At 70.4% G+C, this 56437-nt stretch carries 55 protein-coding genes and 2 tRNA genes (1 of these 57 cut by a window edge); 31 read left to right on the top strand and 26 right to left on the bottom strand.

The genetic code is table 11. From position 1 onward, the window contains the following. The 4 genes in view from J4030_RS05455 to purU are tightly spaced (at most 19 nt apart) and all read left to right on the top strand, a layout consistent with a single transcriptional unit that may run on beyond the window. Positions 1 to 243, top strand: the 3' portion of a protein-coding gene (locus J4030_RS05455) for an FAD-dependent oxidoreductase (RefSeq protein ID WP_208048199.1). The gene continues 2691 nt to the left of window position 1, outside the view; the window shows 243 of its 2934 coding nt (coding positions 2692-2934); its start codon lies off the left edge, out of view; the stop codon is at positions 241 to 243. Further along, a complete protein-coding gene (locus J4030_RS05450; protein WP_208048198.1) occupies positions 236 to 844 on the top strand; it encodes a sarcosine oxidase subunit gamma in 609 nt (202 codons plus the stop codon). The genes J4030_RS05455 and J4030_RS05450 overlap by 8 nt, the downstream gene beginning before the upstream one ends. Further along, entirely contained in the window at positions 844 to 2241 is a 1398-nt protein-coding gene (locus J4030_RS05445; protein ID WP_208048197.1) for an L-serine ammonia-lyase, read from the top strand. The genes J4030_RS05450 and J4030_RS05445 overlap by 1 nt, the downstream gene beginning before the upstream one ends. A gap of 19 nt (positions 2242 to 2260) precedes the next feature. Beyond that, positions 2261 to 3139: a formyltetrahydrofolate deformylase gene (gene purU, locus J4030_RS05440; RefSeq protein ID WP_243762938.1), complete on the top strand. Its 879-nt coding sequence runs from the start codon at positions 2261 to 2263 to the stop codon at positions 3137 to 3139. A gap of 93 nt (positions 3140 to 3232) precedes the next feature. Here purU and J4030_RS05435 read toward each other — a convergent pair whose 3' ends face one another. The 7 genes from J4030_RS05435 to J4030_RS05405 are packed head-to-tail and all read right to left on the bottom strand — an operon-like array spanning position 3233 to position 11528. Continuing rightward, positions 3233 to 3934, bottom strand: a complete 702-nt coding sequence (locus J4030_RS05435; RefSeq protein WP_307864574.1) for an N-acetylmannosamine-6-phosphate 2-epimerase — start codon at positions 3932 to 3934, stop codon at positions 3233 to 3235. Further along, a complete protein-coding gene (locus tag J4030_RS05430) occupies positions 3927 to 4862 on the bottom strand; it encodes an ROK family protein (RefSeq protein WP_208048196.1) in 936 nt (311 codons plus the stop codon). The genes J4030_RS05435 and J4030_RS05430 overlap by 8 nt, the downstream gene beginning before the upstream one ends. Next, a complete protein-coding gene (locus tag J4030_RS05425; protein ID WP_374221979.1) occupies positions 4859 to 5803 on the bottom strand; it encodes a dihydrodipicolinate synthase family protein in 945 nt (314 codons plus the stop codon). The genes J4030_RS05430 and J4030_RS05425 overlap by 4 nt, the downstream gene beginning before the upstream one ends. Beyond that, positions 5804 to 6889 carry an oligopeptide/dipeptide ABC transporter ATP-binding protein gene (locus J4030_RS05420; RefSeq protein WP_208048195.1) on the bottom strand — a complete coding sequence of 362 codons (1086 nt, stop codon included), beginning with the start codon at positions 6887 to 6889 and terminating at the stop codon, positions 5804 to 5806. Beyond that, complete coding sequence (locus J4030_RS05415; RefSeq protein WP_208048194.1) at positions 6886 to 8892, bottom strand: dipeptide/oligopeptide/nickel ABC transporter permease/ATP-binding protein; 2007 nt, start codon at positions 8890 to 8892, stop codon at positions 6886 to 6888. Before J4030_RS05415 ends, J4030_RS05420 begins: the two co-directional genes overlap by 4 nt. Continuing rightward, complete coding sequence (locus J4030_RS05410; protein WP_208048193.1) at positions 8892 to 9848, bottom strand: ABC transporter permease; 957 nt, start codon at positions 9846 to 9848, stop codon at positions 8892 to 8894. Before J4030_RS05410 ends, J4030_RS05415 begins: the two co-directional genes overlap by 1 nt. Positions 9849 to 9890: 42 nt before the next feature. After that, positions 9891 to 11528, bottom strand: a complete 1638-nt coding sequence (locus J4030_RS05405; RefSeq protein WP_208048192.1) for an ABC transporter substrate-binding protein — start codon at positions 11526 to 11528, stop codon at positions 9891 to 9893. Between the two features lie 107 nt (positions 11529 to 11635). On the opposite strand from J4030_RS05405, the gene J4030_RS05400 reads away from it, so the two are divergent. Genes J4030_RS05400 through nagA form a run of 3 tightly spaced genes read left to right on the top strand, consistent with a single transcriptional unit; the run spans position 11636 to position 14585 of the window. Continuing rightward, positions 11636 to 12343 (top strand): FadR/GntR family transcriptional regulator, encoded by a 708-nt coding sequence (locus J4030_RS05400; protein ID WP_208048191.1) that lies wholly within the window; start codon positions 11636 to 11638, stop codon positions 12341 to 12343. Further along, positions 12340 to 13401 (top strand): SIS domain-containing protein, encoded by a 1062-nt coding sequence (locus J4030_RS05395; protein ID WP_208048190.1) that lies wholly within the window; start codon positions 12340 to 12342, stop codon positions 13399 to 13401. The genes J4030_RS05400 and J4030_RS05395 overlap by 4 nt, the downstream gene beginning before the upstream one ends. Continuing rightward, entirely contained in the window at positions 13401 to 14585 is a 1185-nt protein-coding gene (gene nagA / locus J4030_RS05390) for an N-acetylglucosamine-6-phosphate deacetylase (protein WP_208048189.1), read from the top strand. Before J4030_RS05395 ends, nagA begins: the two co-directional genes overlap by 1 nt. Here nagA and J4030_RS05385 read toward each other — a convergent pair. Both J4030_RS05385 and J4030_RS05380 read right to left on the bottom strand, forming a co-directional pair. After that, positions 14582 to 15331 (bottom strand): sigma-70 family RNA polymerase sigma factor, encoded by a 750-nt coding sequence (locus tag J4030_RS05385; RefSeq protein WP_208048188.1) that lies wholly within the window; start codon positions 15329 to 15331, stop codon positions 14582 to 14584. The genes nagA and J4030_RS05385 overlap by 4 nt on opposite strands. Positions 15332 to 15378: 47 nt before the next feature. Continuing rightward, positions 15379 to 15708, bottom strand: a complete 330-nt coding sequence (locus J4030_RS05380) for a hypothetical protein (RefSeq protein ID WP_208048187.1) — start codon at positions 15706 to 15708, stop codon at positions 15379 to 15381. 408 nt (positions 15709 to 16116) lie between these two features. Between J4030_RS05380 and J4030_RS05375 the strand changes: the two genes are divergently transcribed. The 4 genes from J4030_RS05375 (at position 16117) to J4030_RS05360 (ending at position 19097) form a co-directional block, all read left to right on the top strand. Then, positions 16117 to 16830 carry a GAF domain-containing protein gene (locus J4030_RS05375; protein ID WP_208048186.1) on the top strand — a complete coding sequence of 238 codons (714 nt, stop codon included), beginning with the start codon at positions 16117 to 16119 and terminating at the stop codon, positions 16828 to 16830. Further along, positions 16827 to 17597: a GAF and ANTAR domain-containing protein gene (locus J4030_RS05370; protein ID WP_208048185.1), complete on the top strand. Its 771-nt coding sequence runs from the start codon at positions 16827 to 16829 to the stop codon at positions 17595 to 17597. Before J4030_RS05375 ends, J4030_RS05370 begins: the two co-directional genes overlap by 4 nt. A 91-nt stretch (positions 17598 to 17688) precedes the next feature. Further along, positions 17689 to 18411 carry a phosphatase PAP2 family protein gene (locus J4030_RS05365; RefSeq protein ID WP_208048184.1) on the top strand — a complete coding sequence of 241 codons (723 nt, stop codon included), beginning with the start codon at positions 17689 to 17691 and terminating at the stop codon, positions 18409 to 18411. Between the two features lie 2 nt (positions 18412 to 18413). Continuing rightward, positions 18414 to 19097 carry a response regulator transcription factor gene (locus J4030_RS05360; RefSeq protein ID WP_208048183.1) on the top strand — a complete coding sequence of 228 codons (684 nt, stop codon included), beginning with the start codon at positions 18414 to 18416 and terminating at the stop codon, positions 19095 to 19097. On the opposite strand, the gene J4030_RS18455 is transcribed toward J4030_RS05360, so the two are convergent. Further along, a complete protein-coding gene (locus tag J4030_RS18455) occupies positions 19073 to 20437 on the bottom strand; it encodes a cell wall metabolism sensor histidine kinase WalK (RefSeq protein WP_208048182.1) in 1365 nt (454 codons plus the stop codon). The genes J4030_RS05360 and J4030_RS18455 overlap by 25 nt on opposite strands. A gap of 47 nt (positions 20438 to 20484) precedes the next feature. Here J4030_RS18455 and J4030_RS05350 point away from each other — a divergent pair, with 47 nt between their 5' ends. Both J4030_RS05350 and J4030_RS05345 read left to right on the top strand, forming a co-directional pair. Then, positions 20485 to 21279 carry an ABC transporter permease gene (locus J4030_RS05350; protein WP_208048181.1) on the top strand — a complete coding sequence of 265 codons (795 nt, stop codon included), beginning with the start codon at positions 20485 to 20487 and terminating at the stop codon, positions 21277 to 21279. A gap of 44 nt (positions 21280 to 21323) precedes the next feature. Beyond that, positions 21324 to 22181, top strand: a complete 858-nt coding sequence (locus tag J4030_RS05345) for a hypothetical protein (RefSeq protein ID WP_208048180.1) — start codon at positions 21324 to 21326, stop codon at positions 22179 to 22181. 50 nt (positions 22182 to 22231) lie between these two features. Here J4030_RS05345 and J4030_RS05340 read toward each other — a convergent pair whose 3' ends face one another. Beyond that, positions 22232 to 23581 carry an HNH endonuclease signature motif containing protein gene (locus J4030_RS05340; RefSeq protein ID WP_208048179.1) on the bottom strand — a complete coding sequence of 450 codons (1350 nt, stop codon included), beginning with the start codon at positions 23579 to 23581 and terminating at the stop codon, positions 22232 to 22234. 207 nt (positions 23582 to 23788) lie between these two features. Then, a complete protein-coding gene (locus J4030_RS05335) occupies positions 23789 to 24133 on the bottom strand; it encodes a MarR family winged helix-turn-helix transcriptional regulator (protein WP_208048178.1) in 345 nt (114 codons plus the stop codon). A 163-nt stretch (positions 24134 to 24296) separates the two neighbouring features. Here J4030_RS05335 and J4030_RS05330 point away from each other — a divergent pair, with 163 nt between their 5' ends. Then, on the top strand, positions 24297 to 25358 hold the full coding sequence (locus J4030_RS05330; RefSeq protein WP_307864572.1) for a hypothetical protein: 1062 nt from the start codon (positions 24297 to 24299) through the stop codon (positions 25356 to 25358). Positions 25359 to 25425: 67 nt separating this feature from the next. On the opposite strand, the gene J4030_RS05325 is transcribed toward J4030_RS05330, so the two are convergent. Continuing rightward, positions 25426 to 26316, bottom strand: coding sequence for a M15 family metallopeptidase (locus tag J4030_RS05325; protein WP_208048177.1), 891 nt, complete (start codon positions 26314 to 26316; stop codon positions 25426 to 25428). A 237-nt stretch (positions 26317 to 26553) separates the two neighbouring features. On the opposite strand from J4030_RS05325, the gene J4030_RS05320 reads away from it, so the two are divergent. Then, positions 26554 to 27198, top strand: coding sequence for a hypothetical protein (locus J4030_RS05320; RefSeq protein WP_208048176.1), 645 nt, complete (start codon positions 26554 to 26556; stop codon positions 27196 to 27198). Positions 27199 to 27247: 49 nt separating this feature from the next. Here J4030_RS05320 and J4030_RS05315 read toward each other — a convergent pair whose 3' ends face one another. Further along, on the bottom strand, positions 27248 to 28003 hold the full coding sequence (locus J4030_RS05315; RefSeq protein WP_208048175.1) for a 3-hydroxybutyrate dehydrogenase: 756 nt from the start codon (positions 28001 to 28003) through the stop codon (positions 27248 to 27250). Between the two features lie 266 nt (positions 28004 to 28269). On the opposite strand from J4030_RS05315, the gene J4030_RS05310 reads away from it, so the two are divergent. After that, positions 28270 to 29082, top strand: a complete 813-nt coding sequence (locus tag J4030_RS05310; RefSeq protein WP_208048174.1) for a serine protease — start codon at positions 28270 to 28272, stop codon at positions 29080 to 29082. Between the two features lie 41 nt (positions 29083 to 29123). Here J4030_RS05310 and J4030_RS05305 read toward each other — a convergent pair. Then, positions 29124 to 29197 (bottom strand) — tRNA-Ile (locus J4030_RS05305). Between the two features lie 293 nt (positions 29198 to 29490). Between J4030_RS05305 and J4030_RS05300 the strand changes: the two genes are divergently transcribed. Both J4030_RS05300 and J4030_RS05295 read left to right on the top strand, forming a co-directional pair. Beyond that, entirely contained in the window at positions 29491 to 30954 is a 1464-nt protein-coding gene (locus J4030_RS05300; protein ID WP_208048173.1) for an LCP family protein, read from the top strand. 154 nt (positions 30955 to 31108) lie between these two features. Beyond that, the gene (locus J4030_RS05295) at positions 31109 to 31624 is read left to right on the top strand and encodes a DUF3145 domain-containing protein (protein WP_208048172.1); all 516 of its coding nucleotides are present in this window, start codon (positions 31109 to 31111) and stop codon (positions 31622 to 31624) included. Between the two features lie 101 nt (positions 31625 to 31725). Here the strand turns inward: J4030_RS05295 and J4030_RS05290 are convergent, their stop codons facing one another. The 6 genes from J4030_RS05290 to J4030_RS05265 form a co-directional block, all read right to left on the bottom strand. Further along, positions 31726 to 33150: an acyl-CoA carboxylase subunit beta gene (locus tag J4030_RS05290; RefSeq protein ID WP_208048171.1), complete on the bottom strand. Its 1425-nt coding sequence runs from the start codon at positions 33148 to 33150 to the stop codon at positions 31726 to 31728. After that, positions 33150 to 34394 (bottom strand): beta-ketoacyl-ACP synthase II, encoded by a 1245-nt coding sequence (fabF, locus tag J4030_RS05285; RefSeq protein ID WP_208048170.1) that lies wholly within the window; start codon positions 34392 to 34394, stop codon positions 33150 to 33152. Before fabF ends, J4030_RS05290 begins: the two co-directional genes overlap by 1 nt. Positions 34395 to 34495: 101 nt before the next feature. Continuing rightward, positions 34496 to 34744 carry an acyl carrier protein gene (locus tag J4030_RS05280; RefSeq protein WP_179480165.1) on the bottom strand — a complete coding sequence of 83 codons (249 nt, stop codon included), beginning with the start codon at positions 34742 to 34744 and terminating at the stop codon, positions 34496 to 34498. Positions 34745 to 34843: 99 nt separating this feature from the next. Further along, complete coding sequence (locus J4030_RS05275; RefSeq protein WP_208048169.1) at positions 34844 to 35923, bottom strand: beta-ketoacyl-ACP synthase III; 1080 nt, start codon at positions 35921 to 35923, stop codon at positions 34844 to 34846. Next, positions 35920 to 37104: an acyltransferase domain-containing protein gene (locus tag J4030_RS05270; RefSeq protein WP_208048168.1), complete on the bottom strand. Its 1185-nt coding sequence runs from the start codon at positions 37102 to 37104 to the stop codon at positions 35920 to 35922. Before J4030_RS05270 ends, J4030_RS05275 begins: the two co-directional genes overlap by 4 nt. Positions 37105 to 37182: 78 nt before the next feature. Beyond that, on the bottom strand, positions 37183 to 38319 hold the full coding sequence (locus J4030_RS05265) for a helix-turn-helix domain-containing protein (protein WP_307864571.1): 1137 nt from the start codon (positions 38317 to 38319) through the stop codon (positions 37183 to 37185). Positions 38320 to 38470: 151 nt separating this feature from the next. Between J4030_RS05265 and J4030_RS05260 the strand changes: the two genes are divergently transcribed. Beyond that, positions 38471 to 39520, top strand: coding sequence for a glycerophosphodiester phosphodiesterase family protein (locus tag J4030_RS05260; RefSeq protein ID WP_208048167.1), 1050 nt, complete (start codon positions 38471 to 38473; stop codon positions 39518 to 39520). A gap of 102 nt (positions 39521 to 39622) precedes the next feature. On the opposite strand, the gene aceE is transcribed toward J4030_RS05260, so the two are convergent. Continuing rightward, entirely contained in the window at positions 39623 to 42385 is a 2763-nt protein-coding gene (gene aceE, locus J4030_RS05255; protein WP_208048166.1) for a pyruvate dehydrogenase (acetyl-transferring), homodimeric type, read from the bottom strand. A gap of 241 nt (positions 42386 to 42626) precedes the next feature. Here aceE and J4030_RS05250 point away from each other — a divergent pair, with 241 nt between their 5' ends. From J4030_RS05250 to J4030_RS05235, 4 genes are all read left to right on the top strand, one after another. After that, the gene (locus J4030_RS05250; protein ID WP_208048165.1) at positions 42627 to 43046 is read left to right on the top strand and encodes a DUF3052 domain-containing protein; all 420 of its coding nucleotides are present in this window, start codon (positions 42627 to 42629) and stop codon (positions 43044 to 43046) included. Then, positions 43043 to 43504, top strand: a complete 462-nt coding sequence (locus J4030_RS05245) for a peroxiredoxin (protein ID WP_208048164.1) — start codon at positions 43043 to 43045, stop codon at positions 43502 to 43504. Before J4030_RS05250 ends, J4030_RS05245 begins: the two co-directional genes overlap by 4 nt. 55 nt (positions 43505 to 43559) lie before the next feature. Beyond that, positions 43560 to 44132, top strand: a complete 573-nt coding sequence (locus J4030_RS05240) for a hypothetical protein (RefSeq protein WP_208048163.1) — start codon at positions 43560 to 43562, stop codon at positions 44130 to 44132. A 116-nt stretch (positions 44133 to 44248) separates the two neighbouring features. Then, positions 44249 to 44324: transfer RNA gene (locus J4030_RS05235), tRNA-Val, on the top strand. 12 nt (positions 44325 to 44336) lie between these two features. Here the strand turns inward: J4030_RS05235 and J4030_RS05230 are convergent. Beyond that, positions 44337 to 44609: a VOC family protein gene (locus J4030_RS05230; RefSeq protein ID WP_208048162.1), complete on the bottom strand. Its 273-nt coding sequence runs from the start codon at positions 44607 to 44609 to the stop codon at positions 44337 to 44339. Between J4030_RS05230 and J4030_RS05225 the strand changes: the two genes are divergently transcribed. The 4 genes from J4030_RS05225 to J4030_RS18450 are packed head-to-tail and all read left to right on the top strand — an operon-like array spanning position 44608 to position 48392. Continuing rightward, positions 44608 to 45456: a Nif3-like dinuclear metal center hexameric protein gene (locus J4030_RS05225; protein WP_208048161.1), complete on the top strand. Its 849-nt coding sequence runs from the start codon at positions 44608 to 44610 to the stop codon at positions 45454 to 45456. The two genes, J4030_RS05230 and J4030_RS05225, sit on opposite strands and share 2 nt — an antisense overlap. Positions 45457 to 45473: 17 nt before the next feature. Beyond that, positions 45474 to 46214: a zinc ribbon domain-containing protein gene (locus tag J4030_RS05220; protein ID WP_208048160.1), complete on the top strand. Its 741-nt coding sequence runs from the start codon at positions 45474 to 45476 to the stop codon at positions 46212 to 46214. Positions 46215 to 46221: 7 nt separating this feature from the next. Beyond that, complete coding sequence (locus tag J4030_RS05215) at positions 46222 to 47454, top strand: bifunctional RNase H/acid phosphatase (RefSeq protein ID WP_307864570.1); 1233 nt, start codon at positions 46222 to 46224, stop codon at positions 47452 to 47454. A 20-nt stretch (positions 47455 to 47474) separates the two neighbouring features. Further along, positions 47475 to 48392, top strand: coding sequence for an N-acetyltransferase (locus J4030_RS18450; protein WP_208048158.1), 918 nt, complete (start codon positions 47475 to 47477; stop codon positions 48390 to 48392). Between the two features lie 40 nt (positions 48393 to 48432). On the opposite strand, the gene J4030_RS05205 is transcribed toward J4030_RS18450, so the two are convergent. Then, positions 48433 to 49512 (bottom strand): SLC13 family permease, encoded by a 1080-nt coding sequence (locus J4030_RS05205; protein ID WP_208048157.1) that lies wholly within the window; start codon positions 49510 to 49512, stop codon positions 48433 to 48435. A 7-nt stretch (positions 49513 to 49519) separates the two neighbouring features. Beyond that, the gene (locus tag J4030_RS05200) at positions 49520 to 50266 is read right to left on the bottom strand and encodes a YaaA family protein (protein WP_208048156.1); all 747 of its coding nucleotides are present in this window, start codon (positions 50264 to 50266) and stop codon (positions 49520 to 49522) included. Between the two features lie 256 nt (positions 50267 to 50522). On the opposite strand from J4030_RS05200, the gene J4030_RS05195 reads away from it, so the two are divergent. Further along, the gene (locus tag J4030_RS05195; protein WP_208048155.1) at positions 50523 to 51995 is read left to right on the top strand and encodes an HNH endonuclease signature motif containing protein; all 1473 of its coding nucleotides are present in this window, start codon (positions 50523 to 50525) and stop codon (positions 51993 to 51995) included. An 18-nt stretch (positions 51996 to 52013) separates the two neighbouring features. Here J4030_RS05195 and J4030_RS05190 read toward each other — a convergent pair whose 3' ends face one another. Beyond that, entirely contained in the window at positions 52014 to 52640 is a 627-nt protein-coding gene (locus J4030_RS05190; protein WP_208048240.1) for a hypothetical protein, read from the bottom strand. Between the two features lie 112 nt (positions 52641 to 52752). Here J4030_RS05190 and J4030_RS05185 point away from each other — a divergent pair, with 112 nt between their 5' ends. The 3 genes from J4030_RS05185 to J4030_RS05175 all read left to right on the top strand — a co-directional run bounded on the left by J4030_RS05185 (position 52753) and on the right by J4030_RS05175 (position 56437). Further along, positions 52753 to 53973, top strand: coding sequence for a JmjC domain-containing protein (locus J4030_RS05185; protein ID WP_307864569.1), 1221 nt, complete (start codon positions 52753 to 52755; stop codon positions 53971 to 53973). A gap of 110 nt (positions 53974 to 54083) precedes the next feature. Further along, a complete protein-coding gene (locus J4030_RS05180; RefSeq protein ID WP_208048154.1) occupies positions 54084 to 54944 on the top strand; it encodes a sucrase ferredoxin in 861 nt (286 codons plus the stop codon). A 59-nt stretch (positions 54945 to 55003) separates the two neighbouring features. After that, a complete protein-coding gene (locus J4030_RS05175; protein ID WP_208048153.1) occupies positions 55004 to 56437 on the top strand; it encodes an RNB domain-containing ribonuclease in 1434 nt (477 codons plus the stop codon).

Raw genomic sequence — 56437 nt, 5'->3', positions numbered from 1 at the left:
CAGGCTGCGGCACCAGAAGGACCACTGGACGGGCCCGCCCGGATGCCGATCCCGATGATCGGGCACGTCACCTCCAGCTACCACAGCCAGGCCATCGGTCGCAGTTTCGCGCTCGCGCTCGTCAAGGACGGCCGCGACCGCGTCGGCCAGCAGGCCGTGGCGTCCTTCGGTGGACGCTTCGTGCCGGTCGAGATCGGGGACGCCGTGGTCTACGACAAGGAAGGAACTCGACGCGATGGTTGATCGAAGCAGTGTCCTGGAGCGGCGGCGCAGCCCGCTGCACGCGCTCACCGAGGAGTTGGAGCACGGCAGCGGTGCCGGCGTGCAGCTGCACGAGGTGCCCTTTCTCGCTCAGATCGGACTGCGCGTCCGACCGGGCAGTCCCTCGGCCGCCGCCCTCGAGGCGGCGCTGGCCGGGCCGTTGCCCGCCGGCGTCGGACAGGTCACCGCGCTACCGGCCGGGCGCTCGACGCTGTGGCTCGGGCCGGACGAGTACCTGGTCCTGGCACCGGACGAACGCGACGGCGGTCTGGACCCCGCCGCGCTCACCGCCGAACTGGTCACCGCGCTCGGTGAGCTGCCGGGTCAGGTGGTCGACCTGTCGGCCAACCGCACCACCCTGGAGCTGTCCGGTCCACATGCCCAGGACGTGCTGGACAAGTCCTGCCGGCTCGACCTGGACCCTCAGGCGTTCCCGGTCGGGCATGCGGTGGCCACCCTCCTGGAGTCGGTCGGCGTGATCGTGTGGCGCACCGACGTCGGCACCTGGCGGGTCATGCCGCGCGCGTCGTTCGCCGTGCACGTCGCGCGGTGGCTGCTCGACGGCATGCGCGAGTACCGCTGATGGCTCTGTCCGCGCTGGACCTCTTCTCGGTCGGGATCGGTCCCTCCTCCTCCCACACTGTCGGGCCGATGCGTGCCGCGAAGCTGTTCGTGGACCAGTTGGTGAAGGACGGCGACCTGGAACGGGTCGGGGCAGTCACCGTGGAGCTCTTCGGGTCGCTGGCGGCAACGGGCGTCGGGCACGGCACCGACCGGGCAGTGCTGCTCGGGCTGGAGGGCTGCGATCCGGAGTCGATCGACGTCGAGGCGGCCTCGGTGCGCGTCGACGAGATCGGCCGGAGCCATCGGCTGCGACTGGGTTCGACGCACGCGATCGACTTCGATCCCTCGACGGATCTCACCATGCACCTGAAGGCGCTGCCGCGGCACCCCAACGGGCTGCGCTTCCATGCCCGCGACACCTCGGGAGACGTGCTTCTGGAAAGCGAGTTCTACTCCGTCGGAGGGGGATTCGTCATCCAAGTGAAGGATGACGACCTGGCGTCCGCAGCCGGCGACGATGTCGTCGTGCCCTACCCGTTCCGCACGGCGACCGACCTTCTGAAGGCCTGCGCGGACGTCGGGGGATCCATCGCCGACGTGATGTCGGCGAACGAGGCGGCGTTCCGCGCAGCTTCGCAGACCCGCGCGGCGCTGCTGCACATCTGGGACGTGATGCAGGAATGCGTCGAGCAGGGCTGCACGCGCGAGGCGGACCTCCTGCCCGGCCGGTTGCAGGTGCGTCGGCGGGCACCGCGGCTGCGTCTGCGACTGCGCGAGCAGGAGGCTCTGGCGAACGTCGAGCCCGGCAACCCCCGAGACCCCCTGTGGGCGATGGAGTGGGTCAACCTCTACGCGCTGGCGGTCAACGAGGAGAACGCGTCCGGCGGCCGCGTGGTGACCGCACCCACCAACGGAGCTGCCGGGATCGTGCCGGCGGTGCTGCACTACCTCACCCGATTCGTCGACGGAGCGGACGACGACTCCGTCGTCACCTTCCTGCTGACGGCGGCCGCCATCGGCATCCTCTACAAGGAGGGCGCCTCGATCTCGGGTGCCGAGGTCGGGTGCCAGGGCGAGGTGGGGTCGGCGTGCTCGATGGCTGCCGGTGCGCTGTGCGCCGTCCTCGGAGGGAGCCCCGCACAGGTGGAGAACGCCGCGGAGATCGGCATCGAGCACAACCTCGGGCTGACCTGCGATCCGGTCGGCGGCCTGGTGCAGGTGCCGTGCATCGAACGCAACGCCATCGCGTCGGTCAAGGCGATCAACGCAGCGCGGCTCGCCCTGCAGGGTGACGGAGAGCACCGGGTGCGCCTCGACGACGCCATCGCGACGATGCGGGAGACGGGCGCCGACATGAAGGACAAGTACAAGGAGACATCTCGTGGAGGTCTGGCGGTGAACGTCATTGAGTGCTGACAGCTCTGTGCGCGAATATCTGGGCGGTGCTGCCTCGGTGCGGCAGCCGTCCTACGTGCTCACCCTCGACGGTCCGGAGCAACCCGGTCTCCTGCACGCGATCACCGGTCTCCTGGTCGGGCATCACGCGGACATCCGCGAACTCAACCAGTTCGACGATGCCGCGGCACACGCGTACATGGCGCGCGTGGAGTTCGCGGTGCCGCCCGAGCACGACCCGGGACTACCGGCGCTGACCGACGCCGTCGAGGACTTCTGCGAGCCGTGGGGACTGCGTGCGGTGCTGCGCCGTGGCGCCGACCGGGTGCGGGTCCTGGTGATGGTGTCCAAGTTCGAGCACTGCCTCAACGACCTGCTCTTCCGGGCACGCACCGGAGACCTGCCGATCGAGATCGTGGCCGTCGTGTCGAACCACCCCGATCATCGCGATCTCGCCGAGTGGCACCACGTGCCGTTCTTCCATCTGCCGGTGACGCCGGACCGCAAGGAGCAGGCGGAGGCCGAACTGCTGCGGATCGTCGCGGACCACAAGGTGGACCTCGTGGTCCTCGCCCGCTACATGCAGATCCTCTCCGCCTCGCTCGTCACGGTGATGCAGGGGCGGGTCATCAACATCCACCACTCGTTCCTGCCGAGTTTCAAGGGCGCCAGGCCCTATCACCAGGCGCACGCACGCGGTGTGAAGACGGTCGGTGCCACGGCGCACTACGTCACCGACGACCTCGACGAGGGCCCGATCATCTCCCAGCAGGTGCAGGAGATCGACCACACCTACACACCCGAGGATCTGGTCGTGGCCGGCCGCGACACCGAGTGCAAAGCGTTGTCCAACGCCGTGCGATGGCATTGCGAAGGCCGCGTGGTCATCCAGGAGCGCCGGACCATCGTGTTGCGGTAAGACAGCGAATGCCACACCGTTCGGGTTCGAGGCTCGGGCGTCGCTCGTGTCGCCATCTAGGGTCCACGCGGCCGATCGGCCCGCCGCCCGGTGCTACTCGCCGCAGACCACGGACTCCGCTGCGTCCCGGACGGCGTGATCGAACCAGCCCGTGATGGTCTGCGGGTGGGTGATGGCCGTGCCCACGACCACCGCGAAGGCGCCGGCCTCGATGGCCTGCGCCGCCTGAGCGGGGGAGTGGACGCGCCCCTCGCAGATCACCGGGACCTCGACGGCGTCGACGAGCGTCCTGACGAGTTCGATATCGGGACCGGGCGTCCTGTGCGTGTACGACGTGTACCCGGCGAGGGTGGTCCCCACCAGGTCGGCGCCGCAATCGGCAGCGGCCCGGCCCTCCTCGAGCGTCGAGCAGTCGGCCATGACCAGGGCGGTGGTCCGCTCGTGCAGGGCCTCGATCGTCTGCGCGAGGCTGCGGCCGTCCGGTCTCTCCTGACCGGTCCCGTCGATCGCGACGATGTGCGACCCGGTGGCGGCGACGGCCAGCGCGTGATCGAGGGTGGGGGTGATGTAGACCGTCGCATCGCCGTCCTTCCACAGGCCGATGACGGGGACGTCCACAGCAGCCACGATCGAGGCCAGGTCCTCGATGCCCTGAGCACGGATCGCCGCCGCACCGCCGGCGACCGCGGCCTGCGCGATCTGGGTCATGGTGCGCGGATCCCGCATCGGCTCGCCGGGATAGGCCTGGCAGGACACGACGAGGCGCCCACGTAGTCGCTCCATCAGGTCAGACACGGGACGTCCTCTCGAAGGCCATGCGGGCCGCGCCGAGGAGCGCGGCGTCGGCGCCGAGCTCGCTGTCGAGCACGGGTACGTCGCGGGTCGCCGGCAGGAGTTCGGCCCGCAGCGCGCGATCCATCGCCGTCCACCACGACGGGCCGGCACCGGTTACGCCTCCGGTGACGACGACCAGCTGCGGGTCGAGCAGATTCACGACACCGCCCACGGCGACACCGAGAGCCAGCGCACCCTGGCGCAAGGCGTCGGTCTCGATGGCCGATCCCGCGTCGGCCGCGTGGACCACGTCCTGCAGTCGGTCGACCGGCTCGCCCGTCTGGCGGGCGACCTCGGCGCAGATCGCAGGACCGGAGGCGACCGATTCCAGGTGTCCCCACCCACCGCAGACGCATGGCCTCCCGTCGGCGTACGCCGAGACGATGTGACCCAGGTGGCCGGCGACGTGGCGGGCACCGTGCCAGACCTCGCCGTCGAGGACGAGGGAGGCGCCGACGCCCGTGCCCACCGCCACCAGCAGCATGCTGTGCACCTCGCGGGCGCGACCGCGCCAGAGCTCGCCCAGCGCATGCGTGTGCACGTCGTTGTCGACGACCACCGGCAGGCCGGTCCACTGCTCCAGCACCTGGCGGATCGGCGTACCCGCCCAGTCGCGCAGCACGCTCGTGGCCGAAACCACCTCACCGCGCACGTGGTCGATCACGCCAGCGCTGCCGACGCCGACGCCGAGGGGATGAGCATGCCTGCCGACCTGCTCGACGAGCCGGCCGACCGTCCGGACGATCTCTCCCGGTCCGCCGCGCCCAGGTGTCCTCGACGTCGCCCGTCGCAGGATGTGTCCTTCCCGGTCGATCAGCGCCGCATTGGTCTTGGTGCCCCCGAGGTCCACCCCGACCACGGCGTCCTGTGCCCGGGCAGTGCGCGTCATCGGCGGACGGACAGACCCGCGCGTTCGAGGTGCTCGCGCACCCGGCCGGTCTCGGCGGCGTCGTACCGCCGCATGGGCAGCGAGACGGCGGGGGAGTCGATGACGCCCAGCAGATGCAGGGCGGTCTTGAACGCGCCGATCCCGCGGGTCGCGCCCGCGGCGGTGGCGGGGTCGGCGGCGTCGACGATGCGGAAGAGGCGCACCAGACGCTCCTGCTCCTTGTGTGCGGTGTCCCAGTCGCCGTCGGCGGCGCCGCGGTGCAGGCGCGCGTAGCCGTGGGGGTCGACGTTGGCGAGACCCGGCACCGACCCGGTGGCTCCGGCCAGGAGCATCGCGTCGACGACGACCTCGTGCCCGGTCAGGGTCGCGAAGTCCTCCACCTGCCGGTCCTGGAGTCCGACCACGAGCTGCCGGAAGGCGACGTCGTCGCCGCTGGAGTCCTTGACACCGGCGAGGACACCGTCCGAAGCGAGCTGCAGCAGAAGGTCGTTGGGCAGTTTGCGTCCGACGCAGACCGGGATGTCGTAAGCGAGCAGCGGCAGGTCGGACGCGGCGCCGACGGCGCGCAGGTGACGCTCGGTCTCGTGCGGTCCGACGATCGCGTAGAAGGGCGCGGTCGCCACGATCGCGTCCACCCCGAATCGCTCCGCGGCCCGCACCCGCTGGATCACCCGGGGCGTCGTCGGCTCGATGCACCCGGCGATGACGGGCACTGCGCCTGCCGCGGACCTCACGATGACCTCCAGCGCCTGGTCACGCTGGGGGTCGGTGAGGAACACCGTCTCGCCCGAGCTGCCGAGCGCGAACAGGCCACTGACCCCGCCGTCGAGCAGGTGCTGCACCAGCCGTTCGAGCGACGCGACGTCCACCTCCCCGTCGTCGGTGAGCGGGGTGAGGACGGGTGGGATGACACCGGTGAGGGTCAGGTCGGGCACGGCGATTCAGGCTCCTTGGTCGGCGTCGACAGAGGCGACGGGGTGTGCTGGATGGGCAGGGTGGGCTGGATGAGCGTCGCGAGCGTCGCGCAGCACGGCGCGCGCCGACGTACCTTCGGGAATCGGGTGATGACAACGGAACTGGTGACCGCCCGGTGCGGACGTCACGGGTGGCATGTCCTGTGCGCACGCGTCGTCCGCCCGCCAGCAGCGGGTCCGGAACGGGCACCCGCTCGGGGGCGCGGTGGCCGAGGGCACCGGCCCGGTCAGGGGGATCGGCTCGACGGCGTCGAGCAGGCTGGGGGTGGCCGAGAAGAGCGCCCGGGTGTAGGGGTGCCGGCTGCCGTCGGGCAGCAGCACCGCGGGTGTCTCCTCCACGACCCGGCCGAGGTACATGGTCACGATGCGGTCGCTGATCCGTTTCACGGTCTGGATGTCGTGGGACACGAACACCATCGACAGTCCGAGCTCGTTCTTGAGATCCATCAGCAGGTTGAGGATCTGCGCGCGCACCGAGACGTCGAGTGCGCTGGTCGGCTCGTCGGCCACGATCAACGAGGGCTCCATGGCGAGCGCCCGGGCGATCGAGACGCGTTGGCGCTGACCGCCGGACAGTTGGCCGGGCAGCGCGCCCGCGAGGGACTGCGGCAACCCGACCATCTCCATGAGACTGCGGACCCGGGCGCCCCGGTCCCGCGCGGTCTTCCAGCGGTGCACGTCGAGCGGGTCCCGGATGATCTGCGAGACGGGCATCCGGCGATTCAGCGAACCCGCGGGGTCCTGGAAGATCATCCCGACACCGCGGCCCAGGGTCGCGCGGCGGCGGGCCGCGGACATCGCCCACACGTCCTCGCCGGACCACAGCAACCGACCGGACGTGGGTGCCTGCAGGCCGACCATGGCCTTGGCCAGGGTCGACTTCCCGCAGCCGGACTCGCCGACGATGCCGACCGTCTCACCGGCGTGGATCGCCACATCGGCCGATGTGAGCGCGTAGACCCTGGCCCTGTCGAACATACCGCCACCGCGCGTGCGGTGCACCACGCTCAGGTCCTCGGTCTGCAGGACGGGCGCGTCCGATCCACCGATCATGAGTGAGCCTCCTCGAGTGCGGCGCGGTGGCCGGCGGGGTGGTGGCAGGCCGTGAGGTGATGCGGGTCGTCACCGGTGAGTCGGGGCGCGTCGTCCAGGCAGACCTGCGTGGCCATCGGGCAGCGGTCCGCGAAGCGGCACCCCTGTGGGAAGTCGGCCGGTGACGGCACCGTCCCCGTGATCTGGGTGAGCCGGGCGGCGCCCGCCTCCAGTGAGAGGACCGAGCCGAGCAGGCCACGGCTGTAGTGGTGCCGAGGTTCGGCGACGATGTCGGCGCAGACGCCGGTCTCGACGATCCGGCCGCCGTACATGACGGCCACCCGGTCGCACACCTCGCTGACCAGGGCCAGATCGTGACTGACCAGGATGAGCGCGAACCCGAGCTCCTCGCGCAGCCGCAGCAGCAACTGGACGACCTGCGCCTGGACGGTGACGTCCAGTGCCGTGGTGGGTTCGTCGGCGATGATCAGCTTGGGGTCGCGGGACAGCGCCATGGCGATGACCACCCGCTGGCGCTGACCGCCGGACAGTTCGTGCGGGTACGACGACAGCGTGCGTTGCGGGTCCAGCCCGACCAGCTCCATCAACTCGCGCGCGGTGCGGGTGCCACCGCGCTTGACGACCTGAGCGAGCTGGGCCTTGATCGTCATCGCGGGGTTGAGCGCCGACAGCGCGTCCTGGTACACCATCGCGATCTGGCTGCCCATCAGCGCGCGCCGTCTGGCCGCCTTCATCCCCACCAGCTCCTGGCCGTCGAAGACCATCGAGCCGGTCACCTCGGCACCGGTGGGCTGCACGCCCATCACGGTGAGGGAGGTGAGGGACTTCCCGCTGCCGGACTCGCCGACGAGGCCGAGCACTTCACCGGGGCGGACCTGCAGGTCCACGCCGTCCACGATGTCGACTCCTCGATGGCGGTCGGCGAAGCGGATGTGCAGGTCGCGGACCGTCAGGATCGGGTCGCCGTCCGGGAGCGGACGGGCCGAGCTCCGCAGTCGTGCGGCAGCCCGGGCGAGCCCGGGCAGGGCGGTGGGGGTGTCCTCGACGGGGTGCCCGGCCGAGGTGGGTGCTGTCTCCGGCAGGGGCGCCGCTGTATCCGCGCTCGTCCCGCCGGTGGCCGGTGCGGCCCAGGCATCGGAGATGCCCTCGCTCAGGATGTTCAGCGCGAGCACGGTGAGCAGGATGAGCAGACCGGGGAAGAAGGTCGCCCACCAGGAGCCTGCCGTGAGGATCTGCTGGCCGTAGGCGATGACCGAGCCCCAGGACGACTGCGCCGCCTGGCCCGGCAGGCCACCACCGATGAAGGACAGCGACGCCTCGAAGATGATCGAGTCGGCCACCATCACCGTGGCGAAGACCAGGACGGGTGCCGCGCAGTTGCGCAGCACGTGACGACGCAGGATGTGCACCCGCCGGGCGCCGATGACGTGTTCGGCGGCGACGTAGTCCTCGCCGTACTGCGCCAGCACGTTGGCGCGCACGACCCGGGCGATGGAGGGTGCGAAGACGAAACCGATGGCGATGATCAGGACGCTCAGCTTGTCCTTGCCGTACGCGACGATCAGCACCGCGGCGAGTGCGATGGCTGGGAACGCCATGACGATGTCGAGCAGCCGCATGATGATCTCGTCGACGGCCTTGCGGCTCGTCGCCGCCAGGGCGCCGAGCACCGTTCCCACGATCAGGGCCAGGGCGGCGGCGCCGAACCCGACCTCCAGGGAGCGTCGGGTGCCCGCGACCAGCCGGGAGAAGACGTCGCGCCCGGAGGCGTCGACACCGAACCAGTACGAGCCTCCCGGGCCGGTGCCGACGGGTGCGAGTCCGGGGCGTGTCGGATCGTGCGGCGTCAGCCAGGTGCTGAAGAGGGCGACCAGGACGAGCAGGGCCACGAACGCCAGCGCGACGCGAGCCGGCATGCCGAAGCGCCGCAGACTGAACGACGGTCGGCGCCCGTTGCGGGCGGAGGACAGGGTGGCGGCCAGGCCGGAACGGTAGGTGGGCATCAGTGGCTCCCTCGCAGTCGGGGGTTGGCGACCATGTAGAGGATGTCGACCACCAGGTTGATCACGACGAAGCATCCGGCGATGACCAGGATGGTGCCCTGCGCGAGCGCGGTGTCGTTGGTGGTGACGGCCTGCATGACCAGGGTGCCCATCCCGGGCATCTGGAAGATCGCCTCGATGATGATGGTGCCGCCCAGCAGGTAACCGACCCGCAGGCCGAGCACCGTCAGTGGGTTGACCAGGGCGTTGCGCAGCACGTTGCGCCCGACCACGACCCGCGGCGGCAGCCCGGAGCCGTACGCCGTCCGGACGTAGTCCTTGTCGAGCTCCTCGACCATCGCGGTCCGCACGATGCGGGCCAGCGAGCAACCGACGGGCACTGCGAGGGCGATCGCCGGCATCGCCATGGACTCGAAGAAGCCGGTCACCGAGTCGGACGGGTTGGTGTACCCGGCGTTCGGCAGCCAGCCCCAGGTGATCGACAGCTGCTGGATCAGCAGCAGCGCGAGCCAGAACGACGGCACCGAGATGCCCGTCATCGAGATGACGCGGATGACCTGGTCCGGCCACCGGTCGCGGAAGAGCGCGGCGACGATGCCGAGCACGACGGCCAGCACCAGCGCGAGGAACGCACCGATGAGCGTGAGCTCCAGCGTGACCGGCAGCGCCTCGCTCACCAGCGAGCCGACCGACTTGTTGAGCGACTGGGTGGTGCCGAGGTCACCGGTCAGCAGGTCCTTGACGAACGTCACGAACTGCACCGGCGCCGGCTTGTCGAGCCCGTGCGCCTGGTTGTACGCCGCGATCTGGGCGGGCGAGGCGTTGTCGCCGAGTGCCGAGACGGCGGAGTTGACCGGTGACAGTCGCATGATCACGAAGACGAACAGGGCGATGCCGAGCATCAGCGGTATCAGCGTGAGCAGTCGTCGTACGACCATGCCCAGGACGTTGGTCATGGGAGCTCCTTCACAACGTGACCGGCAGGACAGGGGTCGCCATCACGAGCGGGAGGCGCCGAGGAAGTACAGGCCGGTCGTCGGTGCCGCCTCGAAACCGGTCAGCTTCTTCGTGTCCCAGCCGGTGACGATCTTGGTGTGCAGCACCGGATAGAGCGGCGCCTCCTGGGCGACGAAGTCGAGCACCTGCTTCCACAGGGCCTTCTGCGCGGTCCTGTCCGACTCCCTGGCCGCCTGTTCCAGCAGACCCGCGACCTTCTTCTGCGACGCGGCGTCCCAGTGGTAACGGTCCTGCGGCCAGGTCTCACCGAAGTAGAACCAGCGCAGCAACAGATCGGTGTCGGTCCCGAAGACCGACGGATCACCGGAGGCGAGCAGCGCGCGGAAGGTCGGCTTGGACACCAGGCCGTCCGGCGCCGGTGCGTAGACCGAGGACGACGGTGCGGTGTTCAGGGTGGCGTGCACGCCGATCTGCTTCCACGCGTCGATGATCAGCGGGGCGGTGTCGGTCACGGCGGCGGCGTCGGTGGTCACCAGCTCGATGGACAGGTTGGACACCCCGGCGGCGGCGAGCAGCGACGTGGCCTTCGCCTTGTCGTAGGAGTAGACCGTCGAGGCCTTCTGGTAGTCGGCGTTCGCCGGGTCAAGGTAGCTGTCGGCAGCCGACGCGTATCCCTGGAACGCCGTCCGGATCAGCGAGTCGGTGTCGATGGCGTAGTGCAACGCCTGTCGGACCCGCTTGTCGTCGAACGGTTTCGCCGAGCAGTTGAACATCAGGAAGATCTGGTTGAACGCCTGCTTCGCCTCGACGTCCTTCTTGCCCTGCAGCTGCTTGACGTTGATGTAGGGGACGGCCTCGATCGCCTGCGACCGGCCACTCTGCAGGTCGGCGACCCGGGTCGCCGCCTGCGTGGTGGTGTGCCACACCATGCTGGTGGCCTTCGCCTTGCGCGAGCCGTTGTAACCGGCATTCGCCGCGAAGGTCAGGCCGTTGTTCGCGTCCGCGGTGAGCAGCTTCCACGGGCCGCTGCCGATCGGCGCGGTGTCGAACGTCTTGCTCGCGGCGGCCGTCCCGGTCTTGGCCTTCGGCACGATCTTGATGACCGAGATCCGGCTCGGGAACAGGGTGAACGGCTGCTTGAGCGTGAACTCGACGGTCGATGCATCCTTGGCCCGCACCGAGGAGATGAAGGTGATGAACTGCGACATCAGCGTCGTCGGGTCCTGAGCGCGGGTGAAGGACCAGGCGACGTCGGTGGCCGTGACCGGGGTGCCGTCGGAGAAGTTCGCGCCGTCGCGCAGCGTGACCGTCCAGGTCTTGCCGTCGGCGCTGGCCGTCGGCTGGGACTTGGCGAGCGCGAGGTACGGCGCCCGGGTGATCGGATCGAGGTCGATCAGCCCCTCGAACACATGCTGGTTGGCGGCGGTCGCGACCGCACTGGACGCGTTGACCGGGTCCAGCCCGCTGGAGAGGGTGAACGCGAGCGTGGCGTCGATCTCGGACGACCCGGACTTGCCGGAGCCGGTCGCGCCGTTGCTGGTGCCCGACTCGGGACCGCAGGCGCTCACCGCGGCGGTGATGGCGGCGCCAGCACTCAGCGTGCCGGTGTACCGCAGGAAGGTGCGGCGCGTCGTACCGGTCAGGCCGGCGGGGTCGAGAGCAAGCTTGGTGCGGGTCATGGTGCCTCCATGGCTGGGCGCGGAATGTGAAGCAGCATACATCAGACGTCTGACATCGGACATCGTCTTGTATGCTCTTGTCGAACCCACACACCACAGGAGGACCCATGACCACGGCGGTCGCCCGGCCACAGTCAGCACAGCTGCAGGCCGTCGAACGGATCAAGTCCTACATCCTCGACCACCGGCTGCGGGCCGGCGACCCGCTCCCGACCGAGTCGGAACTGACCGCGGCGATCGGCGCGAGCCGCTCGAGCGTCCGGGAGGCGATCCGCACCCTGGCGGCGCTCGATATCGTGGAGGTGCGCCACGGTCACGGCACCTTCGTGGGACGGCTGTCGCTGAGCGCGATGATCGAGAGCCTGGCGTTCCGCTCGATGCTGAGCAACGGCACCGACTACGCCGTGCTGGCGGACCTGGTCTCGATCCGCCAGTTGATGGAGCAGGGGTTCGCCCGGCCGATCATCGACAGCTTCACGGCGGCCCAGGAGAAGGGCCTCGGCGACCTGGCCCGGCAGATGAAGACCCTGGCCAAGGAGGGCAAGCCGTACATCGAGCAGGACCGGCAGTTCCACCTCCTGCTGCTGGAGCCTCTCGGCAACCATCTCGTGGTTCAGCTGACCGGCGCGTTCTGGGAGGTGCAGGCGCGGGTCGCGCCCAGCCTGGACGTCGCGCCGGCCGACTGGCTGCGCACCGCCAACGCGCACGTGGAGATCGTCGACTCGGCCGCGGCCGGTGACCTCGAGCGGCTGCGCAATGCCATCGAGGAGCACTACGCCCCGATCAGGAACCACATCCGGAACCTGCACGCATGAGCACGTCAGAGAAGAGCGCGGTCGGCGCGCCGGGAGCGTTGATGGCGGCCGAGATCGCCGAGCAACCGCACGTTCTCCGGCGCATCCTCGCGTCGTACGCAGAACACCTGGCGCCCGTGGTGGCGCGGCTGCGGTCGCACGACACCCGGGCGGTGCTGCTCGTGGCCCGGGGCACGTCCGACCACGCAGCGCTCTACGCGAAATACCTGATCGAGACCCAGCTCGGCCTGCCGACCGGTCTGGTGTCGACCTCGACCTATACCGGGTACGACGCGCGTCCCGATCTGCGGGGCGTCGTGTGGATCGCGGTCAGCCAGTCCGGGGGTTCGCCGGATCTGGTGGCCTCGACGCAGATCGCCCGCGACCGGGGCGCGCTCACCATCTCGTTGACGAACGTCGACGACAGTCCGCTGTCCGAGGCCGCCGAGCTGCGGCTGCCGATGCTGGCCGGCGCCGAGATATCTGTGGCGGCGACGAAGACCTACTCCGCCAGCCTGCTGTGGCTCTGGCTGCTGGTGCGGTCGTGGTCCGGAGGCGACATCGACGTCGCGGCGGGGGTGCCCGACTGGACGGCCGCCGCACTGGACCGGCCGGAGGTCGCCGAGGTGGCGTCGCGCTACCGCTTCGTGGACCGGCTGGTCACGACCTCGCGCGGGTTCGGGTACCCGACCGCGCGGGAGGCCGCGCTGAAGCTGATGGAGACCTGCTATCTGTCGGCGCACGCGTTCTCCGGCGCGGACCTGCTGCACGGTCCGCTCGCCATGGTCGACGAGGACCGCCCCGTCATCGTGATCAGCCCGGCCGGGCAGGGTGGCCGGATGCTGCGACCGGTGCTGGAGCAGCTGGCCGAGCGTGGCGCCGACGTCTGTCTGGTCGCGCCGCGGGAGACGGTCGCGAGGTCGCACGCGCGCATCCCGCTGCCGTCGGGGATGGACGAGCAGCTCGCACCCATCGCGCAGATCGTCCCCCTACAACAGCTCGCGCTGCAGTTGGCGCTCTCGCGGCACTACGACCCGGATCGACCACGCGGGTTGAACAAGGTGACCAGGACGACCTGATGCTGGTCCATGCGGCACACGTGCTGGGCGCGGGTGACGCGGTGCCGGACGGCGCCGAGGGGTGGGTCCGGATCGACGGCGCGCGAGTGGTCGACGTGGGGCCCGGGGCACCGGCCGCGCACCCCGATGTGGAGCTCGCCGACGGCTGGCTGGCGCCGGGCTTCGTCGACATCCATTGCCACGGTGGCGATCGGGGAGACTTCGCGTCGGCCGACCCCGACTCGATCCGGGTCGCGGCGCGATACCACGCGGCGAACGGGACGGGCGCGATGCTCGCCTCGCTGGTCACCGCACCCCTGGACGACCTGTGCGCTCAACTCGCCGCGATCGCTGTGGTCGTCCAGGACGGCGAAACGGCTGTCCGTGGCGCCCACCTGGAGGGCCCGTTCCTCTCGCATGCACGCTGCGGCGCGCAGAACCCCGCTCACCTGGTGGATCCCGATGTGGCGGCGTTCGAGCGGCTGGTCGCCGCCGCCCGCGGGACGCTGCGGATGATCACCGTCGCGCCGGAGCTGCCCGGGGCGCTCGACCTCGTGCGGGCCGCGCGCCGCCACGAGGTGACCGTGGCGCTGGGGCATACCGACGCGACGTACGAGCAGTGCCTGCCGGCGATCGAGGAAGGTGCCACGGTCGCCACGCACCTCTTCAACGGGATGCCTCCGCTGCACCACCGCGCGCCCGGGCCCGTCGGCGCGGCCCTGGACCGGAGGCTCTGGTGCGAGGTGATCGCCGACGGTGTCCATCTGCACCCCGCCGCGTTGCGGATCGTCGAGCGCGCGGTGCCCGACCGTCTCGTGGCGATCACCGACGCCATCAGCGCGGCCGGGCTCGCCGACGGCACCCACGAACTCGGCGGGCAGGCCGTCGGGGTGACCAGCGGCGTGGCCCGGCTCGCGCACAACGGTTCGCTGGCGGGCAGCACCCTCACGATGCGGGACGCCGTACGCCGCTGCGTCGACGTCGGCCTGTCCGTCCCGGCGGCCGTGCGGGCCGCGACCGTGAACCCGTCCACGGCCGTCGGGCTGGGCTCGAGCGGCCGGATCGCTGCGGGTGCGACGGGTGGCCTGCTGCACCTTGCGTCGCCGTCCGGGCCCCGGTCGTCCCGCGGGGGAGCGGACGGCGCCGGGGTCGGCGAGGTGCGCTGGATCACCGGCGGACAGCCGCATGATCCGGGATCCCGCTAGGCGGATACCCGTTCGGCGTGATCGTCCAGGCACTCACGCAGTCGCGCGATGATCCCCGCCAGCACCCGCGACACCTGCATCTGACTGATGCCCAGGTGGTGCCCGATCTCCAGTTGGGTCATCTCCTGCTCGAAACGCAGCTGCAGGATCAGCCGATCCCGGGGTTCGAGCGCACGGATGCCCTCCCGGAGCACCAACGCGGTGAGGAGCGTGTCGACATTGCCGACCGTGCCCAGATTGAGCCGGTCGCCGGGCTGGGAATCGGGATGCACGACCAGCAACGCGTCCAGCGACGTCGCGGTGTACGACGATCCGACCCGCTGTGCGTCACGCACCAGCTCGTCGCTGATCTGCAGGTGGTGGGCGATGTCCGCGACGGTCGGTGTCGTGCCGAGGGTCTGGGTCAGATCCTGGGTCGCGCGCCGGACCTCGTGGTAGACGTCGTGCAGATTGCGCGGCGGGCGCACCGCCCAGCCGTGGTCGCGCAGGTGTCGCTTGAGTTCGCCATCGATGGTGATGCGGGCGTACGCCGTGAACGCTGACCCTCGTCCGGGGTCGAAGCGCGCGACCGCCATCACGAGAGCCAACGACGCGACCTGCTGCAGGTCCTCCGCCTCGGCACCGAGACCCGCGTAGCGCCGCGCGATGGCGTGCGCGAGCGCGATGTTCTCCTGGATGGCCTCGGCCCGCAGCTGCGCGGCGACCGTGTCGTCGGGCGCGTGCGCGGCGCGCTCCAGCAAGTCCATGGTGCGAACCTCGCGGACAGGGGTGAGCACACCCCCGGTCGTCGCGCTCATCGCGAGTTCGCCCGACGCCTCGCGGCGACGTTCTCGACGGTCACGTCGACACGACCCGGGGCCACGGCTTGCACCGCGGCACGGACGGCCTCGACGGTGATCAGCAGGGAGCAGTCGCGGGCGAGTACCACGTGCACCTCGTAGCCGTGCTCGGCCTCGCGGATGCCACGCACCTGCCGGGTCGGGAGGTAGGTGACGACGTGTTCCTTGCCGGCGTGCAGAGCCTGGACACCGGGCGTGGCCAGCACCGCCTGGGCGATGACCTCGACCCGCTGCGACGCGACGGGGGAGGGCCGCGCACGGAGCCTGAGCGTCTGGCTACCCATGACGCGGGGTGACGCGGGTCGTCGGACGTCTCGAAGAGCGCGTGATCATGAGGATCCTTCGTCGATCAGCAGCCGCCGTGGCCGTCGAAGGACGGCGCAGGAAGTCTGAGCCGGTGAATGAGGCTCGACCGAAGGAAAGAACAAAAACCCGCCCCCGTCGCACCTTTCTATGGCGGCTGCCGGGTCCGGGGCAGGAAACCACGTGTTCGTGGTCCGTAATAACCGTTGCACCGCGCCCGCGGCGTGTCAACGGTTCACCAGCCACACCCACGAATTCGTGGACTTCATGGATGTGGCGATGGACGACCGCGGCGACGGTCGTGCGGACTAGGCTGCTGCGTGCACAGAGACGACCCCGCACCTTGGCGTCGGTTCGACCGAGATGATGCCGAGCAGGACGGGGTACCGATGGACAGGGTGCAGCGCATCCTGCGGGATCTGGAGTCCGCCGACCGCGGAAGCAGCACTCTTCCCGAGGCGCTGTGCGCTGCCTGCGCTGCAGCCCTCCCGGTGACGGGCGTCGGGCTGGCCCTCATGAGCAAGCGCGGCCCCGAAGGTCTGGTGGCCGCGTCCGACGGGCTTGCCAAGACCATGGAGGACCTGCAGTTCGATCTCGGTGAAGGGCCGTGCGTCGACGCATCGTCCGGGGGTCGCCCGGTCCTGCATCCGGAGTTGCGCGAGACGGGCGGTCCGCGGTGGCCGGCCTTCGCGCCCGCCGCTCTGCAGGCCGGGATCGAGGCGGTCTTCGCCTTTCCGCTGCAGGTGGGCGCGATCCGGCTCGGCGTACTGGATCTCTATCGGGACGTCCCCGGCACCCTGAGCCCGCAGGTGTTCCGGGACGCGCTCGCGTTCAGCGATGCAGCGACCAGGGTCCTGTTGTATCTGCAAGGTCAGATGCCGGTCGACGGGGCGCTGCACCCCGATCTGTTGCTGCCGCAACACGACCGGCCCGAGGTGCATCAGGCCACCGGGATGATCGCTGTCCAGGCCGCCGTCGGACTCGCCGAGGCGCTGCTGCTGCTGCGCGCCCGGGCATTTTCGGACGGCCGCGGCATCGTGGCCGTCGCGCGGGACGTCGTCTCAGGAAATCTTCGCTTCCATCCCGATAGCGAGCAGAAATGAGTGGGATCATCGAACCGAGCACCCCGCACGAAAGGCCGTCCACCATGGTGACCCAGCAGCGCCTCCTGCAGGCCTTCGTCGAACTTGCCGACACGCTGGTAGCCGACTTCGACGTCATCGACTTCCTGCACACGCTGGCGGCGACCAGCGTGGAACTCCTCGACGCGGATGCCGCCGGGCTGATGCTGGCCGATCAGCGGGGTGAGTTGCACTTGCTCGCGGCGTCGTCGGAGGAGACGCGCACGCTGGAACTGTTCGAACTGCAGCACCACCAAGGGCCGTGCCTGGACGCCTATCACCAGGGCGTCGCGGTGGTGAACGTCGATCTGGACACCGCCGAGCAACGGTGGCCGGCTTTCGGCCCCGCCGTCCGCGCCGGCAATTTCAGCACCGTGCATGCCATCCCGATGCGCCTGCGCGACGAGGTGATCGGCGCCATGAACCTGTTCCTGGTCCGCCTAGGGAAGCTGTCCGAGGGGGACATCGAGCTCAGCCAAGGCCTTGCCGACATCGCCACCATCGGCCTGCTGCAGGAACGCGCCGTGCAGCAGCAGCAGGTCCTGGCCGAGCAGCTCCAGGGAGCTCTCAACAGTCGTGTGGTGATCGAGCAGGCCAAGGGCATGCTCGCCGCACACCATGACGTGGCGGTGCCCGACGCGTTCGCCGCGATGCGTACCTATGCCCGCCGCACCGGGCGCCCGCTGTCGAACGTCGCGATCGAGATCATCGACGGCACCCTCGACCAGGAACAGCTGCGTCCCTCCTGACCCGCGCGTGGGCCTGGCCGGAGGATCGTCGGCGCTCCGTCGTCAGCTGCTGCTCAGCCCTGCCACAGGGACGGCGGGGCAACCTGTCATGGTGTTGCTTCCCGTCCCGACCCGTCGAGCGTCCGGCCCCGCACCGCAGGAGCCGGTCGACCGCAGGCTCCTGGCATGGGGATCGTCGATGGTGGCGGTGGGTCTGCTGATCGGCGTCTGGGTGACGTCGACGGGTGCGCGGCACACCGGCGAGTACGCCTTGGACGTGGATCTGTCTCAGCACCGCAACGTCGTCGGGGTGGGGCTCGCACGTCTCGTGGACGTCGTCGGTTCGCCCCTGGTGGGGCCGTTCCTGCTGTTGGCGCTCGCGGCCGTGCTGTGGCGACTGACCGATCGCGGCACCGCCGCGTGGTTCCTGGGTCTGGCGATCATCGGGTGGTTCTCGGTCACGGTGTGCAAGGTGGTCTTCCACCGGCACCGACCGCCGACGGGTCCCATCCACGCCCTGATCGTCGAGCACGGCGCCGACAGCTTCCCCAGCGGGCATACCGCGCTCGCCGCCGGCATCGTCGTGGGTGCCGCCGTCGCCCTGCGCGGCAACCGCGCCGTGCGGTCGTGGGTGCTGCTGGTGGGTGTGCCGGTCATCGTGCTGGTGGCGTTGACCAGGCTGTTGCTGGGTGCGCACTACCTGGGGGACGTGGTGGGGTCACCGCTCATCGCCGGTGGTGCCGTTCTGGTCGCCGGCGGACTCCTGCGGCCGATCGAACATCGGGTCCGCGGCAGGTTCGACGACGCCCGGCTGCCGCATGGGTCCAGGATGTGACCGTGCCCCACCTCCATGTGCTGCTCGCCGAGGACGAACAGAGCCTCGCCACCGTCGTCACCAACGGCCTGCGCGAGCGCGGCTTCAGCGTGGACACCGTCCACGACGGACGCGACGCGGTCTGGCGCGCGAGGGAGACGGCGTACGACGTGATCGTCCTGGACATCATGATGCCCGGGCTCAACGGGTACGACGTGGTGAAGGCGGTCCGCGAACACGATTCCCAGACGCCGATCCTGATGCTGACCGCCAAGGACGGCGAATGGGATCAGTCGGACGCGTTCGAGCTCGGGGCCGACGACTACCTGACCAAGCCGTTCAGCTTCGTCGTGCTCATCGCGCGGCTCCGGGCGCTGGCCCGCCGCAGCGGAGCCGGCGTGGACGCGCCGCTGCGGGTCGGCGGCCTGCGGCTGGACTCGGCGCAGCACCGGGTGCACCGCGCGGACAGCGAGATCGACCTGACACCGAGGGAGTTCGCGCTCCTGGAGTTCTTCATGCGGCATCCGGGGCAGCTGCTCACCAAGTCGCAGATCCTGGACGATGTGTGGGATCTGCCGCTGGCCGACCACGGCAACATCGTCGAGGTCTACATCGGCTACCTGCGTCGCAAGATCGACACGCCGTTCGACCTGCGCACCCTGGAGACGGTGCGCGGCGTCGGCTACCGCCTCGTGGCCGACGTATAGGGCAACGACACGGTGAACTGCGCCCCGCCGCGCGCACTGCGATCCACCTGCACGGTGCCGCCGTGCGCGCGCACGATCTCCCGGACGATCGCGAGCCCCAGCCCGGAACCGCCCACCTCGCGGGTGCGGCTCTCGTCCAGCCGGACGAAGCGCTCGAAGACCCGAGCGCGGTCCTGCTCGGCGATGCCCCCGCCGTCGTCGCCCACGGTCAGCAGCACGTGGTCCTCGGCATCCGCCGTGCTCACCTGCACCCAGGAGCGGGCGTGCCGAGCCGCGTTGTCGGTCAGGTTGCGCACGACCTGGTCCAGCCGCTCAGGATCACCCACCAATCGCGCAGGCGCGAGCCGCGCCTCCACCGTGAGCCCGGAGGTCGAAGCCAGCCTCGTGGTGTGGTGGAACGCGATGTCGTCCAGATCGACGTCGCGTTCGCGCAGCACCAGGCCCCTGTTGTCGCTGCGGGTGAGGAGCAGCAGGCCGTCGATCATTTCCTGCAGCCGGTTGGTCTCGCTGCGCATCAGACCGGCGTTCTCTGCCGAGATCGGGTGGCCGTCGGTGGCGGCGATCTCCAGGGCGGCCTGCAGCGTCGCGACGGGGGAGCGCAACTCGTGACTGGCGTCCGCGACGAACCGCTGCTGGGACTCCTGCGCCGTGTAGAGCCGGTGCAGCATCTCGTTCATCGTTATGGCCAACGTCGCGACCTCGTCCCGTCCCGGGCCGACGGGCAGGCGTTCGTCCAGGTTGCGGGAGGTGATGCGCTCGGCCTGGCGCCGGATCGCCTCGACCGGCCGCAGGGTCCGACCGGTCAGCACCCACGCCAGCGCGGCTGCGCCGCCGACCAGGAACGGGATGCACGCCAGCACGACCTTGGCCGCCTCGCTCACCGCCTCGTGCTGGGCCTCCTGCGAGGCCTGGACCAGGATCGCGAACTGCTGACCCGCGTACGTCGTGCGGACCTGGACGCTGAGCGGTCGGTCGAGGTCTCCCGGCAGCCAGTAACCCTTGTTCCCCCGCACCAGGGTGGCGTCGTCCTGGGTCACCCTGCCGGTCCAGCGGCTCTCCCGCGGATACTCCGCGGCCACCCGGCCGCCGGCGGCGAAGACATGCACCGTCGTGCCCGGGCTGACGCTCGAGGTGACGTGGGCGAGGCCGGTCGGACCCGAGGCGGCGACGGCCGTGGCGACGGCGGTGGCGGTGTGCTCGGTGGTGCGCTGCAGGTTGGCGGTCAGGGACCGCTGCAGCAGGTTGGCCACCACCAGGACACCGAGCAGCAGCGGCAGCGCGGTGACGACCGCCGCCAGGATCGTCAGGCGGCTGCGGATGCCACGCGGGAACCGGATCACCGGACCATCTTCGCCCGGTACGCCTGCGCATCGGCTGAGATCGCCGCATGACTCTGCAGAGACTCCCGTACCTGGCTGTGGGTACGCCGTCCTCCTACGTCCACGAGTACGGCCGACTCGCGGTCGGCCTGATTCTGCTGCTGTCCCTCGCGTGCGTGGTGCTGCGGCGGGCCGCGATCCCGCACGTGCGCGGCGTGCTGACCGCGTCGCTGCGGGCGGTGGTGCAGCTCACCCTCATCGCGCTCGCGCTGCGCGGAGTCTTCGCGGCGCCGGTCACGGTGATCGCGGTGGTCGCGGTGATGTTCACGGTCGCGTGCTGGACGGCCGGGCGCCGCCTGCGGGGCCAGTTGAACGCGATGCGCGCGGTCGTGGTCTCGATCGGCGCCGGGGTGTCGGTGACGGTAGCGATCATCGTCGGCATGCCGACGCTCACCCGCGACGTCCGCACGCTGGTCGCCGTCTGCGGGATCGTGATCGGCGGCGCCATGACCGTCGCGACCCTCACCGGACGCAGGTTCGTCCGCGGACTGCACGAGCGCCGCGACGAGGTGGAGGCGTGGCTGTCGATCGGCGCGACCCCACGGCAGGCGGCGCGGGACGTCGCGCGTACCTCGGTGTACGAGGCCCTGGTGCCGGCGCTGGACCAGACCCGCACCGTGGGTCTGGTGACGCTGCCCGGTGCATTCGTCGGCGCCCTGCTCGGGGGAGCCAGTGCCGAGAGTGCCGCCCGTTTCCAGATCGTCGTGCTGGTCGGTCTGCTGTGCGCGCAGTCCATCACCGCCACCCTGCTCGCCTGGCTGATCGGCGCCCCGGAGGTGCTGCCGGTGGCCCCGCACGACTGAGCGCGTCCAGCGATCTCTCAGTCGACGCCGCTTACCTTGCGCGGGTGCCTTCACCCCACCGCAGCCCTCGCCTGAAGTCGGCCTCGTGGAGACCCGATCCGGTCGCCGCGAAGGTCCCCGAGATCACTGCCCTCTTCTGGGTCGTGAAGGTGCTCACCACCGGGATGGGGGAGGCCGCGGCGGACTGGCTCGGCGGCATCAGCATCGTCCTGGCGGGTCTGCTGGGCATCGGCGGTTTCGTGCTCGGCATGCGCCTGCAGCTGCGCAGCACCCGCTACCGCGCGTGGACGTACTGGTTCGCGGTCGCCATGGTCGCGTTGTTCGGCACCATGGTCGCGGACGGCCTGCACATCGTCCTGGCGCTGCCCTACACCGTGACCACGGTGGTCTACGCAGTGGCGCTCGCCGTCGTCTTCCACCGGTGGCACCGCAGTGAGGGCACCCTGTCCATCCACAGCATCACGACCAAGCGGCGTGAGACGTACTACTGGGTCACCGTGCTCCTCACCTTCGCCCTCGGCACGGCCGCCGGTGACCTGACCGCGACCACGATGCACCTCGGCTTCTTCGCCTCGGGTCTGCTGTTCGGGGCCGGGATCCTCTTGGTGCTGCTCGCGTGGCGCCTCGGCCTGGGCGCCATCGCGGCGTTCTGGACGGCGTACGTCCTCACCCGACCGCTCGGGGCGTCGTTCGCCGACTGGTTCGGCAAGCCGCATTCGTTCGGTGCGGGCCTGGGGTACGGCGACGGCGTCGTCACCGGGGTCCTCACGCTGCTCATCATCGGGCTGGTCGCCTACCTCGCGGCGAGCCGTCACGACGTGCAAGCCGGCGAGTCCGGCGACGTTGCCACCGTGCACGACCTCCCGGTGGGTCGTACGGTGCCGGAGGGCGACGCCGTCTAGTGCCGGTGTGGCCGCCGCGGTGGGTCGTTCGGTCCGGCGGCGCTGCCCGGTCATGCTGCTGGGTTCTGGCCGGGTCGTGCGGGCATGAGTCCGGGTGTGAGGTCCCAGGTGACGCCGGCGTTGGTGACGGTGGCGGTGAGCAGGTCGCGGTGCACGATGGTGTGGTGGCGTGCGCAGAGCAGTGCTGCGTTCTGGAGATTGGTCTTGCCGCCGGCCCACCATGGCGTCACATGGTGGGCGTCGCACCAGTCGGGTGGTCGGTCGCAGCCGGGGAAGGTGCAGTGCTGGTCTCGGTGGATGATCGCGGTGCGCAGGCCGCCGGTGAACAAGCGTTTGGCGCGGCCGACGTCCAAGGGTTCAGAGTCTCCACCAAGGACGGCGGGGATGAGGTCGGCGTCGCAGGCCAACCGCCGCAGGGTGGCGGCGTCGAGGTGGTCCCCGTCGGTGGTGCGGCCGATCCCGGGGAGGTATCCCGCCTGGGTGAGTTGGTCGGTCAGGGTCTGGTAGTCCAGGGTGACCAGGATCTTCGCGGTCCCACCGAACTCACCCACCGGCCGCGGTGCAGTGCCGTCCAGGACCCCTGCTGCGGTGTCGACCAGACGCACCAAGGCGTCCGCGCGGCGTTTGGCCGGAGTGCGGGTATCCCGCTCGGTCGCACTAGTGTTGGGGCCGTCGGTGTCCGTCGGGCAGGGCTGTGGTGCCGGTGCGGACAGGGCGCGCAGGGCGTGTTTGACGACGGCGGCGTGCCCGCCGGACAGTTCCGCGACGAACCGGGTCAACCCACTGGGTAGGTCGGCCCAGTACACCGATTCGCAGTCCTGCTGGCGTTCCTCGTCCCGCACGAGGTGTTCGGGGGCGTACTCACCGCGGATCCGGGTGCTGAGCTCGCGTAGGGCGCGGGGTCCGAAACTGCTCAGCGACAGGTACCGCCCCAGCAGGTCCTCCCGGTCCGCGGTCGGCAGCTGCGGGAGGATCCGGGGAACCTCCCGCAGAGCGACCGCCGCCACCGGCACGGTCGCGGACCCGGTCGCCAACGCCTCGGCTACGACCTGATTTCGCGGATCGGCACAGTCGACCCCGACGGTCCCAACCCGGCGCACCACCACGGGATCGACACCGGCAGCCTGGCGGGCGACCCAGGCCGGTGCACCGGTCGCAGTGGAATTGGCGACCGTGCCCCGGCTCAACGCGTCGGCGGTGGCCAGGGCGGCAACGTTCTCTCCCCGTGTTCCGATCTGCAGCATCGACCCGACGACCTCGCCAAGCTCGGTCTCATCCAGTTGGTACAGCGCACCGGGCCACTCATCCAACGCGGTCTTGAACTCGCCCAGCAGACCCATCAACCGGGCACCCGTGCCCGGCGCGGCGGGTGCCTGCAGGTCGCTCGTAGACTGCGCCATGGCCCCTCCTCGGCTGCTGATCCCTGGTTCGTCCTTATAGCTTGTATCATACGCGTGTTCGAACCAAGCTGCAACGGTAAATCCGACGAATACCACTGTGGGCGTGGACTATTCGAACCTGAGTTATCCACATCCCCCATGCTAGAGATGGGATTTCAGGGGGTTATCCACACGCCCCAACCACCCTCAGATCGCTGATGCTGACGGTCAGCTGGGGCGCGCGTTGAATCGGCGCAGCAGGTCGGCGAACTGCGTCACCTCGGCATCCGTCCAGTCCGCGACCCGCTCGTTGATCGCCGCGATCCGCACGGTGTCCGACTCCTGCAGGATGCGGTCGCCCTCGGCGGTCAACCGGAGCCATTGCGCCCGGCGTTCACCGGGAGCGGCTTGCCGCTCGATGAGCCCGCGCTGCTCGAGGACGGAGATCTGGCGGCTCGCGGTGGACTTGTCGATCTGCAGGTCGGCCGCCACATCGACCGCCGTCGGGTGGGGCTTGGCGGTGACCGCGGACATCAGGGTGGCCTCCGCGAACGTGATCTCCGGCACGTTCATGCTCCACTCGCGCCGCAATCTCCTTGTGAATGAACGTAATTCAGAGAGCACTATGCGCAGTGGCTCATCGCGTGACTTGCCGTCCGTGTCCATAGAGATACTATAGATACAGAAGTTGCATCTACCAACTTCAAACCCGGACAGGTGGAGGAGAACGGTGAAGGTGAGCGGACCGCAGCAGGTGGCGCCGATGAAGACGGTGCTGTCGCATGTGCTGGTGCCGATCGTGATGGGCCTGGTGATGGCGGCGGCCTACCTGGGCGGCTTCCACAAACCGGCGCCCCACAACATCCCGCTGGCCGTCGTGGGGACGACGCAGCAGGCGCAGCCGATCGCGGACGCGCTGCAGCGTGCGGTCGGTGACGCGGCGACGGTGCGTGTGCTGCCCAACGCGGCCGAGGCCACCCGCGAGATCCGGCAGCTCGACCTCTCCGGCGCCTACGTGCCCGGCGCTCACCAGGCGGTCGTCCTGACCGGGGCTGCAGCATCCGACAGCACGAAGACCGTGGTGACACAGGTGTTCTCGCCGGTCGCCATCAAGCAGGGTGTGCCGATGTCGGTGAAGGACGTGGCGCCGGTGAGCTCCGACGACCCCATCGGTCAGAACGGCTTCTTCTTCCTCGTCGCCCTCACCGTCGGTGCGTACGCGACGTCGATCGCGATCGGTGCGGCTGCTGCGACCCGGCGCTTCCGCGACCGCGTCGGCCTGGCGGCGGGTGCCGCCGTGGTGCTTTCGACGGCCGAGCTCGCCGTCGCCCACTTCGGTTACGACATGTTCGGCGGCCATCTCCCGGCGGTCTGGGGTCTGTCGATCCTCTACACCGCGGCGGTGATGTTCATCGGCGTCGGACTGCACCCGCTGGTCGGCCGGTTCAGCACGCTGCTCTACTCGGCCGTGTTCGTCGCGCTGAACTTCACGACGTCCGGGGGAGTGTTCGCGCCCGTCCTGCAGCCGGCGTTCTTCGGCTGGCTGCACCACTTCTGGATCGGTGCCGGGTTCGTGGAGGCACTGCGCCGGATCTTCTACTTCCCGGCGGTCGGCCTCGGCGGCCCGATGGCGATCCTCGTCGGGTGGTTCGTGCTCGGCATCGCGTGCCTGAGCCTCGGCCACACCGTGGAGCGGCGCCGCGCGCGTCGTACCCCGGTGAGTGCGTACGCCGACCGGCCGGCGGGCCGGCTGGACGCCGCCACCGAGGAGGAGCTGGAAGAGGATGTCGCGGTCTGAGCCTCTGACATCCCCCTGCTGATCCCCGACGCCCCGCACCAGGGGTGTCGGGATCACTGCGTCGGGATCAGTAGGTCGGTGCGGCGGGGAGTCCGAAGAGGTCTTCCTCGGTCAGGATCTGGCGCGCGTGCACGTACGCGGTCAGTGGCGTGCCGAAGTACCGGACGTGCCACGGCTCGGACTGCCAGCCGGTCACGGCGGTCTTGCCCACGGCGTTGCTGAGGACGAACCCGTAGCGCCAGGCGTTGGCCGCGATCCACCGCCCTGTCGCGGTGGTCGTGGTGCACGAGGAGTTCGTGCACGGGGCGTTGGTGAGGTCGGCGGCCAGGCCGAGCTGGTGTTCGCTGAAGCCCGGGCGGGCGACGAGGTTGTCCGCCACCTTCTGCCCGTACTGCTTCACGTCCTGGTCGTAGAGCGCGCGCTGCGAGTCGTACGAGCGGTATCCGCTGTTGACCGCCGTCGTCAGCCCCACGGCGGCCGCCCCCGCGATGAGCTGGCGGATCGCGGTCGCCGCGCTGCTGGTGAGCTGCCGGGATCCGACGGTCTGCAGGCCGGTCGGCACGTACGTCGACGGCAAGGCGTTGCGCTTGTTGGTGATGCGCCACGGGGCGCCGGACAACGATGTGGCGGAGGTGCTCGCCGAGACCGTCAGCGGCGCGTATCCCGGCGCGGTGACGACGTACGAGCTGCGCGATCCGGTCGGCTGCCAGAGGACGAGCAGGGCGTGACCGGTCACGGAGGTGCTGGACCCGATCACCGACCCGCCCGCGTGGCGCACGGTCACGACCGTCCCGGACGGCACGGTGACCCAGACGGCGGCCTTCGTCGGCAGCAGCGCGTACGGCACCGCCGCCATCGACGGGAGAGCGCTCGCCGCGCGAGCGCCCGGCGCGGAGGCCAGGAGCGCCGGGATCGCGACGAGCGCCGCGAGGAGGGACGTGCTGAGCCGACGTTTCACGACTGCTGGACCTTTCGCACAACCCGGTGATGACCGGACATCGGGCCTCGACGGAGGCCGCTACCAGAGACACGGTAGGTCCGGCCGGATCTCTGCGCCGCGTTGCGTCACCGATCGATCCGACTGCCCTCTGCCGGCCGACCCGGTTCGCAGGTTTCGCTCAGGGGCGGCTCCTAGCGTTTCAAGACGTCCGCAGTGCAGACCGAAGTGAGTCCTGATCCCACAGGGAGCCTGATCATGCATCTTTCCCGCGCCGCCGCCGTACCGGCCCTTCTCAGCGTCGCGTTGGTCGCCGGCTGCAACAACTCCAGCACCGCATCATCGTCGTCGGGCGGTGCGGCCGGCTCGTCCAGCGGCTCCTCGACCGCGTCCAGCGCGAGCTCCAGCGGCTCGAGCAGCACCACCGGTTCGTCGAGCAACGCCACCGGTTCGTCGGGCAGCGCCACCGGTGCGGCCGCGAGCTGCCCCAGCTCCAACACGCGCTCGTTCGCCAAGACCCGGTTCGTCACCGACATCGGCCTCACCGTCGGGACGTTCCACCGATGGATCTGGAAGCCGTACAAGGCCGGCACTTTCAACAAGGGTTCCCACGGCCGGATCCGGGCGATCGTCAAGGGCGCCGCGGTGGCCGGGCTGGACCTGCACCTGATGAACAACGCCAAGAAGAACGTCGAGGCCAATCCGACCCTCTGCAAGGTCCTGGCAGCGCCGATCGAGAACGCCGTCCGCGACCTCGGCGGCCTCAAGGGCAAGATCACCAGCGGGGACTTCACGTCTCTGACCAGCCTGGAGAGCACGTTGTCCGGGATCCTGACCACGGGCAACAAGCATGGACTCGGCATCACCGAATCCACCGACGAGAGCAAGGCCTCGCAGGGCTGAGGCCTTTTGAGAGTGCCGTCGACGCGGACCCTGATCGCCGGCGGGCTTCCTACCGGGCGGACCAGCCGCCGTCGAGCATCCAGGACGAGCCGGTGGCAGACCCGGCCAGCGGCGAACACAGGTAGGCCGCCAACTCGGCGACCTCGCCGGGTTCCACCAGGCGCTTGACGGCCATCTCACGGAGCATGACCTCCTCCACCACCCGTTCGGCCGGGATTCCGTGGGCCTCTGCCTGGGACGCGATCTGTTTCTCCACCAAGGGAGTTCGCACGTAACCGGGGCAGATCGTGTTCGACGTGACACCGTGCGGGGCACCCTCGAGGGCGATCACCTTCGACATGCCCTCCAGCGCATGCTTCGCGGTGACGTACGCGACCTTGTACGGCGACGCGCGTACGCCGTGCACGGACGAGATGTTCACGATGCGGCCGAACTCCTGCTCGTACATGTGTGGCAGGGCGGCGCGTGCGAGTCGGAACGGTGCTTCCACCATGAGGGCCTGGATCAGCCGGAAGCGGTCGAGGGGGAACTCGTGAACGGGCGCGACGTGCTGGATCCCGGCGTTGTTCACCAGGACGTCGGCACTCCCGGCGAGGGAGTCGGCGTCGAAGGTGGGGTCGGACAGATCCGCCTCCACCGCGCTGGCCCCGATCTCGGCGGCCACCGCTCGCGCCGCAGCGCCGTCCAGGTCGACGAGGACGACCTCAGCGCCACTCTCTGCGAATCGTCGGGCGCAGGCGGCCCCGATCCCACTGCCGCCGCCCGTGATCACGACTCGCCGTCCTGCCAGGTCCCGCTCGTTCATGTGTCTCCCTCGGATCTGGGGCGGCCGTGGAGCCGACCCCCAGATAGGTGTGGCGCGCGCCGTCGGTCAAACGGCGGCAGAGTCCGTCTCCCATGGTCGCATCGGCGGTTCAGGCGCGATCGACACCGCAGGTTCCCACCTTCGTTCCCCGGTCTGCGCAACAATCACCTCGTCATGCTCATTGCTCGACGACTGCACCGACTCGATGCCGCTAAGGGCAGCCTGAGGCGGGTCGGCTGTCCCCCCACCTGAACTGGAGCACACCGATGAAACGCGTCATCGCGATGATCATGGCCGGGCTCGGCGCTACGGGGACGCTGTTCGCCGCGGCCACCGTGCCGGCGTCGGCCGACGCCTTCGCACGCTCCGCAACGCCGACAGCCAGCGTCTCCGCGGGTATCCCCACCGTCGGGACGTTGTTCACGGGCGGATTCCCGGGACGGCACAGCTGCACGGCGAGCGTCATCGCCAGCCCGACCCACAACCTGTTGATCACGGCCGGGCACTGCGTGTCGGGCACGGCGGCCGGGTGGTTGTTCGTCCCCGACTACAACGGCGCGTCCGCGACGAGGCCGGCTCCGTACGGCGTGTGGACGGTCAAGCACGCCTACGTCGCACCCCGGTGGAAGAGCGTGCACGACACGCAGTACGACTACGCGATCCTGCAGGTCGCGGGGCAACGTCATGGCTGGCGAACGGTCCAGGTGCAGGACCTCACCGGCGGCAACACCCTTGCCACGGCCCCGCGACCCGGGACCGAGATCACCGATGTCGCCTACAACGGCGGTGCCGACCGACCCATCAGCTGCACGGTCCCGACCTACGTCACGAGCGGGTATCCCGCCTTCAACTGTGACGGTTACGTCGGCGGCAGCAGCGGCAGCCCGTGGTTGTCCGCCGTCAGCGGCAGCTCCGTGAAGGCGGTCCGCGGCGTCATCGGCGGCCTGCACCAGGGTGGCTGCTACTCCTACACGTCCTACAGCTCCAGCTTCACATCCGAGGTCTTCGCCGTGTACGACCGCGCCGTGTCCGGCTCCCGGCCGGACACCGTGACCCCCGCCGGCGGCGACGGCTGCTGACAGCCTCATCCGCAGATGGGACCTTCTGCGCAGAGTTCGAGTGGGGCGGCTGGGGCTTGAACCCAGGACCGACGGATTATGAGTCCGCTGCTCTGACCAGCTGAGCTACCGCCCCCAGCGCACGCACCCTACCCGGCGGCCTTCGAGCCCGGTCGTCCGCGCTCAGGGACCGTACGGCGTTCGCCCAGGGGTTCGTGAGTGAGGCCTGTCACGCTCACTCGGGCGCAACCGGCGGCATCCCGGCGAACCACCGCGAACCTGAGAGCGGCCGAAAGGTTCGGTGGTTATCGTGCCCAAGGCTCTCGCCATTGCTCATCGACCTCTGCCAGGAAGTACCTCATTCATGTTCTCCCGCCCGCGACTTCGCGGACAGCTCGATGACCTGCTGCCGACGGCGGTGGGCCGCCGATGAGTGACGACGACCGTCAGGGCCCCGGCGCGCGGTTGCCTCGGCAGCGCCCCCGCGGCGAGTCAGCGGGCGGCCCAGGCGGCACCCCGCAGGACGGCGCACGGCCGGATCCTCGCCGGGGCGACGCCCGGCCGGCAGGAGCGACCGGCAACCGTTCGGCGGCGGCCGAGCGGGCGGCGCTGCGCCGAACCCACCTGCGGCGGCGCATCCTGCTCGGTCTGGCCGCGGTCATGGTCGTGATCGTGGCGGCCGGGGCACTGATCGTGCACCACTTGAACGGCAACATCCGCACGGTCGCGATCCCCAAGGGCATCGTCGGCACCGAGTCCACCGACGCCAAGGGCCGCGCGCCGATCAACATCCTCGTCATGGGCTCGGACACCCGGGGCAGCTCGGCCGACTGTGCGATCGGGGGCGACTGCAAGGCGTCGACGAGTACGGCGACGGGCAAGGGGGCCACCTCACTCTCGGCGAACGCCGACGTCGAGATGCTCGTGCACATCTCCGCCGACCGCACCAACGCCTCGATCACGAGCATTCCGCGGGACACCGTGGTCGACATCCCGCAATGCACGGACCCGGCGACCGGGCGGGCGGTCGCCCCGCATCGTGAGCGCGTCAACAGCACGCTGCAGTACGGACCGACCTGCACGCTCCAGACGGTGCACAACCTCACCGGCGTACCCATCGACCACTTCGCGGTCATCGACTTCGCGGGTGTCGTCACCATGTCCGACGCGGTCGGCGGCGTGAACGCCTGCGTCAACGAGAACGTCTACGACACCTACTCGCACCTGAAGCTCAAGAAGGGCTCGCACACCCTCAAGGGCAAGTCCGCCCTGGAGTTCCTGCGCACCCGGCACGGCTTCGGCGACGGCGGCGACATCGGTCGCACCGTGGCCCAGCACCTCTTCCTGTCCGCGATGCTGCGCCAGTTCGAGAGTGCCTCGACGCTCGCCAACCCGGTGCGCCTCTACGACCTGGCGGACGCCGCGACCAAGGCGGTCACCGTCGACGACGGCCTGGGCGACATCGGCAAGCTGACCGGCATGGCCAAGGAGCTGAACAAGATCCCTGGCAAGCGCATCACCTTCACCACGATGCCGACCGTTCCCAACCCGCAGAATCCCAACGAGGTCGTGCCGGCCAGCAACGCGGCCGCCCTCTTCGCCAAGATCAAGGCGGACACCTCCCTCACCGCGTCCCCGAAGAAGAAGTCCTCCGGCGCGAGCTCGTCGTCGCCAGGGTCGTCCTCCAGCACGACCCCGACCCCGAGCGGGAGCACGACGCCGACCACCGGCGCCACCGGCAGCGGGACCGGCACGGACTACGCGACCACGGTCGACAAGGCCGTGGGCTGTGCCCAGGTCGCACAGGTGCCGACCGTGCAGATCAACGGCGTCGCGATGACGCCGGCGCAGGCGTACGCCGCATCGCCGAACGTGCCCGATTCCGCGAACTGACCCGGGTGGACTGACCCGACGTTAAACCTGGTGCTCGTGTGACGAATGGGGCACAATGAGCGGCAATTGAATCAGCAGTACGCCGCGCACGCCGTCGGCTCGTTTCACCGGTAGGTCGTTGGGGAAGACGTCCCTCATGGTGAAGGAGGCTCGGATGTCCGTGGCAGGTAGTCGCGCCATCGCGCGCGGGGTTGTGTTCATCCACTCGGCCCCCACCGCGTTGTGCCCGCACATCGCCTGGGCGCTGGAGAGCGTGCTGGGCCAGTCCGTTGCGCTCGAATGGACCGCGCAGCCGGTCGCGTCCGGCATGGTGCGCACCGAGCTGTCCTGGATGGCCGAGCCGGGCACCGGCGCCCGCCTGGCCAGCACACTGCGGGGCTGGGACCACGTGCGATACGAGGTCACCGAGGAAGCCAGCTCCGGAGTCGACGGTTCACGATGGGCGCACACCCCGAATCTCGGGATCCACCACACGTGGACCTCGACGTCGGGGGACGCGGTCATCCACGAGGACCGGCTGCGGTCGGCGCTCGCGGAGTGCGGGGGAGACCCCGAGGTGTTCCGCGCCGAGATGGCCGAGCTGCTCGGGACCGCGTGGGACAAGGAGCTGGAGCCGTTCCGGTACGCCGGCGACGGCGCCACCGTGCGGTGGTTGCACCGGGTGTCCTGACTCGGCCTCTGCCCATCGGGGGGGTAGCGAAACGGTCGAGGGGTGGCGATATATCGCCACCCCTCGACCGTTTGCATACCCCCCGATGAGGGGCGGGCACATCAGAGCGGGATGTTGCCGTGCTCGCCGCGTCGCTGGGGCGCCGCCGCGATGGCGGTGGCGAGCGCACTGCGGGTCGTGGTCGGCTCGATGACCTCGTCGACCACGCCGATCTCGACGGCGCGCGGCAGACCGCCCGCGAGGACGGCGTGCTCCTCGGCCAGTTCGTTCTCGACGGTCACGCGTTCGGCCGGGTCGACCTCCGCGAGCCGGCGCCGGTGCAGGATCCGCACGGCGGCCACGTGGCCCATCACCGCGACCTCGGCCGTCGGCCAGGCGAAGACCCGGGTCGCGCCCAGGGAGCGGGAGTTCATGGCGATGTACGCACCGCCGTACGTCTTGCGCGTCACGAGAGTCACCCGGGGCACGACGGCCTCGGCGAACGCGTGCAGCAGCTTCGCGCCGCGGCGTACGACGCCGTCCCACTCCTGACCCACGCCCGGCAGGTAGCCCGGCACGTCGACGAGCACCACGAGGGGGATCCCGAACGCGTCGCACATCCGCACGAAGCGGCTGGCCTTCTCCGCGGATGTCGCGTCGAGGCAGCCGCCGAGCCGTAGCGGGTTGTTGGCGATGACACCGATGGTGCGGCCCCCGAGGCGACCGAGCGTGGTCACGATGGACGGTGCCCAGCGGGGGTGCAGCTCGACGCAGTCCTCGACGTCGTCGACCACGTCGGCGATCAGCGGGTGCACGTCGTACGCGCGCTTGGCCGACTCGGGGAAGGTCGCCGCGAGGTCGCGGTCCTGCACCGAGGACACGTCCATCCGACCCTGGTCGGAGAGCAGGCTGACCATCTGCCGGCCGCGGTCGTACGCCTCCTCGGTGGTCGCGGTCGCCACATGCACGACGCCGGAGCGGCGGCCGTGCGGTTCGGCCCCGCCGAGCCGGGCGGCGGTGACGTTCTCACCCGTCACCGAACGCACCACGTCCGGTCCGGTCACGAAGATCAGCCCGTCCGGGCCGAGGATGACGATGTCGGTCAGGGCCGGGCCGTACGCCGCGCCACCGGCCGCCGCACCGAGCACCACGGAGATCTGCGGGATCTTGCCCGAGGCGCGGGTCATGATCGCGAACATCTCGCCCATCCCGTTGAGGGAGACCACGCCGTCGGCCAGCCGCGCGCCACCGGAGTGCCACAGGCCCACGATCGGCGAATCGTCCGCGAGCGCACGCTCGTACGCCTCCACGATCACGCCGCAGCCCTCAGCGCCCAGCGCCCCGCCCTGGATGCGCGGGTCGGCGGCGAAGACCACCGTAGGGACGCCGCGCACGGTGCCGGTGGCGGCCAGCATGCCGCTGCGGTCCTGTGCCGAGATCAGGTGCAGCGAGCCGTCGTCCAGGAAGGTCGTGAGCCGGGTCAGGGGGTCGCGCGGGTCCGCTTCCTCGACGGGGGCAGGAGCGGGTGCGTGGTCGGTGGACGTCATCAGATGCTCTTCACTGTCAGGGCCACGTTGTGGCCGCCGAATCCGAAGGAGTTGTTGAGGGCGGCGATGTCGCCGTCCGGCAGCTTGCGGTGTTCACCGCGTACGACGTCGAGCGAGATCTCCGGGTCGAGGTTGTCCACGTTGGTGGTCGCCGGGACGATCCGGTGGTAGAGGCTCAGCACCGTGATCAGGCCCTCGAGCGCGCCGGCTGCACCGAGCAGGTGGCCGGTCATCGACTTGGTCGCCGTGATCGAGATGTCGTCGGTCGCGTCGCCGAATGCCCTTCGGATGGCGTTGGATTCGGCGATGTCGCCCACCGGTGTAGAGGTGGCGTGGGCGTTGATGTGCATGATGTCGCGCGTCGAGAGATCGGCGCGCTCCACGGCCTCGAGCATCGCTCTGGACGCGCCCGCGCCCTCGGGCTCGGGGGCGGTGATATGGAAGGCGTCGGCCGACATTCCGATGCTCGCCAGCTCCGCGTAGATGCGGGCGCCGCGGGCGGTGGCGTGCTCGTAGGACTCCAGCACCAGGACGCCGGCGCCCTCGCCGATCACGAAACCGTCGCGGTCCACGTCGTACGGACGGGAGGCGTGGGTCGGGTCGTCGTTGCGGGGCGACAGGGCGCGCATCGCGGCGAAGCCGGCCATCGGGAGCGGGTGGATCGCGGCTTCGGTGCCGCCTGCGACGACGACGTCCGCGCGCCCGTCGCGGATCATCGCGGCGGCGTATCCCATGGCCTCGGCTCCGGAGGCGCACGCGGACACGGTGGTGTGGGCGCCGGCGCGACCGCCGAGCTCCAGGGACACGTTGCCGGATGCGGTGTTGGGCATGAGCATCGGGACCGTGAGGGGATAGATCCGGCGGGGACCCTTCTCCTTCAGCACGTCGTACTGGTCCAGCAGGGTGTGCACGCCGCCGATGCCGGTGCCGATGGCGACGCCGAGCCGCTCGGGGTCGACCTCGGGGGCACCCGCGTCTGCCCAGGCCTCGCGGGAGGCGATCATCGCGTACTGCGCCGACGGGTCCATCCGGCGGATCTCGACCTTCTTGAGCACCTCGGACGGGTGCTGCTTGATGGTCGCGGCGAAGGTGACGGGGAGGTCGTAGCGGTCCAGCCATTCCTGCGGCAGCGCGCGCGCGCCCGACTCGCCGGCGAGCAGCGCCTCCCAGGTCTGCGTCATGGTGCCACCCAGGGGAGTGGTCGCACCGAGTCCGGTGACGACGATGCGCCGGTCTGCGGTCATGGGATGAAACTCCTTGAAGGTCAGTGCTGCTCGAAAGCCGCTCGAAGGGTGCGACCGGTCCGGGTGGCCCGTCGACGACGGGCCACCCGGAAGGTCGTGGGTCAGCCCTGGGCGGTCTGGATGTACTTCACGGCGTCGCCGACGGTGGTGAGGTTCTTGACCTCGTCGTCGGGGATGGTCACGCCGAACTTCTCCTCGGCGTTGACCACGATCGTCATCATCGACAGCGAGTCGATGTCGAGGTCCTCGGTGAAGGACTTGTCCGGCTGTACGTCGGCCGCGTCCACCCCGGTCTCCTCGTTGACGATCTCGGCGAGTCCGGACAGGACCTGCTGCTCGTCTTGCGCCATGCTGTTCTCCTTTGATTTGGCTGTGCTACAACGGTTTTCATCTGGGCTGACCCGGATTTCCCGCCGAGCCTCGGGTGTCTGTTGGTACCTGTGGGCGGCCTAGGGCAGCCGGACGACCTGTGCGGCGTACGCCAGGCCGGCGCCGAAGCCGATCTGCAGGGCGAGTCCGCCCCGCGGCACCTCCTGCTCGCGCAGCATCCGTTCGATGGCCAGCGGGATCGAGGCCGCGGAGGTGTTGCCGGTCTCAGCGATGTCGCGCGCCACCGGGATGTCCGCGGGCAGCTTGAGCTGCTTGATCATCGCGTCGGTGATGCGCATGTTGGCCTGGTGCGGGATGAACGCGTCCAGGTCGGCGGCGGTGATGCCCGCTGCCTCGATGGCCTGCTGGGCGACCGGTGCCATCGACCAGACGGCCCACCGGAAGACGGTCTGGCCGGCCATCTTCAGCGTCGAGGCTTCCGTGGCGTCGATCGCACCGGCGGCGACCCAGTCGGCCGGCTTGCCGGTGGCGGCCTCCTCCTCCTGCAGCGCGACGATCTTGTCCCACGGGACGCGCTGCGAGATGGCTTCCCACTTCTCCCCGTCCGAGCCCCACACGGTCGGGCCGATGCCCGGGGTGTCCGACGGGCCGATCACCGCGGCGCCCGCCCCGTCGGCGAAGATGAACGCCGAGCCGCGGTCGCGTTTGTCGGTGATGTCGGAGAGCTTCTCCACGCCGACCACCAGGACGTACTCGGCGCTTCCGCCGCGCACCATGTCCGAGGCGAGCGAGATGCCGTGGCAGTAGCCGGCGCACGCGGCCGAGATGTCGAAGGCGGCCGCGTCCTTCGCGCCGAGACGAGTGGCGAGGATCGGTGCGGCGGCGGGTGTCTGCATGGTGTGGGTCACGGTCGCGACGATGACCGCGCTCAGCCGGTCCGCGGTGATGCCGGCCATCTCCAGTGCCGGACCGGCGGCATGCTCCGCCATGTCGATGACCGTCTCCTCCCCGGCGGCCCAGCGGCGGGAGACGATGCCGGTCCGCTCGCGGATCCAGGCGTCGGTGGAGTCGATCCAGGTGCAGACCTCGTCGTTGGTGACGACCCGCTCGGGGCGGTAGCCGCCGACGCCGAGCATCCCGGCGTACCGCGCACCGACCGGCGCCTGCAGCGTGCCGGTGCCCTTGGCGACGGTGCTCATCGGGAGGACTCCGTCGGGTGCAGACGCAGCAGGGGTTGACCGGGCGCGACCGGGTCGCCGTCCTCGGCCAGCCATTCGACGACCTGACCGCCGTGCGGCGAGAGCACCGGGTGGCTGTCACGCAGGGTCGAGACCTGCGCGATCGTGTCGCCGGGGTGCACGGTCGTGCCGACCGCGCTGGTGTCGAGCGACACGGTGCCCTTGCTGGGGGAGATCACGAGTCGCCAGGACGGCGCGATGCCACCGTCGTGGGGTTCGCCGTGCTCACCGACCATCCGGATCGCCTTGTCGATGTCGTCGGGGGTCTTCAGCGCGAGCGTCTCGACACCCGGCATCCCTCGCTTGGCCAGGCCGACGAGCGTGCCCGCCGGCGGGATCTCGATGAGTCCGGTGACGCCCATCGACGCCAACGTGTCCATGGTGAGGTCCCAGCGGACGGGGTTGCGCACCTGGGACACGATCCGGCCGAGCACCTCGCGGCCCTGGTGCACGACCTGGCCGTCCTTGTTGCTCACCAACGGGATTCGTGAGTCGTGCGTCGAGATCGCGCTGGCGAGGTGCGCCAGGCGGTCGACGGCCGAGGCCATGTGCTGGGTGTGGAACGCGCCTGCGACCTGCAGCGGCATCACGCGCGCCTTAGCGGGCGGTGCGGCCTTGAGCTCGCCGAGCTGCTCGAGGGTGCCTGCAGCGACGACCTGGCCCGCGGCGTTGATGTTCGCGGCGGTCAGTCCGTGCTGGTCGAGCGACGCGCGCACCTCGTCCGGGTCACCCCCGAGGACCGCACTCATGCCGGTCGGTCGTACGGCGCTGGCCTGCGCCATCGCGGCACCACGCTCGCGGACGAAGACCATCGCCTGCTCCGCGGAGAGGACGCCGGCCGCCGCGGCGGCGGTGATCTCGCCGACCGAGTGCCCGGCACCCGCGCCGACCAGGCGGAAACCGTCGGCGGGGTGCTCGAAGAGCGCGAGCAGCGACAGCAGCCCGGACCCCACGATCAGCGGCTGGGCGACCGCGGTGTCCTTGATGGTCTCGGCGTCGGAGGTGGTCCCGTGCGCCACCAGGTCCATCCCGGCCACCGCGGAGAGCCACGCGAGCCGTTCGGGGAACCCGGGCACCTCCAGCCATGGGGCGAGGAAACCTGGGGTCTGCGAGCCTTGTCCGGGGCACACGATCGCTAGCACCCGTTCATCGTGCCGCGACAGGCGCCGGGCGCCTGGGTGCCCATCGGACCAAGTTGACCGGCTGGTTTTAGAGGATTGCTACAAATCCGGCAGGTGCGAGATCGCCAGGGCGAGCCGGACCGTGAAGGCCTCGCGTGGCCTGGTGAGGTCGCAGTCGGTCAGGTCGTGGATCCGTCCGAGGCGGTAGCGCACCGTGTTGGGGTGCACGAAGAGCAGCCGGGCCGTGGCCTCCAGGCTGCCCTGATCGAGGTAGGCGGTGGCCGTCTCGTACAACGCCGGGTGGTCGGCCATGGTGCGCGCCACCTTGTCGACGAGCCGTCGGCGTGCGCGGGTGTCGCCGGCCAGCGCGCGCTCGGGTAGCAGCTCGTCCGCGAGGCACGGGCGCGGAGCCTCGGGCCACGCCGGTGCCGCGCCCTGGCCGGCGAGTGCGGCGCGCGCACTGCGCCCGGCGGCGTACAGATGCGGCACCTTGGGTCCGATCACGACCGGGCCGTCGGCCCATTGCGAGGTGATCGCGCTGACAGCGGCGAGGACATCGTCCACCCCACCGATGATCGCGATGAGCCGTCGCCGCTGGACCGCGGCGAGGAGTGGCAGATCGCGTCGCAGCGCCTCTCGGCGTAACGAATCCACTGTCTCGGCACCGGGACCGGCCGGCGCGGTGCCGACGACGACGACGATGTCATGCACCTCGTCCCAGCCGAGGGCGGACACCCGGGAGGCCAGCGACTCATCCGCCTCGCCGCGCAGGATCGCATCGACCACGAGGGACTCCAGGCGCGCGTCCCAGGCGCCGCGGGACTCCGCCGCGGCGGCGTAGACCTGTGCCGCGCCGAACGCGATCTCCCGGGAGTAGGTGAGGACGGCCTCGCGCAGCCGGATCTCCTCACCCGGTGCCGCGAGCACGCCGACATGCTGCTCGACCACGTCGATCACGGTGCGGACCAGGTCGAGGGTCTGCCGCAGCGTGACGGTGCGCATCAGGTCGCGCGGCGCGCTGCCGAAGACGTCGGTGGCCACCGACGGCGCCTCGGACTGGTCGCTGTGCCAGGAGATGAACGCCGCGATGCCCGCCTGGGCGACCAGTCCCACCCACGACCGGTCGGACGCCGACAACTCCTGGTACCACTGGTAGGACGCCTCCATCTGGTGCACGGCGGCGGTCGACAGTTCGCCCGCGTGCTGCTCCAGGCGACGGTGTGTGGGGGTGCTCACTCCTCCAGGGTATTTGTATGACCTCGATAACAGGGCGCGATAGGTCCCCACCGGGCGGTGGGGGGCCGGTTTGCCCGCCGTTCACGACCTCGACACGGGAGCGGCATGTCGCTTCCACCAGCACGTCGTACGCGGGTGATCGCGTGGGGGCATGAGCCTCGAGGCCGGCCGCGCCGGTGGACGTGAACCTCTCATCGTCGGTCACCGCGGAGCCTGCGGATACCGGCCCGAACACACCGTGGAGTCCTATCTGCTGGCCGCCCGTCTCGGCGCGGACTCCCTGGAGCCGGACCTCGTGATGACCTCCGACGGGCAGCTGATCTGCCGCCACGAGCCGGAGCTTTCCCGGACGACGGACGTGGCGACCCGGGCCGAGTTCGCCGACCGGCGTACGACGCGCCGGGTGGGGGAGAGCGAGGCGACCGGCTGGTTCGCCGAGGACTTCACGCTCGCCGAGATCGGGACCCTGTGGGCGACCGAGCGACTCGCTCAGCTACGACCGTCGAACACGATCTACCACGGCCGGTGCCGGGTGGCCTCCTTCGACGACCTCCTCCGCGTACGCGCTCAGGTGTCGCGGGAGCTCGGTCGCGAGATCGGTCTGAGCGTGGAACTGAAGGACCCGTCCCGGTACCGAGCGATGGGGATGGACATGGAGCGCGCCGTGCTCGACGGGTTGCGGCGGGGCGGCGCGGTGGACGGCAGCGTGCCGGCCTACCTGCAGTCCTTCGAGCTGCACAGTCTGATCCGCCTGCGCGACGAGCTCGGCGTCACGCTGCCGCTGATCTTCCTGCTGGAGAACGGCGGGGTGCCGCCCGGTTTCGGCAGTGGCGCGCACAAGGGCACCTACGACGAGCTCTTGTCCGCCCGCGGACTCAAGCTGCTGTCGACCTGGATCGACGGAGTGGGGCCGGGCAAGGCACGCGTCTTCCCGCGACGAACCGACGGCACGCTCGGGATGCCGAGTCGTCTGGTCCGCGACGCGCACGCCGCCGGACTGCTGGTGCACGTGTGGACCTTCCGCGCCGAGAACGCCTTCCTCGCCGAGGACATGCGGCGCGGCGGGCGCGAGGCGGACTGGGGCGACGTCCTCGGAGAGATGCGCCGGTTCCTGCGCGCCGGCGTCGACGCGTTGATCTGCGACCAGCCAGACCTCGCCGTCCTCGCCCGCGACGAGATGCTCAGCCGCCTGCCGTCCTGACACTGCGTGCGCACGGTGGCTCAGTCGGGACCGAGAGGCACAGGTCGGCCTGTGCCTCTCGGGCGTATCTGAGCCACCGTCACGTGTGCGACAAAAGACCGATCAGGCCTCGCCGCCCGCGTTGCCGGACGCCCCGGCCGTCACGTCGAGCAGCCGGTACTTCTCGGCGGCCTCGCGCGCCTTGGACGCGTCGATCTCGCCGCGGTCGGCGAGGGCCTGCAGCGCCCGCACCGCCATCGACGGACCGTCGATGTGGAAGAAGCGGCGCGCCGCCTGGCGGGTGTCGCTGAAGCCGAACCCGTCGGCGCCCAGGGTGACGTAGTCGCCCGGGACCCACTGGCCGATCTGGTCCTGCACCGCACGCATCCAGTCCGAGACCGCGATGATCGGCCCCGGGGCGTCCTGCAGGCGCCGGGTGACGTAGGGGACGCGGCGTTCCTCCTCGGGGTGCAGGAACGAGTGCTCGTCGCAGTCGAGGCCGTCACGGCGCAGTTCGTTCCACGAGGTCACCGACCACACGTCGGCCACGACGCCGAAGTCGTCCTTCAGCAGCTGCTGCGCCTCGAGCGCCCACGGCACACCGACACCGGAGGCGAGCAGCTGCACGCGCGGGGCGTCGTCGCCGACACCGTCGGAGCTGCCGTCGGCGATCCGGTGCATCCCGCGCAGGATCCCCTCGACGTCCACGTCCTCGGGCTCCGCCGGCTGCTGCATCGGCTCGTTGTAGACCGTGAGGTAGTAGATGACGTTCTCGGGATTGTCACCGAACATGCGGCGGATGCCGTCCTGCATGATGTGCGATGTCTCGTACGCGAACGCCGGATCGTAAGCGATGACAGCGGGATTCGTCGACGCCAGCAGCAGCGAGTGCCCGTCGGCGTGCTGCAGCCCCTCGCCGGTCAGCGTGGTGCGACCGGCGGTCGCGCCGATGAGGAATCCGCGCGCCATCTGGTCCGCGGCGGCCCAGATGAAGTCGGCCGTGCGCTGGAAGCCGAACATCGAGTAGAAGACGTAGATCGGCACCATCGGGATGCCGTGCGTGGCGTACGACGTGCCGACCGCGGTGAACGCCGCGACCGAGCCGCCCTCGTTGATGCCGAGGTGCAGGATCTGGCCGTCGGTGGCCTCCTTGTAGGCCAGCATCAGCTCGGCGTCCACGGAGGTGTAGTTCTGCCCGTGCGGGTTGTAGATCTTCGCCGTCGGGAAGAAGCTGTCCATCCCGAACGTGCGTGCCTCGTCGGGGATGATCGGCACGATGTGCTTGCCGAAGTCCTTGTCCCGCATCAGGTCTCGCAGTCCGCGGACGAACGCCATCGTCGTGGCGATCTGCTGTTTGCCCGACCCCTTCTTCGAGGACGCGTAGGCGCTGTCGCCAGGCAGTTTGAGCGAGATGCCCTCGGTGCGCCGGCTCGGCACTCCGCCGCCGAGCTTCGTACGCCGTTCGCGCAGATACTCGATCGCTGGGTCCTTCTCGCCGGGGTGGTAGTACGGCGGCAGGTAGGGGTTGTCCTCCAGCTGCTGGTCCGACACCGGAATCTCGAGCGAGTCGCGGAAGGTCTTCAGGTCGTCCAGGGCCAGCTTCTTCATCTGGTGCGTGGCGTTGCGGCCGGCGAAGTGGGTGCCGAGCGAGTAGCCCTTGATGGTGTGGGCCAGGATCACCGTCGGCTGGCCGTGGTGCTCCATGGCGGCCCGGTACGCGGCGTACACCTTGCGGTAGTCGTGGCCGCCGCGCTTGAGCTTCCACCAGATGTCCTCGTCGGACCAGTCCTTGACCATGTCGCGGGTGCGCGGGTCGCGGCCGAAGAAGTGCTCGCGCACGTAGGCGCCGTCGTTGGCGCGGAAGGTCTGGTAGTCCCCGTCCGGCGTGGTGTTCATTAGGTGCACGAGCGCGCCGTCGCGGTCCGCGCCGAGCAGGGTGTCCCACCCGCGGCCCCAGATGCACTTGATGACGTTCCATCCGGCGCCGCGGAAGAACGACTCCAGCTCCTGGATGATCTTGCCGTTGCCGCGCACCGGTCCGTCGAGCCGCTGCAGGTTGCAGTTGATGACGAAGGTGAGGTTGTCCAGCCCCTCCACGGCGGCCAACTGCAGCAGCCCGCGCGACTCCGGCTCGTCCATCTCGCCGTCGCCCAGGTAGGCCCAGACGTGCTGCTGGCTGGTGTCCTTCAGGCCGCGACCGTGCAGGTAGCGGTTGAACTGCGCCTGGTGGATGGCGTTCATCGGGCCGATGCCCATCGACACCGTCGGGAACTCCCAGAACCCCGGCATGTTGCGAGGGTGCGGGTAGGAGGGCAGACCCATCCGACGCCCGTCGACCCGGTGGGACTGCTCCTGCCGGAACCCGTCGAGCTGGTCCTCCGTGAGGCGTCCCTCGAGGTACGCGCGGGCGTAGATGCCCGGCGAGGCGTGGCCCTGGATGAAGATCTGGTCGCCGCCGCCGGGGTGGTCCTTGCCGCGGAAGAAGTGGTTGAAGCCGACCTCGTAGAGCGTTGCCGCGGAGGCGTACGTCGAGATGTGACCGCCCACGCCGACCTCGGGGCGCTGCGCGCGGTGCACCATGATCGCGGCGTTCCAGCGCATCCACGCGCGGTAGCGGCGTTCGACCTCCTCGTCGCCGGGGAACCACGGCTCGGACTCGGCGGGGATGGTGTTGATGTAGTCGGTCGCCGTCAACGACGGCACCCCGATCTGACGCTCGCGGGCGCGCTCCAGCATCTTGAGCATCACGTAGCGTGCTCGGGCCTGCCCGCCCTGGTCGATCACCGCGTCCAGCGAATCCAGCCACTCGGCTGTCTCTTCGGGATCGATGTCCGGCAACTGGCTGGGGATCCCGTTCAGGATCGGGCCCGTTTCTTCGCGTGCCACGAGTGGCTCCTCTCATGTGCGTACCGGACATCTTCTACCTGCGCGGTCGCCCGCTGCGAACCGCGGTCGGTTACTTTCGGGTACGAGCGGGTAGGGGCTATCTGGGCGGGTGGAGCCGATGCGGGATCGCGGATCGGTTGCAAATGCTGGCAGTTGCAGGTGGACTTAGCCGCGACATCCCCGAACCGTGCAGGACATCACCGACAGCGGGCCCCCCGGGGCCGGCGCAGAAAGGACGGCTGTGGACCGAGATGGAGAGGCGACGCTGAGCGGACGCCTCGGATTCGCCGACGGACAGATCGTGCAGGAGATCGGCTGGGACGACGACGCTGACGAGGGCTTCCGCGAAGCCGTCGAGGCGGTCATCGGCTCGCAGATCGAGGACGAGGACTTCGACGGTGTGGTCGACGCTGTGCTGCTCTGGTGGCGCGAGGGCGACGGGGACCTGATCGACGACTGCGTCGACGCCCTGTCCGGCCTGGCGGACAAGGGGTTCGTCGTGCTGCTGTCGCCGCGCAGCGGGCACCCGGACACGGTCGAGCCGGCGGACATCGAGGAGGCAGCGCAGACCGCGGGCCTGAAGGCCTCGGCGCCGGTGAAGGCCGGTGTCGAGTGGATCGCGACCAAGCTGGTCCAGGGCGGGACGGCGAAGCAGCGATGAGCCACCCCGCTGTCGGGTCGAAGGCTCCGGACTTCACCCTCAAGGACCAGTTCGGCCAGGACACCTCCCTGGCGTCCCTGCACGCCGACCGCGCCGTGCTGCTCGTGTTCTACCCCTTCGCGTTCTCGGGAATCTGCACCGGCGAGCTGTGCGAGATCCGCGACGACATCTCCCGGTTCGTCAACCCCGACGTCCAGGTCGTGGGCATCTCCTGCGACCCGATGTACACCCAGCGCGCCTGGGCCGACGACCAGGGCTACACGTTCCCGCTGCTGTCCGACTTCTGGCCGCACGGCGAGGTGGCACGCGCGTACGACGTCTTCCTGGAGCCGGCCGGGCTGGCGATCCGGGGCACGTTCCTCATCGACACCGACGGTGTCGTGCGGTGGACTTTGGTCAACGGGCCGGGCGAGGCGCGCGACTTCAGCGGGTTCCACGAGGCGCTCGCGACGCTCTGAGTCGATGGGCCGCGCATCCACGAGGTTCGCCGCGGAGTCTGGGAAGCTTCGCCCCATGAGTCATCAAGGGGATCAGGGCCGCTCGTCCGAAAGATACGCGGCGATGCCGCAGGAGGACGTCGGCCGTGGGAAGCCGGTCAGCACGGTGCCCAAGCCGCTCGACACCGCGGCGAAGCTCATGTTCCTCGGCGCGGCGCTGACCCTCTTCGGCGTGATCTACAGCTCGTTCAACACCGGGCGGGTCCGGGACGCGCTCGTCAAGAGCAACGACAAGAAGACCGGCAGCCAGCACCTCAGCGCGAGTGCCGTCGACACGGCGGTGCACGTCGCGATCGCGGCCTCCATCGTCATCGGCGTCCTCACGATGCTCATCTGGATCGCAATGGCCGTCCTCAACCGGCAGGGTCGCAACTGGGCGCGCATCGTGGCGACCGTGCTGTTCGGATTCTCGGCGCTGGGCTTCGTCTACACCGTGATCGCCGTGGCAGCGCAGGGCGGCGGCGCGCCGAGCGTCGTGGTGAGCGTCCTCAACTTCCTCATCGGGCTGGCCGTGATCATCCTGATCTGGCGCAAGGAGAGTTCGGCGTACTACCACCGCAACGACCCCCCGCAGCAGCAGTACGCCTGAATCCCCGAGTGGCATAGCTATGTATCGAGTGGCGCACCTACGAGTACGCCACTGGAAACATAGGTATGCCACTCGGCAGTGCGCGGTCGTCTAGGATCGCCACGCTCCGCGTATCGGGGCCTGTAGCTCAGTTGGTAGAGCACCGCGTTTACACCGCGGCTGTCGTCGGTTCGAGCCCGGCCGGGCCCACCACCGCATCCGTCGTCAGGCGGGCTGCCACAACTCCACGCGGTTGCCCTCGGGATCGGCGGCCCACCCGAACCGGCCGACGCCCTCCGGGTCCTGCACCTCGCCGATCACCTCGGTACCTCGGGCGCGCAACTGGGTGAGCATCGCGTCCAGGTCGCGGACCCGGAAGTTGAGCATCGTCTGCTGCTCGCGGGATCCGAAGTAGTCGTTGCCGGACCCGTACCGCGTACGGAGCTTCCGCCGCGGGGTGCGACGGGCGGGCCGCGGGCTGGTACGAATGGTCGCCATGACAACGAGTGCGCACGACGTGAGCCTGGCGCAGGTGGTGGCGGTGCTGGACGGGTCCTACCCGCCGGACACCGCAGCGTCGTGGGACCAGGTGGGGTTGGTCACCGGCGATCCGGGGCAGCCCGTACGCCGCGTGCACTTCGCCGTCGATCCCACCCGCGCCGTCGTCGACGAGGCCGTCGCGGCCGGGGCCGACCTGCTGGTCACGCACCACCCGCTGCTGCTGCGCGGGGTGCACTCGGTGGCCACCACCACCGCCAAGGGCGCGATCGTCACCACGGCCGTCGTCGCCGACCTCGCCATCTACTGCGCGCACACCAACGCCGACGTCGCCCGGCCCGGTGTCAACGACGCCCTGGCGGCTGCCGCGGGCCTGCCCGAGGACTGTCCGCCGCTCGCCACCGAGGACGGCCAGCCGATCGGTCGCGTGGGGCGGCTTCCCGAGCCGATCACCCTGCGCGAGTTCGCCACGCGCCTCGCCGACGCACTGCCGCCGACTCCGGTCGGCGTGCGGGTCGCCGGGGACCCGCATGCGCTCGTGCACACCGTGGCGGTGATGGGCGGGGCGGGCGACGACCGGTTCGACGACGTACGCGCGCACGGCGCCGATGTCTACGTCACGGCCGATCTGCGCCATCACCCCGCCCTCGAGGCGCGCGAGGAAGCAGGCGACGGCCCGCCATACTTGATCGACGCGGGGCACTACGCGACCGAGCACCTGTGGCTCGCCGCGGCGGCGTCGCGTCTCGCGGAGGCGCTGCAGGCACGTATCGTCACGCACGTCTCCGACCTACGGACCGACCCGTGGGATTTCACCGCGGGACGCTCGACCCCGGACCACACGTAAATACTTCAGGAGCCCCCGTGAAAGCTGACACCAGTCGCCAGTGGCGGTTGCTCGACCTGCAGAAGCTCGACACCCGCCTGGACCAGATCGCGCACCGGGAGCGCACCCTGCCGCTCAACGCGCAGGTCGAGCAGGCCCAGCGGCAGGTCGACACCTCCGAGGAGGAGGTCGTCCTGGCCCGCACGGCGCTCTCGGACGTCGACCGCGAGATCACCCGCGCCGACGTCGATGTGCAGCAGGTGCGCGATCGCGCGGCCCGCAACCAGTCGCGGCTCGACGCCGGCCAGGGCAGCGCCAAGGACCTGCAGGCGCTGCAGCACGAACTGGAGGCGTTGGCACGGCGTCAGGGTGACCTGGAGGAGGTCGAGCTGGAGGTCATGGAGCGCGCCGAGGAGCTGCGCACCACGCTCACCCGCCGCGAGGAGGAGCTGCAGGTGGGTCGGGCCCGCCTGGAGCAGCTGGAGGACGAGCGCGGGGGAGAGCTGCGCGAGCTCACCTCAGAGCGTGAGCGGATCACGGCCGACCGTTCCAACGTCGCAGCGGGGGTCGGGCAGGACCTGCTCGACCTTTACACCCGTATTCGTGAGCAGCGCGGCGGTATCGGAGCGGCTGCCCTGGGCCAACGTCGGTGCGGCGGTTGCGGGTTGGAGATCGACCAGTCGGAGCTCGCGCGCATCCGCGGTGCCGCCGACGACGAGGTGCTGCGGCACGACGAGTGCGGACGCATCCTGGTGCGGACCGCCGAATCGGGGCTCTGAGCCGGTGGTGCGCGAACTCATCGTCGAGGCGGACGGCGGCTCCCGGGGCAATCCGGGGGTGGCCGGGTACGGCGCGCTGGTCCGGGACGCCGCGTCGGGGGAGCTGCTCGCCGAGCGTGCCGCGCCGCTGGGCAAGGCCAGCAACAACGTCGCGGAGTACTCCGGCCTGATCGCCGGGCTCGAGGCGGCGGAGGCGATCGATCCGGGGGCGCGGGTCGCCGTACGGATGGATTCCAAGCTGGTCGTCGAGCAGATGGCCGGTCGATGGAAGATCAAGCACGAGGACATGAAGAGGCTTGCGCTGGAGGCGAACTCGTTCGTACGCCGACGCCGCGCTCTGGGTGGGGACGTCACCTGGACCTGGATCCCGCGTGAGATCAACAAGGATGCCGACAAGCTCAGCAACGACGGCATGGACGGGCGACACGTCGTCCGCGACCTCTGGAGCTCCGAACACACCCATGCGCAGGCGGCGGCTCCGGAGGGGTCCGAGCCGGCGTCGGCGCCGGCCGGTGGTGCTGACGCGACGGACCACACCGGGACCCTGTTCGACACCGAACCCGTTGCAGCCCAGCCGCCCTCGCGCCCCGCTGCATCGCGAGGGCCGGATCCCGCGACGGCGACCACCGTCGTGCTGCTGCGCCACGGCGTCACCGACTTCACCGTCGGGCACAAGCTCGACGGGCGCGGTGGGGCCGATCCCAGCCTGAACGCGCGAGGACGGCAGCAGGCGGCAGCCGCAGCGGACGAACTCGCCGACCGGCTCACCGGTCCCGTGCAGGTCGTGTCCTCGTCGCTCGCTCGCGCCCGGGAGACCGGGGATGCCGCTGCGCGAGCGCTGGGCATGTCGCTCCGGGTCGACGCGGACTGGGACGAGCAGAGCGTCGGGACCTGGGACGGCCTGACCTTCACCGAGATCGAGGCCGAGTATCCGGCGCAGCTGGCGAAGATGCGCTCGCACGAGGACTTCCGGCCCGGCGGAGGTGAGTCGCACACCGAACTCGTGGCGCGGGTCGCCGCGGGGTTCCGACGCGCAGTGGACACCGCGGGGCCCGGCGGCACGGTGATCGTGGCGACCCACCGCAAACCCCTGATGGTCGTGCTCGCCCTGATCCTCGGGATCTCGGCGGAGACAGCGTGGATGCTGCAGGCCGACCCCGCCTCGCTGACCACGCTGCAGGTCTGGGCGGACGGGCGGGCCGTGGTGCAGAACCTCAACGTGACCCACCACCTGCCGTGACCGGATCCGAGAACCGCCCGGTGTCGTCTCTACGGTCGTTGCGCGCGGACGAGGTGGATGCCTGGCGGGACGAGGAGGTGCGCCGTCGCGCGCGGTGGCAGTTCGCCGTCTGCGGGCACGATGACGAGAGCGCACAGTCCGCGGCCGCGGACCTGGTGGACTCCTGGTGGGCGCTGGGGGAGTCGGACCCGTCAGCGAACGTGGTTCTCGTCGCCGGTGATTCGTTGTCCGACGGCTGGCTGTGGTGGCGACGCGACCCGCGCGACGGCGGGGTGCGGGTGGGCGACAGCACCCTGCCGCCCGCGCGCCTGCCGGACGCGGTGGCGGCCGTCACGGCGTACGCGGATCGGGTGGGCACCCGGATGATCGCCGCGGCGCACTGGCCCGGAGAGGCGCACGGTGGCGAACTCGCCGCCGCCCTGGGAGCCGAGCGTTCGGCGTCGCTGATGGACCTGACCTTCACGACCGCCGAGCCGGGCACGGACGACCGCCTGGAGCTGCGGGAGATGACGGCCGACCAGTTCGAGGACTACCGCGCCGAGGCCGTCGAGGGGTACGCGCACGAGCGGGGCGAGGCGGGTGAGCCGGCGGATGTCGCGATTGCCAACGCCCGGGAGTCGTACAACCGCCTTTTGCCCGACGGCCTGGCCTCCGAGGGGCAATGGCTCTGGACGGCGTACGACGGCGAGGTACCCGTCGGGCTGTTGTGGATCGGTGCGCAGCAGCCGCATGCCTTCGTCTACGACGTGCAGGTCTACCCGGGCCGACGACGGCGCGGCTACGGTCGCGCGATCATGCTCGCGGGAGCCGCCCATTGTCGAGCCGCCGGTCGAACGGGACTGGGACTCAACGTGTTCGCACCCAACACCGGTGCGCGGGCGCTGTACGACCAGCTGGGTTACCGACCCGTCGAGGACTTCTACCGGCGCCTTCTCTGACGTCGGGCGCGGCTGGCGACGGGTGTCGCGGCGCTCTCACTCACCGGATGACGAGGGTGGTCGCCACGACGGTGACGAGCGCGACGGCGGCGCTCTCGCCGATGAAGCGGATGGTGTTGATCTGCAGGCCTGCCCGTTTGCAGCGATCACGCCACAGGAGGGTGGCGAGCGACCCCCACGGCAGCACGATCGAGCCGGCGTTGACCCCCACGAGCAGGGCGAGAGCGCGTTGTGGGGTGTCGGTGGCGGTCGGACGCAGCGCGAGGTAGGCCGGGAGGTTGTTGACCACGTTCGCCGCCACGGCGCCGACGCCGGCGAGGCGCAGCAGGGCCGACGCCCCGTGCCCCGTCCCCACCAAGTCGGCCAGCGCTTTGTCCAATCCGTGCTGTCGGGCGATCTCGACGACGACGAAGAGGGCGAGCACCCCGAGCGCGAGCGTCCAGGGCACCGACAGCTCGCGCAATGCCGAGCGGTCCCGGACGGCGAGGACCGACACCAGCACGATCGCGGCGACGACGGCGGGGATGGCAGGGGTGATCCCGCTGACGAAGAGGGGAGCAAGCACCACGCAGGTGCATCCGGTGAGGATGACCAGCGCACGGTCGCGCGGGGCAGGCGCCTGCGGGACGTCGTACCGGCCGCGCAGCACCCTGGGATGCAGCACGGCGATCATGACGACGGTGGCGACAACGGCCGTCACGGCGGGGAGCCAGGCGGTCCGAAAGTACGCCGACTGGCCACCCAGGTGCGAGAACGTCTGCAGAGACAGCAGGTTGGTGAGGTTGGACACGGGGAGGATGAGAGAGGCCGTGTTCGCCAGCCACACGGCCGTGAGCGCGAACGGTAGCGGAGGCAGTTTGCATTGACGGGCGAGGGCCACGGCGACCGGGGACAGGAGGACCGCAGTCGTGTCGAGGCTGAGCACCGCGGTGCACGCCACGCAGAGGACGACCACCAACAGCCACAGGCGCACGGTGCGGCCGCCACCGGCCCGGCCCGCCCAGAACGCGGCCACGTCGAACAGGCCGGCCGTCTGGCAGACCTCCGCCACGATGCTGATGGCGACCAGGAAGATGAGCACCGGCCACACGGGCCCGAGCTCGTTGATCAGATGCGTCACAGGCCGATCATCGCGCAGACACGCTGAGCGACCACGGTCGCGCGGCCGTCGCCGGGGCCACGAGCTCGGTCTCGAACGTCGGTCGCAGGGCCTCCTGCAGGGCGCGCGGGGTGGTCGGCTCGGTCGGCAGTTCGCACAGGGCGCGGGTGACCAGGCCGCGGGTGTGCTTCGCCCCGTGGGTCGCCCCGGGCACCTCGATGCGCACCCAGCGGCGAGCGACGGGCCCGCGCGGGGTCCACGCGGCCGCGTATGTGCTGGAACGGCAGTCGACGACGAGCCGGCGTCCCGCGGCCGCGGTGAGCTGGTCGTCGAGTGGGGCGCGCCAGAGGCCGGCGAGCGGCCCGAGGCCTGGCAGGTTGACGGCCATCGACAGCCGGTACGGCGGCACCTTGTCGCCGAGTCGGAGGGCGCCGAAGGCTGCGGACTGCACCACGATCCAGCGACGCGCGCGGCGCAGCGCTGCGGGATCGAACGAAGCCAGATCCAGCGCGTCGTAGAGCACGCCGGTGTAGAGCTGGGCGACGGGCGTGGCCGGCGCCGCGCGCAGTCGGGTGTTGCGCGCGATGTCGTCGACCAGGTTCGGGCTGACGCCGAGCACGCTGGCCGCATCGGGACGCGTCGAGACGTCGCCCAGTGCGTCGAGCACGGCGGTGCGGGTGGCGCTGAGTGCGGGGAAGGAGAGCCGGTCGATGTCGAGCGCGGCGCCTCGGCTGCGGCCGTGCTTGGACTCCGACGGGGGCAGCAGCACGAGCACGACGGCACCCTAGAGGGATCGTTCACGGCTGAGGCGTGCAGGGGAGGAGTGAGGTGTTGGTGGTCCGCGGTCAAGGGCGCTGTCGGTGGGTGTGGACGACGTCACTTGATCGTGGGGGATGTGGATGATGTCTGCTCGAATCATGCTGTCGATGATGAGGATTCGCTTTATTTGCCCTTGCGCGTTGCTTCGAACGCGCGTACGATAAGGGGTAGATCGCATACCTGCCAGGCGACTGAAAAGGGGGTGGGTGCGGATGAGTGTCGAGGGGATCTCCCGGGTGCCGGATGCGCCGCTTCCGGCCTGTCCGTCGGTGCTGCCAGCCGGTCCTGGTGCGGCGGTCGGGTTGATGGAGGACTTAGGGGTGCTGGTCGCCCGGTTGGAGGACTGGCCCGGTGCGTTGTACCAGCTGAGTGAGACGCAACTGGGCCGGTTCGTCGCGTCGATGGTCGGCTTGTCGTCGCGGGCGGAGTCGCTGGCGGCGGTCGCGACCACGGAGGCGGTCACCCGCGGGACCGTGGCCCACTCCACGGCGACGGATGCGGGCGGTTGGGTCGCGGCGTGCGTCACCGAGGCCGGTGCTGCCGTTGGTACCTCAGAGAGCGGCACGCCGAATCGGGTTGTCGCCGAGGCGGTCGTATGCCGTCGTATCGGGGTGGTCGCCACGGGGTGTGCTGATCCGCGGAACTCGGTGGTGGCCGATGCGCTGGCCGCGGGAGTGGTGAGCGTGCACTGCGCGCAGGTCGCGTTGCGGGAGGCTCCCAAGGCGTTGCCGGTGATCCCCGGTGCCGATCGGGACGAGGTCCTCTCCTGGTACCTGGCCTTGTCGCACACCGGGGCCCGCACGTTGCGGGACCTGTCCGCGCGGATCATCGGCCGCTTCGCGCCCGAGGTGTTGACCGCCCAGGAGGAGCAGCAGCAGGCCTGCGAGACGCTGACCTGGGCGGACCTGCCGAACGGGTTGACGCGGTTGACCGCGGACCTGTCCACCGGTCACGCGGCAGTGATCAAACACGCCATCCAAGCCCTCGCCGCCCCCGCTCCCGCATCGTGCCCCGCCGCCGGTGGTGGTGTTGCTGCAGAGACCGACCCGGTATCCGGCCTGGGTGCCGGTGTCGTGGCCGAGCGGGACACCCGCACCCCCGGCAAGCGGCGCGCGGACGCGCTGGTGGAACTGGCCGACACTGCGGCCCGGTTGCTGGACGAGGACCGGTCCCACACCAGCGGCAACATCGGCAGGTCGGCCAAGATCGTCATCACCTTCGACCACCAGACCCTCATCGATCAGCTCACCACCGCAGGCCACCTACCCGGCACCGGGCGAACAATCAACGGTGACCTGCTCGACGCCGGCACCCTACGGCGGATGGCCTGCGACGCCGACCTCATCCCGGCGGTGCTCGGTGGCGCATCCGAACCACTCGACGTCGGGCGCACCAAACGGTTGTTCACCAGCGGACTCAGAACGGCGATCATCCACCGTGATGAAGGCTGCACCTTCCCCGGCTGCGACCGCCCACCGGACTGGTGCGACGCCCACCACATCACCCCCTGGTGGGCGGGTGGCGAAACCACCCTCACCAACGCCGCGCTGCTCTGCGCCAGGCACCACACCATCGTGCACCGCGACCTGCTCACCGCCACCGCCACCACCACCGGCGTCACCTGGAACCCCACCCCCGGACTCATGCCACAACAGCCCGGCCACCAAGGACGAGGCGCGGCATGAATCGGCTTCGACGATGCCCTATCCGTTCGTTCTGCATTCATGGTTTGCGGGCGCCCGTATCTGGGAATATGACAAGAGCGATGTCGGATCCGGCATCGGCACTCGAGGAAAGGAATCGACATGCTCGAGGACGACGACATCACCAGCAACGACAGTGGATCCGAGGGCCCCGCTGACGGCGGCGCATCCGGTACGTCGGGCCAGCACGACGGCGGCGCCGATGGTGGCGCGGGCGGCGGTGGATCCGAGGGTCCCGCTGACGGCGGCGCATCCGGTACGTCGGGTCAGCACGACGGCGGCGCGGACGGTGGCGCCGATGGTGGTGCGGGCGGCGGTGGATCCGAGGGTCCTGCCGACGGCGGCGCATCCGGTACGTCGGGTCAGCACGATGGCGGCGCGGACGGCGGCGCGGGTGGTGGGTCCGAGGGTCCCGCTGACGGCGGCGCATCCGGTACGTCGGGTCAGCACGACGGCGGCGCGGACGGCGGCGCGGGTGGTGGGTCCGAGGGTCCCGCTGACGGCGGCGCATCCGGTACGTCGGGTCAGCACGATGGCGGCGCCGACGGTGGCGCCGATGGTGGTGCGGGCGGCGGTGGATCCGAGGGTCCTGCCGACGGCGGCGCATCCGGTACGTCGGGCCAGCACGACGGCGGCGCGGACGGCTCAGCCTGATCCGCTCGTTCACGAAGGACGTCGGGCGGCGAGACGGACAGCGTCTCGTCGCCCGACGGACGTCCGCACGAGAAGGAGGACAGCCGTGACGCTCGACCCGCTGCAGCGCGCGACGGGCCTGTCGGCGCAGGAGTTCGCGTCGTCGTACTGGGCTCGGCAGCCTCTCCTTCGTCGTGCGGCCGAGCTGCCGGGTGATGGGTTCGCCGACCTGCTCGACCTCGATGCCGTCGACGAGCTGGTCTCCCGACGCGGCCTGCGCACGCCGTTCCTTCGGATGGCCAAGGACGGCGAGGTGCTCCCGGGGGCCCGCTTCACCCGCGGAGGTGGTGCCGGGGCCGAGATCGCCGACCAGGTAGCGGACGATCGAGTGCTCGCGGAGTTCGCCGATGGCGCCACCTTGGTGCTGCAGGGAATGCACCGGGTGTGGCCGCCGGTCATCGACTTCGGCGCCGCGCTCTCCGCGCAGCTCGGGCACCCGATCCAGGTCAACGCGTACATCACACCGGCCCAGAACACCGGGTTCTCCGCGCACTACGACGTGCACGATGTGTTCGTGCTGCAGTTCGCCGGGCGCAAGCGCTGGCGGATCCACGAGCCCGTCCTCGAGGCGCCCCTGCGCGATCAGCCCTGGGACCAGCGGCGCGGCGCAGTCCAGGCCCGCGCGAAGGAAGAACCGCTGATCGACACGGTGCTCGAGCCGGGCGACGCGCTCTATCTACCCCGGGGCTATCTGCACTCGGCCACCGCGCTCGGCGGCGTCTGCGGCCACCTGACGGTCGGTGTCCACCCCGTCACCCGGTCCTTCCTCGCCGAACAGGCACTGGCGACCCTGGTCGACGACGTCGAGCTGCGTCGTTCCCTGCCGATGGGAGTCGACCTCGCCGACCCGGCCGTGCTCGACACCGAGCTGAAGGCGACCCAGGACGCGTTGCACCGGGCCATCGATCGGCTCGACGTGGCGCGGGTCGCCGCGGCCGTCGGGCGCCACCTCGCCGACCGCACCCGCCCCCAGCCGCTGTCACCTCTTGCCCAGATCGACGCGGCGCAGTCGATCGGCCCGGACGACGCGGTCGTCGTACGACGCGGGCTGCGCTGGTCGCTGCGTCCGGCCGGCGACAAGGTCACGCTCGTCCTGGCCGGCCGCTCGCTCACCCTGCCCTCCTCCGTCGAGACCGGACTGCGCGAGTTGCTCTCCGGTCGGGTGGTCACGGTGGGACGCGTCCCCGACCTGGTCGTCGACGATGCGGTGACACTGGTGCGCCGGTTGCTGCGCGAAGGACTCGTCGTCCCCGCCGGCACTTCGTGACCGTGCCTCCGCCGCCCCCGCCGCCCCCGCCGCCCCCGCCGCCTTCGCTGCCCAGACCGCGCGAGACACCCGAGCGCTGCGCCTTCCGGGCAGACCTGCGCGGTGACCCGATGATCGGCACCGCGCCGCCGTCCGCGCGGCTCCTGCTCGTCGAGCAGCCCGGTCCGTGGGGTCGCCAGGGCCTGCAGGAGAGCCACGCCGACCCCGCGGTGGCCCTGCGGATCGACCACCTCGCCGCGGCTGTGGGTCTGCGGTTGCAGGCGATTCGACGTGCCGGACGCCACGCCGACGACGGTGGGGGCCACCGGGTGGCGGTCGCCGACGTACGCCCTGGCGTTGCACGGACGACCTGGTGGGCGGTCGACTCGCTCGACACCCTCGTCGGTCAGTTGGAATCCGCCAGCACTCTCGACGACGGGTGGCTTCCCGACGACGCGGTCATCGACCGTGAACCGCTGCTGCTGGTCTGCACGCACGGTCGTCACGACGCGTGTTGCGCGTTGCGCGGTCGCCCGCTCGCCGTCGCGTTGCAAGGGTTGTTGCCGGGGCGGGTGTGGGAGACCACGCACGTGGGCGGGGACAGGTTCGCAGCCAACCTGCTGGCTCTGCCGAGCGGTGCGCTCTATGGCCGGGTGACGCCGCAGGCCGCTCCCGAACTGGTCGACCGGATCGTCCGCGGCCAGGTATCCCCCCACTTCCTGCGCGGCTGGTTCGGGATGTCGCCGATCGCCCAGGCCGGGCTGGCCCACGCCCACCGCGAGCTGTCGATCCCGACCAACGGAGCGCTGGTCGTGCGGCGCGTCAGCCGGGTCGTCGACGATCGCGCCGAGGTGACGGTCAGCGGGCCCGACGGCGACGCCACGGTCGGCGTGGTCATGTCCTGGTCGGCGCCCGACCGGCTCACCTGCCTGGGGCCGTCGAACGCCCGCGCGCGGGTCTACCGGGCGGTCTCGCTGACGCCCGCAGGATGACCGGAATGCACGCCGGTGAGTCAGGACCCGAGACGGGTGCGCTGCGTACAGTGACCGGCATGCTGCCCCGTGTCGTCCGCGCGCCTCAGGCCGATCCGACGAGCGCCGACCCGGGGCCGCTGGAGCTGGCGTTCACGGCGATCCGGGCCGAGCACAAGCTGAGCCCGGACTACCCGCAGCCCGCCCTCGGTGAGGCCGAGAAGGCCGCGACGGCAACGCCGTTGCCGGACCGCGACGAGACGGCTGTGCCGTTCTTCACCATCGACCCGCCCGGCTCGACCGACCTGGACCAGGCCATGTATCTGGAGCGGACCGGCGACGGCTACCGGGTGCGCTACGCGATCGCCGACGTCGCGGCGTACGTCGCTCCCGGCGGCGCGCTCGACCAGGAGACGCGCGCTCGCGGCGAGACCGTCTACCTGCCCGACATGCGCGTGCCGCTGCACCCGACGCTGCTGAGCGAGGATGCCGCCAGCCTGCTGCCCGATCAGGTCCGCGGCGCGTACATCTGGGACATCGAGCTCGACGCGTCGGGCGACGTGCGGGACGCGCAGGTCTACCTGGCGCGGGTCCGCAGCACCGCGCGCCTCGACTATGACGGTGTCCAACAACAGGTCGGTGCCGACGCACCCGAAGGGCTGCGACTTCTGAAGGAGATCGGCGAGCTGCGGATCGCGTTGCAACGCAAGCGTGGTGGCGCCGATCTGCCGATGCCCGAGCAGGAAGTGCACCAGGACGAGGACGGCTCCTACCGGCTGCAGTTCCGACCGCCGGTGCCGAGCGAGGACTGGAACGCGCAGATCTCCCTGCTCGCCGGGATGTGTGCCGCGAGCATGATGATCGAGGCCAAGGTCGGCATCCTGCGCACGATGCCCGCGCCACCCCAGGACGCGATCGGCACCTTCCGGCGGCGCGCGGAAGCGCTCGGGATCACCTGGCCGCAGGGTGAGGCGTACGGCGAGTTCATCGCCTCCTTGGACCGCACCGACCCCAAGCACCTCGCGCTCATCCACGACGCGACCTCGCTCTTCCGCGGCGCCGGGTACACCCCGTTCGACGGTGAGGTGCCGGCGGAGACCGAGCAGGCCGCCGTCGCCGCGCCGTACGCGCACGTGACCGCTCCGCTGCGCCGGCTCGTCGACCGCTTCGGGCTCGCGATCTGCGAGGCGGTCAGCCGCGGTGCCGCGCCGCCGGATTGGGCGCGGCAGGCGCTGCCCACACTCCCGGACATCATGCGGTCGCGCGACCAGGTCGCCTCCGCGGTCGGTCACGCGTGCGACGACGCGGTCGAGGCGGCCGTGCTGAGCACGAGGGTCGGTGAGAGCTTCGAGGCCGTCGTGGTCGCCAAGAACGACAAGGGGATCCAGGTGCAGCTGCGTGACATCGCGGTGCTCGCCAGCTGCCCGGGGAACGCTGCTCCGGGCGAGGTCGTCCACGTGGTGCTGGTGGCCACGGACGTCGGCGCGCACACCGTCACCTTCCGGCTAGGGTGA

Origin of the sequence: Allobranchiibius sp. CTAmp26, from assembly GCF_017565405.1 — a bacterium.
Taxonomy (GTDB): Bacteria; Actinomycetota; Actinomycetes; order Actinomycetales; family Dermatophilaceae; genus Allobranchiibius.
The sequence above is the reverse complement of the archived record's forward strand: the minus strand, read 5'-3'. Positions and strand labels throughout refer to the sequence as shown.

What these genes read in the sequence shown, in the direction of transcription:
- J4030_RS05450 (WP_208048198.1), top strand. Translation starts at nt 236, where the DNA reads ATGGTTGATCGAAGCAGTGTCCTGGAGCGGCGGCGCAGCCCGCTGCAC.
- J4030_RS05445 (WP_208048197.1), top strand. Translation starts at nt 844, where the DNA reads ATGGCTCTGTCCGCGCTGGACCTCTTCTCGGTCGGGATCGGTCCCTCC.
- J4030_RS05430 (WP_208048196.1), bottom strand. Translation starts at nt 4,862, where the DNA reads ATGACGCGCACTGCCCGGGCACAGGACGCCGTGGTCGGGGTGGACCTC.
- J4030_RS05420 (WP_208048195.1), bottom strand. Translation starts at nt 6,889, where the DNA reads ATGATCGGTGGATCGGACGCGCCCGTCCTGCAGACCGAGGACCTGAGC.
- J4030_RS05415 (WP_208048194.1), bottom strand. Translation starts at nt 8,892, where the DNA reads ATGCCCACCTACCGTTCCGGCCTGGCCGCCACCCTGTCCTCCGCCCGC.
- J4030_RS05410 (WP_208048193.1), bottom strand. Translation starts at nt 9,848, where the DNA reads ATGACCAACGTCCTGGGCATGGTCGTACGACGACTGCTCACGCTGATA.
- J4030_RS05405 (WP_208048192.1), bottom strand. Translation starts at nt 11,528, where the DNA reads ATGACCCGCACCAAGCTTGCTCTCGACCCCGCCGGCCTGACCGGTACG.
- J4030_RS05400 (WP_208048191.1), top strand. Translation starts at nt 11,636, where the DNA reads ATGACCACGGCGGTCGCCCGGCCACAGTCAGCACAGCTGCAGGCCGTC.
- J4030_RS05395 (WP_208048190.1), top strand. Translation starts at nt 12,340, where the DNA reads ATGAGCACGTCAGAGAAGAGCGCGGTCGGCGCGCCGGGAGCGTTGATG.
- nagA (WP_208048189.1), top strand. Translation starts at nt 13,401, where the DNA reads ATGCTGGTCCATGCGGCACACGTGCTGGGCGCGGGTGACGCGGTGCCG.
- J4030_RS05385 (WP_208048188.1), bottom strand. Translation starts at nt 15,331, where the DNA reads ATGGACTTGCTGGAGCGCGCCGCGCACGCGCCCGACGACACGGTCGCC.
- J4030_RS05380 (WP_208048187.1), bottom strand. Translation starts at nt 15,708, where the DNA reads ATGGGTAGCCAGACGCTCAGGCTCCGTGCGCGGCCCTCCCCCGTCGCG.
- J4030_RS05375 (WP_208048186.1), top strand. Translation starts at nt 16,117, where the DNA reads ATGGACAGGGTGCAGCGCATCCTGCGGGATCTGGAGTCCGCCGACCGC.
- J4030_RS05370 (WP_208048185.1), top strand. Translation starts at nt 16,827, where the DNA reads ATGAGTGGGATCATCGAACCGAGCACCCCGCACGAAAGGCCGTCCACC.
- J4030_RS05350 (WP_208048181.1), top strand. Translation starts at nt 20,485, where the DNA reads ATGACTCTGCAGAGACTCCCGTACCTGGCTGTGGGTACGCCGTCCTCC.
- J4030_RS05340 (WP_208048179.1), bottom strand. Translation starts at nt 23,581, where the DNA reads ATGGCGCAGTCTACGAGCGACCTGCAGGCACCCGCCGCGCCGGGCACG.
- J4030_RS05335 (WP_208048178.1), bottom strand. Translation starts at nt 24,133, where the DNA reads ATGAACGTGCCGGAGATCACGTTCGCGGAGGCCACCCTGATGTCCGCG.
- J4030_RS05320 (WP_208048176.1), top strand. Translation starts at nt 26,554, where the DNA reads ATGCATCTTTCCCGCGCCGCCGCCGTACCGGCCCTTCTCAGCGTCGCG.
- J4030_RS05315 (WP_208048175.1), bottom strand. Translation starts at nt 28,003, where the DNA reads ATGAACGAGCGGGACCTGGCAGGACGGCGAGTCGTGATCACGGGCGGC.
- J4030_RS05310 (WP_208048174.1), top strand. Translation starts at nt 28,270, where the DNA reads ATGAAACGCGTCATCGCGATGATCATGGCCGGGCTCGGCGCTACGGGG.
- J4030_RS05300 (WP_208048173.1), top strand. Translation starts at nt 29,491, where the DNA reads ATGAGTGACGACGACCGTCAGGGCCCCGGCGCGCGGTTGCCTCGGCAG.
- J4030_RS05295 (WP_208048172.1), top strand. Translation starts at nt 31,109, where the DNA reads ATGTCCGTGGCAGGTAGTCGCGCCATCGCGCGCGGGGTTGTGTTCATC.
- J4030_RS05290 (WP_208048171.1), bottom strand. Translation starts at nt 33,150, where the DNA reads ATGACGTCCACCGACCACGCACCCGCTCCTGCCCCCGTCGAGGAAGCG.
- fabF (WP_208048170.1), bottom strand. Translation starts at nt 34,394, where the DNA reads ATGACCGCAGACCGGCGCATCGTCGTCACCGGACTCGGTGCGACCACT.
- J4030_RS05280 (WP_179480165.1), bottom strand. Translation starts at nt 34,744, where the DNA reads ATGGCGCAAGACGAGCAGCAGGTCCTGTCCGGACTCGCCGAGATCGTC.
- J4030_RS05275 (WP_208048169.1), bottom strand. Translation starts at nt 35,923, where the DNA reads ATGAGCACCGTCGCCAAGGGCACCGGCACGCTGCAGGCGCCGGTCGGT.
- J4030_RS05260 (WP_208048167.1), top strand. Translation starts at nt 38,471, where the DNA reads ATGAGCCTCGAGGCCGGCCGCGCCGGTGGACGTGAACCTCTCATCGTC.
- J4030_RS05245 (WP_208048164.1), top strand. Translation starts at nt 43,043, where the DNA reads ATGAGCCACCCCGCTGTCGGGTCGAAGGCTCCGGACTTCACCCTCAAG.
- J4030_RS05240 (WP_208048163.1), top strand. Translation starts at nt 43,560, where the DNA reads ATGAGTCATCAAGGGGATCAGGGCCGCTCGTCCGAAAGATACGCGGCG.
- J4030_RS05225 (WP_208048161.1), top strand. Translation starts at nt 44,608, where the DNA reads ATGACAACGAGTGCGCACGACGTGAGCCTGGCGCAGGTGGTGGCGGTG.
- J4030_RS05230 (WP_208048162.1), bottom strand. Translation starts at nt 44,609, where the DNA reads ATGGCGACCATTCGTACCAGCCCGCGGCCCGCCCGTCGCACCCCGCGG.
- J4030_RS05195 (WP_208048155.1), top strand. Translation starts at nt 50,523, where the DNA reads ATGAGTGTCGAGGGGATCTCCCGGGTGCCGGATGCGCCGCTTCCGGCC.
- J4030_RS05180 (WP_208048154.1), top strand. Translation starts at nt 54,084, where the DNA reads ATGATCGGCACCGCGCCGCCGTCCGCGCGGCTCCTGCTCGTCGAGCAG.
- J4030_RS05175 (WP_208048153.1), top strand. Translation starts at nt 55,004, where the DNA reads ATGCTGCCCCGTGTCGTCCGCGCGCCTCAGGCCGATCCGACGAGCGCC.